At 59.7% G+C, this 57,671-nt stretch carries 46 protein-coding genes; 27 read left to right on the forward strand and 19 right to left on the reverse strand.

Going from position 1 to position 57,671, the window contains the following annotated elements:
• Positions 1 to 233 precede the first annotated feature (233 nt).
• On the forward strand, positions 234 to 455 hold the full coding sequence (locus tag ACVWYU_RS22870) for a hypothetical protein (protein WP_457373787.1): 222 nt from the start codon (positions 234 to 236) through the stop codon (positions 453 to 455).
• Positions 427 to 936: a BRO-N domain-containing protein gene (locus ACVWYU_RS22875; protein ID WP_248914455.1), complete on the forward strand. Its 510-nt coding sequence runs from the start codon at positions 427 to 429 to the stop codon at positions 934 to 936. Before ACVWYU_RS22870 ends, ACVWYU_RS22875 begins: the two co-directional genes overlap by 29 nt.
• Positions 937 to 992: 56 nt before the next feature.
• On the opposite strand, the gene ACVWYU_RS22880 is transcribed toward ACVWYU_RS22875, so the two are convergent.
• On the reverse strand, positions 993 to 1,178 hold the full coding sequence (locus ACVWYU_RS22880; protein ID WP_247257953.1) for a hypothetical protein: 186 nt from the start codon (positions 1,176 to 1,178) through the stop codon (positions 993 to 995).
• A gap of 414 nt (positions 1,179 to 1,592) precedes the next feature.
• Here ACVWYU_RS22880 and ACVWYU_RS22885 point away from each other — a divergent pair, with 414 nt between their 5' ends.
• From ACVWYU_RS22885 to ACVWYU_RS22925, 9 genes are all read left to right on the forward strand, one after another.
• On the forward strand, positions 1,593 to 3,218 hold the full coding sequence (locus tag ACVWYU_RS22885) for a glucan biosynthesis protein D (protein WP_247257954.1): 1,626 nt from the start codon (positions 1,593 to 1,595) through the stop codon (positions 3,216 to 3,218).
• 276 nt (positions 3,219 to 3,494) lie between these two features.
• Complete coding sequence (locus ACVWYU_RS22890; RefSeq protein ID WP_457373730.1) at positions 3,495 to 4,409, forward strand: glutamate/aspartate ABC transporter substrate-binding protein; 915 nt, start codon at positions 3,495 to 3,497, stop codon at positions 4,407 to 4,409.
• A 211-nt stretch (positions 4,410 to 4,620) separates the two neighbouring features.
• A complete protein-coding gene (locus ACVWYU_RS22895; protein ID WP_047538290.1) occupies positions 4,621 to 5,367 on the forward strand; it encodes an amino acid ABC transporter permease in 747 nt (248 codons plus the stop codon).
• Positions 5,367 to 6,038: an amino acid ABC transporter permease gene (locus ACVWYU_RS22900; protein ID WP_090316762.1), complete on the forward strand. Its 672-nt coding sequence runs from the start codon at positions 5,367 to 5,369 to the stop codon at positions 6,036 to 6,038. Before ACVWYU_RS22895 ends, ACVWYU_RS22900 begins: the two co-directional genes overlap by 1 nt.
• On the forward strand, positions 6,035 to 6,769 hold the full coding sequence (locus ACVWYU_RS22905) for an amino acid ABC transporter ATP-binding protein (RefSeq protein WP_247257957.1): 735 nt from the start codon (positions 6,035 to 6,037) through the stop codon (positions 6,767 to 6,769). The genes ACVWYU_RS22900 and ACVWYU_RS22905 overlap by 4 nt, the downstream gene beginning before the upstream one ends.
• Before the next feature lie 218 nt (positions 6,770 to 6,987).
• On the forward strand, positions 6,988 to 8,889 hold the full coding sequence (gene aauS / locus ACVWYU_RS22910) for a two-component sensor histidine kinase AauS (protein ID WP_248914452.1): 1,902 nt from the start codon (positions 6,988 to 6,990) through the stop codon (positions 8,887 to 8,889).
• On the forward strand, positions 8,886 to 10,214 hold the full coding sequence (gene aauR, locus ACVWYU_RS22915) for a two-component response regulator AauR (RefSeq protein WP_090316751.1): 1,329 nt from the start codon (positions 8,886 to 8,888) through the stop codon (positions 10,212 to 10,214). The genes aauS and aauR overlap by 4 nt, the downstream gene beginning before the upstream one ends.
• Positions 10,215 to 10,555: 341 nt before the next feature.
• Entirely contained in the window at positions 10,556 to 10,930 is a 375-nt protein-coding gene (locus tag ACVWYU_RS22920) for a DMT family transporter (protein ID WP_090316746.1), read from the forward strand.
• Between the two features lie 10 nt (positions 10,931 to 10,940).
• Complete coding sequence (locus ACVWYU_RS22925) at positions 10,941 to 11,339, forward strand: transporter (RefSeq protein WP_457373786.1); 399 nt, start codon at positions 10,941 to 10,943, stop codon at positions 11,337 to 11,339.
• 50 nt (positions 11,340 to 11,389) lie between these two features.
• On the opposite strand, the gene ACVWYU_RS22930 is transcribed toward ACVWYU_RS22925, so the two are convergent.
• Entirely contained in the window at positions 11,390 to 12,151 is a 762-nt protein-coding gene (locus ACVWYU_RS22930; RefSeq protein WP_090316740.1) for a MipA/OmpV family protein, read from the reverse strand.
• Positions 12,152 to 12,370: 219 nt separating this feature from the next.
• Between ACVWYU_RS22930 and ACVWYU_RS22935 the strand changes: the two genes are divergently transcribed.
• From ACVWYU_RS22935 to ACVWYU_RS22955, 5 genes are all read left to right on the forward strand, one after another.
• Positions 12,371 to 13,069, forward strand: coding sequence for an MtnX-like HAD-IB family phosphatase (locus ACVWYU_RS22935; RefSeq protein ID WP_457373731.1), 699 nt, complete (start codon positions 12,371 to 12,373; stop codon positions 13,067 to 13,069).
• On the forward strand, positions 13,062 to 14,456 hold the full coding sequence (locus ACVWYU_RS22940; protein WP_090316734.1) for an aspartate aminotransferase family protein: 1,395 nt from the start codon (positions 13,062 to 13,064) through the stop codon (positions 14,454 to 14,456). The genes ACVWYU_RS22935 and ACVWYU_RS22940 overlap by 8 nt, the downstream gene beginning before the upstream one ends.
• The gene (locus ACVWYU_RS22945; RefSeq protein ID WP_457373732.1) at positions 14,453 to 15,343 is read left to right on the forward strand and encodes an alpha/beta hydrolase; all 891 of its coding nucleotides are present in this window, start codon (positions 14,453 to 14,455) and stop codon (positions 15,341 to 15,343) included. The genes ACVWYU_RS22940 and ACVWYU_RS22945 overlap by 4 nt, the downstream gene beginning before the upstream one ends.
• A gap of 113 nt (positions 15,344 to 15,456) precedes the next feature.
• Positions 15,457 to 17,229, forward strand: coding sequence for an ATP-binding protein (locus tag ACVWYU_RS22950; RefSeq protein ID WP_457373733.1), 1,773 nt, complete (start codon positions 15,457 to 15,459; stop codon positions 17,227 to 17,229).
• Positions 17,219 to 18,610: a sigma-54-dependent transcriptional regulator gene (locus ACVWYU_RS22955; RefSeq protein WP_457373734.1), complete on the forward strand. Its 1,392-nt coding sequence runs from the start codon at positions 17,219 to 17,221 to the stop codon at positions 18,608 to 18,610. Before ACVWYU_RS22950 ends, ACVWYU_RS22955 begins: the two co-directional genes overlap by 11 nt.
• A 61-nt stretch (positions 18,611 to 18,671) precedes the next feature.
• Here ACVWYU_RS22955 and ACVWYU_RS22960 read toward each other — a convergent pair whose 3' ends face one another.
• Complete coding sequence (locus ACVWYU_RS22960; RefSeq protein ID WP_457373735.1) at positions 18,672 to 19,337, reverse strand: DsbA family oxidoreductase; 666 nt, start codon at positions 19,335 to 19,337, stop codon at positions 18,672 to 18,674.
• 143 nt (positions 19,338 to 19,480) lie between these two features.
• Positions 19,481 to 20,500: an alpha/beta fold hydrolase gene (locus tag ACVWYU_RS22965; RefSeq protein WP_457373736.1), complete on the reverse strand. Its 1,020-nt coding sequence runs from the start codon at positions 20,498 to 20,500 to the stop codon at positions 19,481 to 19,483.
• A 209-nt stretch (positions 20,501 to 20,709) separates the two neighbouring features.
• On the opposite strand from ACVWYU_RS22965, the gene ACVWYU_RS22970 reads away from it, so the two are divergent.
• On the forward strand, positions 20,710 to 25,926 hold the full coding sequence (locus ACVWYU_RS22970; protein ID WP_457373737.1) for a dermonecrotic toxin domain-containing protein: 5,217 nt from the start codon (positions 20,710 to 20,712) through the stop codon (positions 25,924 to 25,926).
• A 62-nt stretch (positions 25,927 to 25,988) separates the two neighbouring features.
• Here the strand turns inward: ACVWYU_RS22970 and metE are convergent, their stop codons facing one another.
• A complete protein-coding gene (metE, locus tag ACVWYU_RS22975) occupies positions 25,989 to 28,301 on the reverse strand; it encodes a 5-methyltetrahydropteroyltriglutamate--homocysteine S-methyltransferase (RefSeq protein WP_457373738.1) in 2,313 nt (770 codons plus the stop codon).
• A 107-nt stretch (positions 28,302 to 28,408) separates the two neighbouring features.
• On the opposite strand from metE, the gene metR reads away from it, so the two are divergent.
• Positions 28,409 to 29,326: a transcriptional regulator MetR gene (gene metR, locus ACVWYU_RS22980; RefSeq protein WP_090316714.1), complete on the forward strand. Its 918-nt coding sequence runs from the start codon at positions 28,409 to 28,411 to the stop codon at positions 29,324 to 29,326.
• Positions 29,327 to 29,384: 58 nt separating this feature from the next.
• Here the strand turns inward: metR and ACVWYU_RS22985 are convergent, their stop codons facing one another.
• The 3 genes from ACVWYU_RS22985 to ACVWYU_RS22995 are packed head-to-tail and all read right to left on the reverse strand — an operon-like array spanning position 29,385 to position 30,989.
• Positions 29,385 to 29,882, reverse strand: a complete 498-nt coding sequence (locus ACVWYU_RS22985) for an N-acetyltransferase family protein (RefSeq protein ID WP_457373739.1) — start codon at positions 29,880 to 29,882, stop codon at positions 29,385 to 29,387.
• A 2-nt stretch (positions 29,883 to 29,884) separates the two neighbouring features.
• Positions 29,885 to 30,523: a LysE family translocator gene (locus ACVWYU_RS22990; RefSeq protein ID WP_390958956.1), complete on the reverse strand. Its 639-nt coding sequence runs from the start codon at positions 30,521 to 30,523 to the stop codon at positions 29,885 to 29,887.
• A gap of 22 nt (positions 30,524 to 30,545) precedes the next feature.
• Positions 30,546 to 30,989, reverse strand: a complete 444-nt coding sequence (locus tag ACVWYU_RS22995) for an NUDIX hydrolase (protein ID WP_457373740.1) — start codon at positions 30,987 to 30,989, stop codon at positions 30,546 to 30,548.
• A gap of 191 nt (positions 30,990 to 31,180) precedes the next feature.
• Between ACVWYU_RS22995 and ACVWYU_RS23000 the strand changes: the two genes are divergently transcribed.
• Positions 31,181 to 31,651 (forward strand): hypothetical protein, encoded by a 471-nt coding sequence (locus ACVWYU_RS23000; RefSeq protein WP_457373741.1) that lies wholly within the window; start codon positions 31,181 to 31,183, stop codon positions 31,649 to 31,651.
• A 264-nt stretch (positions 31,652 to 31,915) separates the two neighbouring features.
• Here the strand turns inward: ACVWYU_RS23000 and ACVWYU_RS23005 are convergent, their stop codons facing one another.
• On the reverse strand, positions 31,916 to 32,737 hold the full coding sequence (locus ACVWYU_RS23005; RefSeq protein ID WP_457373742.1) for a carbon-nitrogen hydrolase family protein: 822 nt from the start codon (positions 32,735 to 32,737) through the stop codon (positions 31,916 to 31,918).
• 130 nt (positions 32,738 to 32,867) lie between these two features.
• Between ACVWYU_RS23005 and ACVWYU_RS23010 the strand changes: the two genes are divergently transcribed.
• Together ACVWYU_RS23010 and ACVWYU_RS23015 are read left to right on the forward strand one after the other, a co-directional pair.
• Positions 32,868 to 33,668: a response regulator transcription factor gene (locus ACVWYU_RS23010; protein WP_457373743.1), complete on the forward strand. Its 801-nt coding sequence runs from the start codon at positions 32,868 to 32,870 to the stop codon at positions 33,666 to 33,668.
• A gap of 169 nt (positions 33,669 to 33,837) precedes the next feature.
• Entirely contained in the window at positions 33,838 to 35,457 is a 1,620-nt protein-coding gene (locus ACVWYU_RS23015; RefSeq protein WP_390958948.1) for an FMN-binding glutamate synthase family protein, read from the forward strand.
• Positions 35,458 to 35,481: 24 nt separating this feature from the next.
• Here ACVWYU_RS23015 and ACVWYU_RS23020 read toward each other — a convergent pair whose 3' ends face one another.
• Genes ACVWYU_RS23020 through ACVWYU_RS23030 form a run of 3 tightly spaced genes read right to left on the reverse strand, consistent with a single transcriptional unit; the run spans position 35,482 to position 38,304 of the window.
• Positions 35,482 to 36,990 (reverse strand): glucosyltransferase domain-containing protein, encoded by a 1,509-nt coding sequence (locus ACVWYU_RS23020; RefSeq protein ID WP_457373744.1) that lies wholly within the window; start codon positions 36,988 to 36,990, stop codon positions 35,482 to 35,484.
• Between the two features lies 1 nt (position 36,991).
• Entirely contained in the window at positions 36,992 to 37,933 is a 942-nt protein-coding gene (locus ACVWYU_RS23025) for a glycosyltransferase family 2 protein (RefSeq protein WP_457373745.1), read from the reverse strand.
• Positions 37,930 to 38,304, reverse strand: coding sequence for a GtrA family protein (locus ACVWYU_RS23030; RefSeq protein WP_090316690.1), 375 nt, complete (start codon positions 38,302 to 38,304; stop codon positions 37,930 to 37,932). Before ACVWYU_RS23030 ends, ACVWYU_RS23025 begins: the two co-directional genes overlap by 4 nt.
• A gap of 249 nt (positions 38,305 to 38,553) precedes the next feature.
• On the opposite strand from ACVWYU_RS23030, the gene ACVWYU_RS23035 reads away from it, so the two are divergent.
• From ACVWYU_RS23035 to ACVWYU_RS23050, 4 genes are all read left to right on the forward strand, one after another.
• The gene (locus ACVWYU_RS23035) at positions 38,554 to 39,693 is read left to right on the forward strand and encodes an OpgC family protein (RefSeq protein ID WP_457373746.1); all 1,140 of its coding nucleotides are present in this window, start codon (positions 38,554 to 38,556) and stop codon (positions 39,691 to 39,693) included.
• A gap of 432 nt (positions 39,694 to 40,125) precedes the next feature.
• On the forward strand, positions 40,126 to 40,584 hold the full coding sequence (locus ACVWYU_RS23040) for an REP-associated tyrosine transposase (RefSeq protein WP_457373747.1): 459 nt from the start codon (positions 40,126 to 40,128) through the stop codon (positions 40,582 to 40,584).
• 267 nt (positions 40,585 to 40,851) lie between these two features.
• Positions 40,852 to 43,971 carry a transglycosylase domain-containing protein gene (locus ACVWYU_RS23045; protein WP_390959847.1) on the forward strand — a complete coding sequence of 1,040 codons (3,120 nt, stop codon included), beginning with the start codon at positions 40,852 to 40,854 and terminating at the stop codon, positions 43,969 to 43,971.
• A gap of 170 nt (positions 43,972 to 44,141) precedes the next feature.
• The gene (locus ACVWYU_RS23050) at positions 44,142 to 48,803 is read left to right on the forward strand and encodes a dermonecrotic toxin domain-containing protein (protein ID WP_457373748.1); all 4,662 of its coding nucleotides are present in this window, start codon (positions 44,142 to 44,144) and stop codon (positions 48,801 to 48,803) included.
• A 58-nt stretch (positions 48,804 to 48,861) separates the two neighbouring features.
• Here the strand turns inward: ACVWYU_RS23050 and ACVWYU_RS23055 are convergent, their stop codons facing one another.
• From ACVWYU_RS23055 to ACVWYU_RS23075, 5 genes are all read right to left on the reverse strand, one after another.
• Positions 48,862 to 50,121 (reverse strand): hypothetical protein, encoded by a 1,260-nt coding sequence (locus tag ACVWYU_RS23055; RefSeq protein ID WP_457373749.1) that lies wholly within the window; start codon positions 50,119 to 50,121, stop codon positions 48,862 to 48,864.
• A gap of 61 nt (positions 50,122 to 50,182) precedes the next feature.
• Positions 50,183 to 50,671 (reverse strand): CS1 type fimbrial major subunit, encoded by a 489-nt coding sequence (locus ACVWYU_RS23060; RefSeq protein ID WP_457373750.1) that lies wholly within the window; start codon positions 50,669 to 50,671, stop codon positions 50,183 to 50,185.
• Positions 50,672 to 50,743: 72 nt separating this feature from the next.
• Positions 50,744 to 51,484 (reverse strand): molecular chaperone, encoded by a 741-nt coding sequence (locus ACVWYU_RS23065; protein ID WP_457373751.1) that lies wholly within the window; start codon positions 51,482 to 51,484, stop codon positions 50,744 to 50,746.
• A 39-nt stretch (positions 51,485 to 51,523) separates the two neighbouring features.
• Positions 51,524 to 54,046 (reverse strand): TcfC E-set like domain-containing protein, encoded by a 2,523-nt coding sequence (locus ACVWYU_RS23070; protein ID WP_457373752.1) that lies wholly within the window; start codon positions 54,044 to 54,046, stop codon positions 51,524 to 51,526.
• A 107-nt stretch (positions 54,047 to 54,153) separates the two neighbouring features.
• Complete coding sequence (locus tag ACVWYU_RS23075; RefSeq protein ID WP_457373753.1) at positions 54,154 to 54,639, reverse strand: CS1 type fimbrial major subunit; 486 nt, start codon at positions 54,637 to 54,639, stop codon at positions 54,154 to 54,156.
• 501 nt (positions 54,640 to 55,140) lie between these two features.
• Between ACVWYU_RS23075 and ACVWYU_RS23080 the strand changes: the two genes are divergently transcribed.
• Positions 55,141 to 55,716: a PadR family transcriptional regulator gene (locus ACVWYU_RS23080; RefSeq protein WP_247257982.1), complete on the forward strand. Its 576-nt coding sequence runs from the start codon at positions 55,141 to 55,143 to the stop codon at positions 55,714 to 55,716.
• Positions 55,713 to 56,498, forward strand: a complete 786-nt coding sequence (locus ACVWYU_RS23085; RefSeq protein WP_457373754.1) for a siderophore-interacting protein — start codon at positions 55,713 to 55,715, stop codon at positions 56,496 to 56,498. The genes ACVWYU_RS23080 and ACVWYU_RS23085 overlap by 4 nt, the downstream gene beginning before the upstream one ends.
• A gap of 100 nt (positions 56,499 to 56,598) precedes the next feature.
• On the opposite strand, the gene ACVWYU_RS23090 is transcribed toward ACVWYU_RS23085, so the two are convergent.
• Both ACVWYU_RS23090 and ACVWYU_RS23095 read right to left on the reverse strand, forming a co-directional pair.
• Positions 56,599 to 57,231 (reverse strand): Pr6Pr family membrane protein, encoded by a 633-nt coding sequence (locus ACVWYU_RS23090; protein WP_457373755.1) that lies wholly within the window; start codon positions 57,229 to 57,231, stop codon positions 56,599 to 56,601.
• 14 nt (positions 57,232 to 57,245) lie between these two features.
• Positions 57,246 to 57,476 (reverse strand): VF530 family protein, encoded by a 231-nt coding sequence (locus ACVWYU_RS23095; protein WP_007985772.1) that lies wholly within the window; start codon positions 57,474 to 57,476, stop codon positions 57,246 to 57,248.
• Positions 57,477 to 57,671: the final 195 nt, after the last annotated feature.

Here is a 57,671-nt window from a genome sequence, read left to right on the forward strand (position 1 = left end):
GGCGTGCATGCGCTCGGGAGAGGATTTCGACACGGCCAAGCTTTTCAGCGATAAGCACCTGCTGAAAGCTTGACCGGGAACAGAGTATCTACAGATATAGCCTTCCGGAAAAAACCGCGATTCCTACATTACGCGTCGCCAGAGTAGACTTGGCGCCGCGAGCGCCTGACCGATAGGCTTTGTCCCGTCGCTGCACAATCAGCGACCCGGAGTCGAAGCCGGAACATATCAACATGGCGCATCCGCGCCCCCATACAAGCTGGGGCATTTTTTTGCCTTTCAGTTTCGTGTTATGGCGGGCCGTGTGGCGCGGGCCTCTCGGCTTCCATGTTGATCGAGAATGTTCCGACTTCGAACGCCGCACGGTCCGCCACCCCAATCTGTCGAAGGATGAGTGGCGGCTCTTTTTCAACATGGAGTCGAACAATGCACAGACACGCATCAAATCCATCTGACACTTATCCCTGCTTTATTCCTACAGTCTTCACCCGCCACAACCGATTCCTCCACGCCTTCATCCAGGACCATCAAGCCTGGTTCTGCGTTCAGGACCTTGGCCGCCTGATGGGCAAACCATTGAACGAACGCCTCATCCAGAAGCTCGACCCCGATCAGCGTCGTAGCGTTTGTTTGCTCAAGGACGGGAAGGTCGTCGATGCATTGATGGTCAGCGAGTCGGGCATGTACGCGCTGCTGGTTCACCATTTCATCCCGGAAAACCGCCACCTAAGGCAATGGTTGAGCAACGAAGTCGTGCCCCTGTTGCGCAATGCGCAGGCATCATCGTCGGAAAACCTGCCCAGCCTGAGCGCCTTGAATTGGGCAGGCGTCTCGGTGCCTTTGCTGCATTACCAACACCACGCCTGGATCAAGTGGCGGGACATGCCTGAGTTGATGCAAACGCAACGACCGTTCCCAATAGCCGGCACCCGCTGAATCGATTCGATTGGCAAAAGGGCGAACTTCATCGTCCGCCCTTTTGATTCTCTTACCTAAAACCTCGAAACACTGCGCATCGCATCCACCAGATACCTCATCGCAATCCGGTCGCTCTCCGACAATTCGCGATAGCGCTCCACCAGTTTCATTTCTTCGGAATTCAATCGGCGCCTTCGCCGCCCGCTGCCCAGGCACGGAAAGATTCCCAGTATTTCGGTGATGCCTTGTACTTTCGACATGGACGATGTCCTTCTCTACGTCATAGAAAACTTCAAAAACCGCATCGCCCTACCCCTTTTCAGCAGCCTTCTTGTGCCGACTGAATCGCACCGGCCCGAAGGGCATAAACCGGTCATGCCCACAGAATAGAAAGTATCGGGACGCTGAAAAGCGTTTTTTAGAGTAATTAGTCGAAAAAAGCAGAAATGCCCTCTAAATCAGACGTCACTGTCGGAAATCTTTACCGACACGTCTTGTTTCATTGCCGCGCTAGCGTCGTGCCATCAATCAATTTTGCTCTGCCATCGAACGGTTTAAGCTATTCGGCATCTGTTTAAAGTCCGTTGCGTTTGGCCGAAGGCATGTCCGAACCCCTATTTCTGATCCAGCACGTGCCAGGAACGGCGCGGGATTGTTCACGACAGGTTGTATTTATGCACCGCAGGAATTTGCTCAAAGCCTCCATGGCCATCGCTGCCTACACCGGTTTGTCGGCCACCGGCCTGCTCGCCGCCCGCGCCTGGGCTGCCACCGGGGCTGCCGATGGTGAAGCCCAGGCCTTCGATTTCGAGTCGCTGAAAGTGCAGGCCAAGCAACTGGCCAGCAATCGCTATCAGGACACCAAGCAAGTGTTGCCACCGACCCTGGCGACCATGACCCCGCAGAATTTCAACGCGATCCGCTACGACGGCAATCATTCGCTGTGGAATGAATTGAACGGTCAGCTGGATGTGCAGTTTTTCCACGTCGGCATGGGGTTCAAGCAGCCGGTGCGCATGTACAGCGTCGATCCGAAGACCCGCATGGCCCGTGAAGTGCATTTCCGCCCGTCGCTGTTCAACTACGAGAACACCACGGTCGACACCAAACAACTGACCGGCGACCTGGGTTTCTCCGGGTTCAAGCTGTTCAAGGCGCCGGAGCTGGACAAGCACGACGTGGTGTCGTTTCTCGGTGCCAGTTACTTTCGCGCGGTGGATGCCACTGGCCAGTACGGTTTGTCGGCCCGCGGCCTGGCGATCGATACCTACGCCAAAAAGCGTGAAGAGTTTCCCGACTTCACCAAGTTCTGGTTCGAGACGCCGGACAAGGACAGCACCCGTTTCGTGGTCTATGCCCTGCTCGACTCGCCGAGCGCCACCGGTGCCTACCGCTTTGACATCGACTGCCAGGCCGAGCGCGTGGTGATGGAAGTCGATGCCCACGTCAACGCACGTACCGCCATCGAACAACTGGGCATCGCGCCAATGACCAGCATGTTCAGCTGCGGCACCCACGAACGCCGCATGTGCGACACCATTCACCCGCAGATCCACGACTCCGATCGCCTGGCGATGTGGCGCGGCAACGGCGAGTGGATCTGCCGTCCGCTGAACAACCCGGCCACCCTGCAATTCAATGCCTTCGCCGACAAGGACCCGAAGGGTTTCGGCCTGGTGCAGACCGATCACGAGTTCGCCAGTTATCAGGACACCGTCGACTGGTACAGCCGGCGCCCGAGCCTGTGGGTCGAACCGACCACCGCCTGGGGCGAAGGCTCCGTCGATCTGCTGGAAATTCCTACGACCGGCGAGACCCTCGACAACATCGTTGCGTTCTGGACCCCGAAAAAACCGGTGGCGCCCGGTGATTCGCTGAACTACGGCTACAAGCTCTACTGGAGCGCCCTGCCGCCCGTGGGCACACCGCTGGCGCGGGTCAACGCAACGCGTTCGGGCATGGGTGGTTTCACCGAGGGCTGGGCACCGGGCGAGCATTACCCGGAGGTTTGGGCCCGGCGTTTCGCGGTGGACTTCACCGGAGGTGGCCTGGACCGCTTGCCGGAAGGCGCGGGCATCGAGCCGGTGGTGACCTGCTCGAATGGCCAGGTCAAGGACTTCAACGTGCTGGTGCTCGATGAGATCAAGGGCTACCGCATCACGTTCGACTGGTACCCGACCAACGACAGCGTGGATCCCGTGGAACTGCGCCTGTTCATCCGCACCCATGACCGCACGCTGAGTGAAACCTGGTTGTACCAGTACTTCCCGCCAGCGCCAGACAAGCGCAAATACACCTGATTACCGGTTGCGCCCTCTCACCATTCGGTTTTCCGAACGCGACTCACCGGTCAGTTCGGTTAACCGGATTATTTAGCGCTGAAAAATCCGGAAAAACAATTTAATTTCCTTATAAATCAATAGCTTGAATCGTTTAGCCTGGCCTGGCATGAGTCATGCTCTACACTTCCTCGACGAATGCCTGCGGTGCCAATACTTCAGGAACCGTCAGGTATCCGCAGCACAAAAGGGCCGATGAACGGGCTCCATAAAAAAAACAATGTCGAGGAAATTTTGATGCGCATCGTTCCCCATATCCTGGGCGCAGCCATTGCTGCCGCTCTGATCAGCACGCCAGTTTTTGCCGCCGAACTCACCGGCACCCTGAAGAAGATCAAAGAGTCCGGTGTGATCACCCTCGGGCATCGTGACGCTTCCATTCCGTTTTCCTACATCGCAGACGCCTCCGGCAAACCGATGGGCTACTCCCACGACATTCAGCTGAAAATCGTCGAAGCCATCAAAAAAGACCTGGACCTGCCTAACCTGCAAGTCAAATACAACCTGGTCACTTCGCAAACCCGTATCCCGCTGGTGCAGAACGGCACCGTCGACGTCGAGTGCGGTTCCACCACCAACAATGTGGAACGTCAGCAGCAGGTTGACTTCTCCGTGGGCATCTTCGAGGTTGGCACCCGCTTGCTGGCCAAGAAAGACTCGCCCTACAAAGATTTCGACGACCTCAAAGGCAAGAACGTCGTGACCACCGCCGGTACCACGTCCGAGCGCCTCCTCAAGTCGATGAACGCCGACAAGCAAATGGGCATGAACGTCATCTCCGCCAAAGACCACGGAGAGTCCTTCCAGATGCTGGAAAGCGGCCGCGCAGTGGCTTTCATGATGGACGACGTCTTGCTGGCGGGTGAAATGGCCAAGGCCAAAAAGCCGGCCGACTGGGCCGTGACCGGGACGCCACAGTCTTACGAAATCTACGGCTGCATGGTCCGCAAGGGTGACGAGCCGTTCAAGAAGGTCGTCGATGACGCCATCAAGGCCACCTACGCTTCGGGCGAAATCAACAAGATCTACGACAAGTGGTTCCTGCAGCCTGTCCCACCTAAAGGCGTGAATCTGAACTTCCCGATGAGCGACGAGCTCAAGGCCCTGATCGCCAACCCGACCGACAAAGCGGCTGACGACAAGAAATCCTGATTTCTGACTAACCTTATCTCCTGGGAGGGCCTCGGCCCTTTCGGGAGGTTGTCATTCCCTGCTGGCATTTCTGGAAGCACTCGAACCGGTGGCTGTCGAGCCGATCGCGTGTGCCTGATCGAACTGACCCCTGTGGTCACCGGATCGGGCGGGAACGGAGCTTTCCCCAGGCGGGTACTTGTACATCGATCGAATCCGAGGGGAGACCCTAATGAATTACAACTGGGACTGGGGCGTGTTCTTCAAGTCCACCGGCGTGGGCAGCGAGACCTATCTCGACTGGTACATCGCCGGTCTGGGCTGGACCATCGCCATCGCCATCGTGGCCTGGATCATCGCCCTCACACTGGGCTCGATTCTGGGCGTCATGCGCACCGTGCCGAATCGCATCGTATCGGGCATCGCCACCTGCTACGTCGAGCTTTTCCGTAACGTGCCGCTGCTGGTTCAGCTGTTCATCTGGTACTTCCTGGTGCCGGACCTGCTGCCACAGAACCTGCAAGACTGGTACAAGCAGGACCTGAACCCGACGACCTCGGCCTTCCTCAGCGTTGTCGTCTGCCTGGGCCTGTTCACCACCGCTCGCGTCTGCGAACAAGTGCGCACCGGTATCCAGGCCCTGCCCAAAGGCCAGGAATCCGCGGCCCGCGCCATGGGCTTCAAGCTGCCGCAGATCTACTGGAACGTGCTGCTGCCGCAGGCTTACCGGATCATCATTCCGCCCCTCACCTCGGAATTCCTGAACGTCTTCAAGAACACCTCCGTGGCTTCGCTGATCGGTCTGATGGAGCTGCTGGCGCAGACCAAACAGACCGCCGAATTCTCCGCCAACCTGTTCGAAGCCTTCACCCTGGCAACGCTCATTTACTTCACCCTGAACATGAGCCTGATGTTGCTGATGCGTCTGGTCGAGAAGAAAGTCGCCGTACCGGGCCTGATCTCCGTGGGGGGTAAATAATGGAACTCGACTTCTCGGGCATCATCCCGTCCCTGCCAGGCTTGTGGAACGGCATGATCATGACCCTGCAACTGATGGCGCTGGGCGTCATCGGCGGGATCATCCTCGGCACCCTCCTGGCGCTGTGCCGTCTGTCCCACAGCAAACTGCTGTCGAACCTGGCCGGTGCCTACGTCAACTACTTCCGCTCGATCCCGCTGCTGCTGGTCATCACCTGGTTCTACCTGGCGGTGCCATTCGTGCTGCGCTGGATCACCGGCGAAGACACCCCGATCGGCGCGTTCGCCTCGTGCATCGTGGCCTTCATGATGTTCGAAGCGGCGTACTTCTGCGAAATCGTCCGGGCCGGCGTGCAGTCGATCCCCAAGGGCCAGATGGGAGCAGCCCAGGCGCTGGGCATGACCTATGGCCAGATGATGCGCCTGATCATCCTGCCCCAGGCGTTCCGCAAGATGACCCCGCTGTTGCTGCAGCAGAGCATCATCCTGTTCCAGGACACGTCGCTGGTTTATGCGGTGGGCCTGGTGGACTTCCTCAATGCCTCGCGCGCCAGTGGCGACATCATTGGCCGTTCCAATGAGTTCCTGATCTTCGCAGGTCTCGTGTACTTCATCATCAGCTTTGCCGCCTCGCAGCTGGTCAAGCGTCTGCAAAAAAGGTTTGCCGTATGATCTCTATCAAGAATGTCAACAAGTGGTATGGCGACTTCCAGGTACTGACTGACTGCAGCACCGAGGTCAAAAAAGGCGAAGTGATCGTGGTCTGCGGGCCGTCCGGCTCGGGCAAATCGACCCTGATCAAATGCGTCAACGCCCTGGAACCGTTCCAGAAGGGTGACATCGTGGTCGATGGCACTTCCATCGCCGACCCGAAGACCAACCTGCCGAAACTGCGCTCCCGTGTGGGCATGGTATTCCAGCACTTCGAGCTGTTCCCGCACCTGACCATCACCGAAAACCTGACCATTGCGCAGATCAAGGTATTGGGCCGCAGCAAGGAAGAAGCCACCAGGAAAGGCCTGCAACTGCTTGAGCGCGTCGGTCTTTCGGCCCACGCCCACAAGCACCCCGGCCAACTGTCCGGTGGTCAGCAGCAGCGCGTGGCGATTGCCCGGGCGCTGGCGATGGACCCGATCGTCATGCTGTTCGACGAACCGACCTCGGCGCTGGACCCGGAAATGGTCAACGAAGTGCTCGACGTGATGGTGCAACTGGCCCACGAAGGCATGACCATGATGTGCGTGACCCACGAAATGGGCTTCGCCCGTAAAGTTGCCGACCGGGTGATTTTCATGGACGCCGGCAAGATCATCGAAGACTGCAAGAAAGAAGAGTTCTTCGGCGACATCAACCACCGTGCCGAGCGTACCCAGCACTTCCTGAACAAGATTCTGCAGCACTAATCAGCAACTGGCTTTGCTCCTTGTGGCGAGGGAGCTTGCTCCCGCTGGGTCGCGCAGCGGCCCCGAAACCTGTAAATGCAATTTTTCTGACACCCGCATTCATCGGTTTTACGACTGCTTCGCAGCCGAGCGGGAGCAAGCTCCCTCGCCACAGGTTCTTCGTTCGGCAGGAACCAGAGCAAGCACGTTGCCATGCTGGTTGACCCAAGGCATCTGTGATGAAATGCGACCCCAATCCCTATCGCGCCCCGCCGCCATCACTCGCCGTGAAACCCCGTCTGATTCGTCATTTGTTCCTGCCGCCGCTGATCATCGCGCTGATGATCGGATTGGGTTATGTCGGCTTCTGGCTCAGTGAGCACTACGGCATTCGCAGCCTGAGCGAGAACGGCCAGCGTCAGCTGGAACTGCACGCCCGTGCCGTCGAGAGCGAAATCAGCAAATACACCTACCTGCCCAGCCTGCTGGAACTCGAATCCAGTGTCTCGCAGTTGCTGGCCGACCCGACCCCGGAGCACCGGCAAACGGTCAATGATTACCTTGAAGGCCTGAACCGGCGCAGCCGCAGTCGGGCCATCTATGTGATGGACACCACCGGTCGCGTCATGGCCACCAGCAACTGGCGCGATGTCGACAGCTACCTGGGTGAAGACCTGTCCTTCCGTGCCTATTTCCAGAATGCCGTACGCGGCCAGCCGGGGCGTTTCTATGGCATCGGCAGCACCAACGGCGAACCCGGTTATTACCTGGCCCACGGCCTGGAAGAACACGGCAAGATCATCGGCGTGGCCGTGGTCAAGGTTCGCCTCGAAGCCATGGAAGAGCGCTGGCAGCGGGCGCGCCTGGAAGCCTTCGTCAGCGACGAGAACGGCATCATCATTCTGTCCAGCGACCCGGCGCGGCGACTCAAATCCGTGGTGCCGCTGAGCGACGAGACCAAGGAAAAACTGGCCCGCAGCCTGCAGTACTACTGGTTCCCGTTGAACGAACTGCAACCCCTGGCCCGGGAAACCCTGTCCGAAGGCGTGGAAAAACTGACCTTTCCCGCCAACAGCGAGCTGGACTCCGATAAAGAAAACATCAGCTATCTGGCGCAGACCCGGCCGTTAAGCGATACCCCATGGAATTTCACCCTGCTCACGCCGCTGCAGGATTTGCGCCGAGAAGCGATCAATCAGGGCGTTCTGGTGGCGGTGGCCTTCGCCCTCGTGGCGTTCCTGCTGATCGCCTGGAACGAACGGCGCAAGGTGATTTCCACCCGCCTCGCCGCCCGCGAGGCCTTGCAGGAAGCCAACAATCAACTGGAGCGTCGGATTACCGAACGCACCGTCGACCTGCGCGCCAGCAATGAACGGCTCAAGGGCCAGATCCGCGAAAGACGTCAAGCCGAAGAGACCTTGCGCCGCGCCCAGGATGAACTGGTGCAGGCCGGAAAACTCGCCGCCATCGGCCAGATGTCCACCAGCATCGCCCACGAACTGAACCAGCCGCTGGCGGCGCTGCGCACCCTGTCCGGCAACACCGTACGCTTTCTGGAGCGCGGTCAACTGGACGTGGCCAGCACCAACCTCAAGACCATCAACGAGCTGATCGACCGAATGGGCCGGATTACCGCCAGCCTGCGCTCCTTCGCCCGACGCGGTGACGACAAGGGCCAGGCTGGCCTCGGCAAAGCCGTGGAAGCTGCCTTGCAACTGCTCGGCGGGCGGGTGGAAAATGCCCATCTGCAGGTGCACCACCATTTCGACGACGTACAACTGCAGATCGACCAGACGCGCCTGGAGCAGATTCTGGTCAACCTGATTGGCAACGCCCTCGATGCCATGCAGGCGCAGCCGCAACCCGAGCTGTGGCTCGAAGGTGAAGTGTTCGAGGGCAAGTATCGACTGCGCGTCAGGGACAACGGCCACGGTATCGATGCCGAAGCGCGCAAGCACCTGTTCGAACCCTTCTTCACCACCAAACCCGGCGAACAAGGGCTGGGCCTGGGCCTGACGCTTTCCGCGAGCCTGGCCGCCGCCACTGGCGGGCACCTGGGCGTCGAACACCCCGCCAGCGGTGGTACCGCTTTCGTCCTCAGTTTACCGTTGGTAAGCCCCACACCTGCCGAGCCAATATGAACAACGACCTTAGTGTGCTGATTGTCGAAGACGACCCCCATGTGCTGCTCGGCTGCCAGCAGGCGCTGAGCCTGGAAGACATTCCCTGTATCGGCGTCGGCAGCGCCGAAGAAGCCCTGGAGCGGGTCGGCGACAATTTTGCCGGCATCGTCATCAGCGACATTCGCCTGCCGGGTATCGATGGACTGGAACTGTTGAACCGGCTCAAGGCCCGCGACCGCAGCCTGCCGGTGGTGCTGATCACCGGTCATGGCGACATCTCGATGGCCGTCGGCGCGATGCAGAAAGGCGCCTACGACTTCATGGAAAAACCCTTTTCCCCGGAGCGTCTGGTGGACGTGGCCCGCCGCGCCCTGGAACAACGCAGCCTGGCGCGGGAGGTGACGTCGCTGCGTCGGCAATTGGCCGAACGCGATTCCCTCGAAGGGCGCATCATCGGTCGCTCGCCGGCCATGCAGAATCTGCGCGAGTTGATCGCCAACGTCGCCGATACCTCAGCCAACGTGCTGATCGAAGGCGAAACCGGCACCGGCAAGGAACTGGTTGCCCGTTGCCTGCATGATTTCAGCCGTCGCCACAGCAAGCAGTTCGTCGCCTTGAACTGCGGCGGCCTGCCGGAAAACCTCTTCGAAAGTGAAATTTTCGGCCATGAAGCCAACGCCTTCACCGGCGCGGGCAAGCGGCGCATCGGCAAGATCGAGCACGCCGACGGCGGCACGCTGTTCCTCGATGAAGTGGAAAGCATGCCCCTGCCCTTGCAGATCAAACTGCTGCGGGTGTTGCAGGAGCGTACCCTCGAGCGACTCGGTTCGAACCAGAGCGTGGCGGTCGATTGCCGGGTGATTGCCGCGACCAAGTCCGACCTCGTCGAGTCGAGCAAGGCCGGGGAATTTCGCAGCGACCTGTATTACCGCCTCAACGTGGTCACCCTGGAACTGCCACCGTTGCGCGAACGTCGCGAAGACATCCTGCAATTGTTCGAGCATTTTCTGCAGCAGTCGTCCCTGCGCTTTGACCGTGCCGCGCCGGAACTGGACAACCAGACCCTGTCCAACCTGATGAGCCACGACTGGCCGGGCAACGTGCGCGAACTGCGCAACGTCGCCGAGCGCTTTGCCCTGGGTCTGCCAGCCTTCAAGAAACCCGGTGCCAGCGCCGGCAATCAGGGCCTGGCCTTTGCCGAAGCGGTGGAAGCCTTCGAACGCAACCTGCTCGGCGACGCCTTGCAACGCAGCGGCGGCAACCTGACCCAGGCCAGCCAGGAACTGGGCATGGCCAAGACCACCTTGTTCGACAAAGTGAAGAAGTACGGGCTGAGTCACTGATGGATCTGATGCTCAAGGCAACCCTGGGCGCGGCGGTGACGAAGCTGATGGCGGTGACCGTGCTGGTTCGCCCTCACACCTGCCCCCCCCTATGGGTGTGAGCCTGCTCGCGATGTATTTGCAGGCGATGGGGTGTTCCAGGCAGCCTGCGTCAACGTTTACGTCCATCGCGAGCAGGCTCGCTCCTACAAGGGTTGTCCCGGGTTTGGCCCATCCCTTGCATTTACCCCCAAAAGCCCTCTCCCCCGGCCTGCATGCCGGATGAACCTTCGGAGGGCGTCCGCTAAAGGGTGAATCCTGACTGTGAACATCGTTATTGCAAATCGAAAGGCACCTCACCCATGACTTTCACCGTGATCATGCTGGTGGCGTGTTCCATTGTGATGGACGTCATTGGCCAGCTCTGCTTCAAGCTCGGCCTGGACCGATTGCCGGAGCTCGAAGGCGGCTTTCGCCTCAATGCGTTCTGGGGCCAGGTATTCAATGCGCCGCTGCTGTGGTGCGGGATCGGCGCCTTTGTGGTCGAGTTTCTGGTCTGGCTCGAAGCCCTGTCCCGGGCACCGCTGAGCCTGCTGTTTCCGGCAGCGGCGCTGGCCTACTGCGGCGTGGTGCTGGCGAGCAAGCTGGTCCTCGGTGAAACCGTCAGTCGCCGTCGCTGGCTGGGTACGCTGGTGATTTCGGCGGGCGTGATGCTCGTGTGTGTCGGCCATGGATGAGGGTCAATCGATGATCGGCAGCAAGACTGACTGGCTGCACGAACGGCTCGGCACCCTCGTTCTCTGGGCATTGCTGATCAGCTTCGAAAGCGCCGGCCAGATCGCCAGCAAAGTCGGCGGCGATCAACTCGGACAGATGGAATTCTCCCTGCATTGGCTGTTGGCCGTGGCAGACAATCCCGGGGTGTGGGTGGCGATCGGCTGCTACATCGGGGCGTTCTTCGTCTGGATGCTGATCCTGCGACGCAGCAGTCTCTCCCTGGCGTTTCCCCTGAGTTCACTGGTGTTTGTCGGGGTACTGCTGGGATCGTGGCTGGGGCTGGGCGAGCAGATCAGTGTGCTGCACTGGGTCGGGGTGGCGGTGATCATGGGTGGGGTGGCGTTGCTGGCCGAGGGCGAGCAAACCTGAAGACACCGCAACGTGTGTGGCGAGGGAGCACGCTCCCTCGCCACACAATCTCATTTGAACTTGTAGGCTATCGCCACCTGCGCTTCACCCTGATTGGTATCGCCAACGGCCTTGACAATGCTGCTGTCGGCCGCCGACCCCGTCAGATGAATCCAGCTCGCGCTGGTCAGCAGCGACCAATGCGCGGCCAGGGGAAACTCGAAGCTCTGGGTCAGCGCCACGTTCTGCAACCCGCCGCCGGCGTTGTAGCGACGAATCCCCGAAGCCTGTGACTCATCGCTGCTGACGCCGAAGTAAGTCTGGGTTTGTCGGGCATCGGCGAAGTGCGCCGTCAGGTTCGTGCTGCCGATCACCCCGCCGCCCAGCGGATAACCCACCTCGCCACCGACCCGCCCCAGCACCCCACCCTGCCCGCTGCCGCCGCCCACTGCCTGGCCGACCGACGCAAACACCCGCCAGAAATCAGCCGGGGCGTACTGCACGAACCCGCCCACCTCGGCCATATCCGGCACATCGCGCAGGCCGCGCAACGTCCCGTTCGCGGTTCGACCCGGCAGGTAGTTCGCAAAGGGCCCGGCACTGAATCCGTTGGCCTTGAAGGCACTCCAGGTCAATCCGTCATCAGTGCTGAGACTGACATCGCCCCAGTCCAGATCGAGGTAAGGTATCGGCTTGGTTTCGTATCGACTGCCGGTCGGGTCATGGGGTTGATAGCCCAGGCCCAGCCCGGCTTCACCCGTGAGGCTATCGGCGTTGGCGTTGATGGAAAGACAGGTCAGCGCGGTAAAGAGCGCAACGGTAATCCTCGACATGAGGTAATTCCTTATACGGTACATGCGCGCATCAATCCCTGAATTGACGCCATCAGGCAAGCACTCATGTTGTTTGTAGCAACCTACAAAAATTGTAGCTTCCTCTTCTCGAACACGGACCAGAACCCCCGCCATGCTGGGCCGGACACAATTGGCACGGTCTCTGCTGTACCCCGTTGGCAAGCGCAAACAGCGCGAAACGCTTAATAGGTACAACAGATGATTGACTGGCATATCGTGTGTGATTTCGACGGGACCATCACCCGCACCGACGTGATCGACAGCATCCTCCAACGATTCGCCGACCCGAGCTGGGAAGCGATCGAAGAGGAGTGGCTGACAGGCAACATCGGCTCCCGTGAATGCCTCAGCCGCCAGCTCGCGCTGGTCAAGGCCACCCCGACCGAACTGCTCGACTTCTTCGACAGCATCGAAATCGACCAGGACTTTCCTGACTTCGTCGACCACGTCATCGGCCTCGGCGCGTCCCTGGAAGTGGTCAGCGACGGCATCGAACAAGGCATCGCGCGCATCCTGGCGCGCAATTACGTCAGCCTCCTGCCGATCCTCGCCAACCGCTTGCGTCAGGTCGATCACGACAGCTGGCGCATCGACTTCCCGTACGCCAACGATGCCTGCCGCGCCGCTGCCGGCAACTGCAAATGCAAATCCACGCCCAAGGCCAAGCGTGTGCTGGTGATCGGTGACGGTCAGTCCGACATGTGCGTGGCTGCCACCGCCGATTTCGTGTTCGCCAAGGATCGCCTGGCCGAGCACTGCGAGCGCAACGGCATTGCCTTTGCGCGCTTCGACAGCTTCGCGCAACTACCGGCAATGTTGGCCCTTTTACCCAATGCAAACGCCGCCAACGCCACCTCTTTCAACACAGAAACACAGGAACTTTTCCACCATGTCTGATATTCGAATCGCGACTGCCGAAGACCAAATTTTGCTGGAAAAGGAAGCCAAGTACTGCTCCTACGGCGACACCGTTCACTACATCGAGCCGCCGCGCATTTTCAGTCGCTGCGAAGGCTCCTACGTCTGGGACACCAGTGACCAGGCCTATCTCGACCTGCAAATGTGGTACTCGGCGGTCAACTTCGGTTACGCCAACCCGCGCCTGAACAATGCGCTGAAACAGCAGATCGACACCCTGCCGCAGATCGCCAGCCAATACCTGCACAAAGGCAAGATCGAGCTCTCGGAAATGATCGCCGTGGACGCGAAGAAGAAGTTCGGCCTCGACGGTCGCGTACACTTCAACGTCGGCGGTTCGCAGTCCATCGAGGACTCGCTGAAAGTCGTGCGCAACGCCACCAACGGCAAGAGCCTGATGTTCGCCTTCGAAGGCGGTTATCACGGCCGCACCCTCGGCGCCTCGTCGATCACCTCCAGCTACCGCTATCGCCGCCGCTACGGCCACTTCGGCGAGCGCGCCAACTTCATTCCGTTCCCGTACCACTTCCGTGGCCCCAAAGGCATGACCAAGGAAGAGTACGGCAGCCACTGCGTGCAGCAATTCGCCCGCTTGTTCGAGACCGAATACAACGGCGTCTGGGACCCGAAAGTCGGCCAGAGCGAGTACGCCGCGTTCTACGTCGAGCCGATCCAGGGCACCGGCGGCTACGTGATCCCGCCGATGAACTTCTACAGCGAACTCAAGCAGGTGCTCGACCAGCACGGCATCCTGATGGTGGTCGACGAAATCCAGATGGGCTTCTACCGTACCGGCAAGTTGTGGTCGATCGAGCACTTCGACGTCAAACCGGACGTGATCGTCTTCGGCAAGGCCCTGACCAACGGTCTCAATCCGCTGGGCGGCATCTGGGCCAAAGAAGAGCTGATCAACCCTAAAGTCTTCCCGCCGGGCTCCACCCACTCGACCTTTGCCTCCAACCCATTGGGCACGGCGGTGGGTCTGGAAATGTTCAAGATGACCAGCGAAGTCGACTACGGCGCGATGGTCATGAACAAGGGCAAGTACTTCCTTGAAGGCCTGAAAGACCTGCAGAAACGCTACCCGATCATCGGCGACGTCGATGGCCTGGGCCTGGCGCTGCGTTGCGAAATCTGTGGCCCGGACGGCTTCACGCCGGACAAGGCGACGCTCGATTTCATGGTCGAGGAAGGCATGAAGGGCGACATAGAAATCGACGGCAAACGCCTGGGCTTGATCCTTGATGTTGGCGGTTACTACAAGAACGTCATCACCCTGGCCCCATCGCTGGAAATCAGCTATGCGGAAATCGACCTCGGTATTGCCCTGCTCGATCGCCTGCTGCACCGGGCAATGAAACGATGAACACGACGGCATCACCGGACGCGATCGACATGGGCGAAGGCCGCGCCGGGTTTGTCATCGGCAGTGGCGAGGTCGCGGTGTTGTTGATCCACGGCCTCACCGGCACCCCGACGGAACTCCGTCGGGTGGCCATGGGCCTGGCGAAAGCCGGGCACACGGTCTACGTGCCGACCCTGGCCGGCCACTGCGGAGGCAACGCCGACCTGCAAGCCACCGGCTGGCGCGACTGGTATGAAAGCGCTCGCAGGACTTTCGTCGGTATACGGCGCAAGCACGCGCGCGTGTTCGTCGGTGGTTTGTCGATGGGCGCGGTACTGTCGATGTACCTGGCCGCCGAGCACCCCGGGCAAATCGAAGGCTTGATGTTGTATTCCACCACCCTGCGCTACGACGGCTGGAGCATCCACAAACTGGCGTTCCTCACGCCCTTGCTGATGCGAATCCCGTTCGGCGTGCACCTGTGCAGCTTCGAAGAAAAACCGCCCTATGGCATCAAGAACGAACGCCTGCGAGCGATCGTCGAACGCCAGATGAAAGAAGGCGAAAGCAGCCAGGCCGGTCTGTTGACCATGGAAGGCGTGACCGTGCGCGAACTGCACCGACTCAATGCCGTGGTGAAAAAACGCATGCCGTCGATCACCACACCCACATTGGTCGTGCACTCCCTGGAGGACGACATCACCAGCCGCTGGAACGCCGACTATGTCGAACGCAAGCTCGGCGGGCCGGTGATCAAGGTCATGCTGGACGACTGCTATCACATGATCACGGTCGACCTGCAATACCACCGGGTGATCGAACTGAGCGTGGACTTCATCCAGCAGCGCTTCATCGAGCAACATTCCGTGCAACAGCCCCCACACGGGGAGTATCGGCAACTGGCCTGAGCCCGTGGCGAGCCCGAAAGCAGACGGCTCGCCACTGAAGGGGTAATGTCGGCTACTGTATTACACCAGGCTTCAAGATTTGTCCCGCCATGGCTTTCGACAAGCGAAACCCGATGACCAAACACCAACCCGCCAACGCCCGACCCTTCGCCATTTCCGGCTGGAGCCTGCAACGCAAACTGGTGCTGGCCTTCTGGCTGGTCAGCGTGATCCCGACCATGATCGCCGCCGAACTCGCAGCCACCACCCTTTCGCAGATTTTCGACAGCAACGTGCGTGTCTGGCTGCAGGAATCGACCAAGATCGTCGAAGACGAAATCGGCGAAGTCCTGCGGGAAAATGCCCGGGCCGCGCAGCTGTTCCTGCGCTACATGCGCCCGCCCAACGATCAGCTGTCGAGCCAGAACGACAAACTGACCGCCGACATCGCCGACGCCGTCGGCATCGACGTGGTGGCGCTGGTGCGCAACAGCGATCACAAAGTGCTCTTCAGCACGGCCTCCGACGACATCGTCCAGCAGATCAGCATCGCCCCCAAAGCCGTCCTGCAAACCCTGCAAGTCGGCGGCCTCACCACCGGTACGGTGGTCTCGACCTTCGAGACCGAGCTGGCCGGCGTCGGTTACAAACTGGTGGTGGCCACTTTCCTGGACAGCAGCTTCCTCACCAGCGTGGCCGAGGTGCACTCCCTGGACCTGCGGTTGTACCTGGCCAAGGCCAATGACTTCTCGGAAGTGTTCTCCTCCCAGCGCTTCGAAGATCACCCGCCGGCCGTCCCGGAAAAAATCGAACAGATCCTGCGCGCAACCAGACAGCCCACCGAGCAATTCACCAGTCGCTACAGTGGCATCTACCGCCCGATATTCAATGAAGACGGTGATTTGCAAGGCGTGATCTTCAGTGGTCTGCTCCGCCACAGCAGCCTGTTGGGCCTGGTCAATCAAAGCAATCTGTTCATCCTGATTTTCCTGCTCAGCTCGGCGGCGTCCCTGACGGTCGGCTGGCTGGTCTCGCAGCGCCTGACCAAACCGTTGCGCGGTCTGTCCCACGGCGTTCAAGCCGTAATCGCCGGAGACTACCGACAACGCTTGCCGGTGACCGGCGGTGACGAACTGGCGGAACTGAGCAGCACCTTCAACCACATGAGTGAGCGCCTCGGCGAGTTGCAGCACCTGGAATCGCAGCTGCGTCGCCGCGATCGCCTGCATGCGCTGGGCGAAGTCGCGATGGGGCTGGCCCATGAAATCCGCAACCCGTTGGGCATCATCAAAACCGCCACGCAACTGCTGCATCGGCGCGCCGATCTGCCCGAGAGCGACAAACGGCATCTGGAATACGTGGTCAGTGAAGTCAGTCGGATCAATGACCTGATCACCGACTTCCTCGATTTTGCCAAGCCCAGCGCCCCGATGCGCTCGACGCAATCGGCGCGACTTCTGGTGGATGATCTGACCGGGTTTTGCGCGCCGGAACTGGCCAGCCACAACATCAACGTGCGCATCGACGATCAGGCCCCCGGCGCCACGGTTTACGCCGACGCACGGCAACTGAAACAGGCCGGCCTGAACCTGATCGTCAACGCCATCGACGCCATGCCAGACGGCGGTTGCCTTACCCTGGGCATCAGCCGCGATGGCCCCTACACCGTAATCAGCTTCGGCGACACTGGCCAGGGCATCGAGCCGGACATGCTGGAACGCATCTTCACACCGTTCGTCACCACCAAAGCCTCTGGTACCGGGCTAGGTCTGGCGAAGGTCTTCTCGATCATGGAAAGTCATGACGGACGCATCGAATGTGCCAGTGAAAAATATGCCGGGGCCACATTCAGCCTGTACATTCCGGCCAATGGCGCCGACTTCGACGAGGACAGCGATGACACATAACGTACTGGTGGTCGACGACGAGCCCAAGCTCTGCGACCTGCTCGCCTCGGCGTTGAGCCAGAACGGCATCAGCGTCTTCACCGCTGGCAATGGCCTGCACGCACTCAAGGTGCTGGAGGTCGAAGACATCGATCTGGTGATCAGCGACTGGCGCATGCCCGGCATGGACGGCCCGCAATTGCTGGCAGAAATCAAAAGCCGTTTCCCGCAGCTGCCGGTGATCGTCATGACCGCCTACAGCACGGTGAAAAACGCCGTGCAATCGATGCGCAACGGGGCCTTCGACTACATTGCCAAACCGTTCGACATCGACGAACTGGACATCACCGTCAGCAAGGCCCTGCAATTTCGCGACATTCTCAAAGACAACCAGCGCATGCGCGCCGAGCTCGATGAACACCAGCAGATCGACAGCCTTGTCGGTGACAGCCCGAGTTTCCGGCAGGTGCTGCATGCGATCGACTCAGTGCGCGAAAGCAACGCAACGATCCTGCTGACCGGCGAAAGCGGCACCGGCAAGGAAATGGTCGCCCGGGCGATCCACAAGCATGGCAATCGCGCCGACAAGCCTTTCGTCGCGGTGAACTGCGCGGCCATTCCCGAAGGTTTGCTGGAAAGCGAAATGTTCGGCCATCGCAAAGGCGCCTTCACCGGCGCCGTGACCGACCGGGTCGGACGGTTCCAGCAGGCCGACAAGGGCACGCTGTTCCTCGATGAAATCGGCGAAATGCCCCTGGCGTTGCAGGCGAAAATCCTTCGGGCCTTGCAGGAACGGGTGATCGAGCCGGTGGGCGATCCCCGGGAGCGCAAGGTCGATGTGCGGGTCATCGCCGCGACCAATAAAAACCTGCTGGACGCGGTGGCCAACAAGGAGTTTCGCGAAGACCTCTACTATCGGCTCAATGTGTTCCCGATTCCCCTGCCGGCCCTGCGCGAACGGGTCGAAGACATCGCCCCGCTGGCCCGGCACTTCGCCCATACGCTGGGTGCTGCCGCCGGCAAGCGCATTACCGGTTTCAGCCCGGAGGCGTTACAGGCCATGGCCAATTACTCATGGCCGGGGAACATCCGCGAACTGCAAAACTGTGTGGAGCGCGCCACCATCGTCGCCTCGGGGGCGGTGATTGAAGACAATGATCTGCCGGCGTATCTGTTTGCTTCGTCGCCAGCCAGCACCAGCGCCATTCACAGCGAGGGCGCCAGCGTGCCGCCGGATCTGGATGCCGCGTTGGCGGAAGTCGAAAAGGCCTACATCCTGGCAGCCCTGGCACAGAGCAACGGCGTACAGGCCGCCGCCGCGCAGTTGATCGGAATCTCTGAGCGCAGCTTCTGGTACCGGCTGAAAAAACTCGGGATTCATGTGGACAAGATTGTGCGCTGAGCCAGGAAGCACACCGCCCTCTGTGGGGCTCGCTCCCACAGAGACCGCGCTTTGCGCAGGATCAGCTGACGGTTCCGCCCTTCGCTTCGCTCATGATCTGCCGGATCGCCCCGACGAAGGTTTCCACCGGTTGCCCGCCCGTGACCGCGTATTGGCCGTTGAAAACCACCGTCGGCACCGAATTCACCCCGCGCGACAGCCAGAGCTGTTCCTCTTCGCGAACCGCGTTGGCGAATTCACCCGACGCCAGAATCGCCTCGGCCCGCTGCCGGTCCAGACCAACGCTTTGCGCAATCTGCGCCAACTGAACGGGGTCGGACGGGTTACCGCCATCACTGAAATACGCCTTGAACAAGGCCTCTTTCAGCGGCAGTTGCAAGCCTTCCAGAGCCGCCCAGTGCAGCAGGCGGTGGGCATCGAAGGTGTTGTAGATCCGGCTGTTGCCGTCCGTGCGAAAAGCAAACCCCAGCTCGGCGCCGCGCGCGCGGATCATCTCGCGATTTTTCTGTGACTGCTCGGGTGTCGAACCGTACTTCTCGGTGATGTGCTCGGTAATGTTCTGCCCTTCGGGGCCCATCTTCGGGTTCAATTCGAACGGCTGGAACCGGATCTCGGCCCGGACCTCGTCGCGCAGGATCTCCAGGGCGCGGGTCAGGCCGTACAGACCGACGACGCACCAGGGGCAGGACACGTCGCTGACAAAATCGATTTTCAAGGGGCTGCTCATCACAAACCTCGCTGGCGGGACACAGGTCGTAAAGCTCAAACGATACACCTGTCGCTTACCCTGCAGGAGCCGGCTTGCCAGCGAACCGGACGACGCGGGACAGCAGACATGCCGGCATTGCTGGCAAGCCCGCGTCTACAGCGTTACAGGAGGTTGTGTCCGGCCACCGGCTCGATCTGCGCCCAATGCGAGGTGTCCTCGCGATGAGCCCGCAAGTACGGCAACACCGCCGCCAGCAACGGCGCCTTGAACGCCTCCTGGAAACGGTGGGCCAGTCCCGGTATCAAGATCAATTCACTGCCACGCAAATGCGCCGCCAGGTGCACGCCATGCATCACCGGCAACAGCGGATCGGCCGTGCCATGCACCACCAGCGCCGGCACGCGCAACCGGTTGAGCAACGCCACCCGACTGGGCTCGGCCAGGATCGCCATGATCTGCCGTTTCACCCCTTCAGGATTGAAGGCCCGGTCATAGGACACGGCTGCCTGATGCAACAGGGCCTGGCGATCATCGCTCACTGCCGGGCTGCCCAGCGCCGCCAGCAGGTCGGCCTGTTGCTCCAGGGCGACTTCACGATTGGGCGCGCCACGACGCGCCAGCAACCGCACCAACGCCTCACTCGGCGCGGGCAGGCCTTCGGCCCCGGAACTGGTCATGATCAGGGTCAGGCTTTCGACCCGCTGCGGGGCCATGGCCGCCATATGCTGGGCGATCATTCCGCCCATGCTCGCCCCCAGCACATGGAATTGATCGATGTGCAAGGCATCCATCAATCCCAGGCCATCTTCGGCCATGTCGGTCAGCGAGTAGGGCGCCGAGACCGGCAAACCGAGCTTGTAGCGCAACACTTCGAAGGTCAGGTTGGCCTCGTCCGGCGGTTGCCGCCAGGTGGACAGGCCGACATCGCGATTGTCATAACGAATCACCCGAAAGCCCTGCTCACACAAGGCGACCACCACTTCATCGGGCCAATGAATCAGTTGCCCGCCCAGGCCCATCACCAGCAACAGCGCCGGATCAGACGCACGACCGATGCTCTGGTAGGCCAGGCTCACCTGCGCCAGCTCCGCCCGTTCGGTTGGAACATTGACGTCACAACGAGACGCCGCCCATGACGGCAGGCCAAAAAACAATGCGGCCAGAAGTAAAAATACACGCATGAAAAACACCGAAACGCAGAACCCCAGTAGAGCGCGAGTCTGATGAAGTTTGTTCAAGCGCGCTGCCACAGTTCGATGACAGTTTGATGAAGGGTGCCGGACGGTCATCAGGGCACCTTCAGCACCACGCGATAACTATGTACCACCCGCCCCCCGCTCGACCGACCTCTAATGGCCCCGACTTTTTTCACCCATCGGAGTCATTCTTCATGCTCGAAACAACTACCCCACCGCCGGCCGACTTCGGCCTCGGCCAGCCATTGGCCCAAAGTACCGACGAAAACCTGTACCTGAGCGCGTCGGCGCGCTGGAATCATTGCCGCGATCAGTGGCTGGCACTCATGGCGCAGAACCCCCAAGCCCCCTTGACCGCCGACTGGTGGCAGGCACGGGCCCGCGGCACCGACCGGTCACGCCAGGCACAGGCCATTGGCCTGTATCGCCTGCATTTCGAGGCGTCGTGCCAATGGGCATTCGCCCGAGGCACCTTGAATGCCGAACAGCTCAATGTGCTGCTGGACCTCATCAACCCGACCGCGCAAGCAGTCACCCCCGAAATTCTGGTTTATGTCGAAACACTGTCGCTCAGGGCCGACAGCGGTGTGACGGTCGAACTGCCGGGCGCCCTGGTCATTACCCGCAATACCGACCAACCGGTGACCCAAATGCTCTATTGGCCGTCTCGGCCAGTACCGTGGATGACCTTTGAAAGCCGCAACGATCTGGAACGCTGGTTGATCCAGCAGCAACCTCAACTGGAGACCCGCCGCGTCACGGTCGACTACACCGTGCTCGACAAACCCGAACTGCCAAAAAGTGCCGAGTCCCTGTTGGCGCGACTGGCCACGGCTGGCGACGAGCGCCAGCGCAACGACAGTGTTTTTGCCTCGCCCCCCGACCTGTCCTTGCCGGACGCCAGTGACGACGTCGCCCCGTTCGCTCAACTGAGCCCGGACATTCCATTTGAGCGGCGTCGCAGTGCGGTACTGCAACAGCAAACGGCACTGGAGAACCTGCTGGGCCCGGACTTCCCTGCCACGCCCGACGACCCACGCCTAAAGCGCCTGCAACAGCAATTCGACGCCCTGCGCGCCGCCGAGCAGGCCAGCACCGAGGCCGCAAACGCCCTCCTGGGTACTGACAACGTTCCGCAACTGCTGGAACTTCGCCACCAGCCTGGGCCCCATTACGCGGCGCTTTACCAGGCGCGCCTGAGCGGCCTGCGTGCCGAAGCCGACCTGCAATTGAGCCTGAATCAGATCAGCAACGATGAATTTCAGTGGCTCACGACCGTACTTGACGCACCCGATCAACCGCGACCGGCCGATTGCGTGGTCGCACGGCTGGTGCTGTCAGCGACAGCCAGCGAGGACGACGGCGCCACCACGCAGACTCAGGAACTGGACGGCGTATTAGTGTTTGCCCACCCATCGGCTGTGTTGCCGTCCGCCAGCGACAGTCTGCTGCTCTACTGGCCCGGACGCTTCGGCGGCCTGCAACGGTTCGACTCTCGCCAGGCACTGGAGCAGCAGCTATTCAAGCGGCCAGTCAACGACGACACGCAAACCCTCCAACTCGCGGTGCTGAACGGCAACCCGTTCGAATACGCCTTGCAAACCCAGCTGCACAGCTGTGAACAACAGGCGGCTCGGCTGATGACTGCCAACCCCCTTCCATCCCATGCCGACCAACGCGCGGCGGAACTGGAAAACCTGCGCGAACAGACCCTCGCCCGCCTGACCGTCCCCACAGCCCCCGCGCGGGAGCTGGCTTTTGCCCACATCGTCGAGCAACACCGCAGCGTCCTGCTGGCCACCGGCTTGCCGTCGTCCCTCAGCACACTGTCCGCGGCACAACGCGAGCGCCTCAAGGCGCTGTTCACCGCCTACATCGCAGCGATGAAGCGCGCCCATCAATGGCTTGAACGGGAGCTGCCGCTACGCGAGACCTTCAGCAAAAAGGCTATCAACGCCCGCCTGCGCCAAGACTTCGGGCTCACGCAAGACGTCGAGGTGTTGCTGGACATCCCCGACACCACCACCTGGCAAAAAGTGCTGATCGAGGGCGCGACGCCAGGCACACCGCAAAAAAGCGTACTGGTCGGCAGCGAGCAACGCAGCCGGTTGTCCCTCGCCGAACTGGCGCAAAGCAATATCGATCAGCCGATGTGGTTGCGCGTGTCGTTGATGCGGGTCGAGATCAGCGGCGCTGACGAGGCGCAACGGCAGAAGGTGAAAAACGGCATCACCCAGGACTACCTGCGCAAACTGGTGACCGAGCTCGATCTGGCCGGGAAATATGAGTCGTTGATCCGCGAGACCTTCCTGGGCACCCCGACAGCCTCGGCCTTCAGCAATGAACATCGGCGTGAATGCCTCAGCGAACCGTGGCGCCTGATGCTTGAACTGCAAGGCGAGTTCGCCGTGCTTGCCAAGGACATCGACGTCGCAGGCCAGCGCGTGCTGCAGATCGCCATCGACGCCAACAGTCGTGAAGCCTTTGCGGCCGACGGCAAGCGCATCGTGCTGCTACCCGCACACCTGACCGTGGGCGGTACGGACACGCCGGGCCAGGGACCGAGCACCCTGGCGGGCGTGACCTTTATCGTCGAGCAAATCAGCGGCCTGACCCTGCTCTATCGGCCTGACAGCCCCGACGGGGTCTTTCTGCGTCAGTTCGACAGCCTCGACCAGGCGCGGATGTTTCTGTTCAACCAATGCCTGAACAGCACCATGGTCAACTACCTGGCCGGTCGCGCCCTGACCGGGGAATTCGCCTGGCACGTCAGCCGGATCAACCAGGCCCGACTGAAAAACTTTGACGCCCTGATCGGCGTCGGCACCGCTTGGCCCGCCAGCACCTCCCTGGCTGCGCATCTGCTCAATGTTCACATGGGCCGCCTGCTCGAAGCGCATCGGGCGACCTCGCGTTCCAACGATGCCTTGTATCTGGAACTCGTCGCGCTGCGCTCCGGGGCCCTGTTCAACTACCTGAAAATGGCGCTGGGCGTCGTGCCTTTCATCGGCACGGCCATTGCCCTGTACGACGCCTGGCACAGCACCAACCTGGCCGTCGCGGCTTTCTTGCGCGGCGATGTCGGCCATGGGCTGGCCGAGGTGGAAGCGGTGTTGCTGTCATTGATCGACGCTGCCATTGACGTGCTACCCGGCGCCAGCGCGACGTCCGGCGCAGCGCGTGCCGCCACGCGCGGGCGACAATTGCGCGCCATGACGAAAAACCCGGGCGCCTTGCAGCTGTCGACCCCGCAGCAGGTCAAACGCACACTGGAGCGCTTCAGGGGCTATGAATACGAACACGAGATTTCCCTGGCCGGCCTGCAACCGGGCACCGAAGGCCTTTATCGCAACGTTTATCGACACCCTGACGGCGACTTCATGGTCAGCCAGGGTCGCCTCTATCGCATCGAATTGACCGACAACCCACCGCAATGGCGCTTGAGCGCCACGAGCACCCGAACCTACAAACAACCCATCGCCCTGGACGAAGCCGGCGACTGGAACACCCACTACGCGGTGTACGGCACCGTGACAGCCGGAGGGGGTGCCGGTGGCGGCGCGGTGCTCGGGCATATGGCTGACGGCCTCGACCCACTGTGGCCCGCCGCGATTCGCCGCTGGTTGCCGCGCTGGTGGGCCGACCGGGCCCTGCGTCGCCAGTTGACCCTGACCAACACCGTCGATGCCTACACCCGGCGACTGCAAACCCAGACCAACAGCTCGAACGCCGCCCTGGAGCACTACTTCAGCCTTGATCTGAACCAGCGCCGCCCCCTTCGCGCCAATGTCGATATCGCCTGCGTGAACGACATCGAGCTTGCACAGACGCTGTACCTGAACCTTGAAGAGTTGATGCTGTTCAGCCATGGCCGAAAACGCACGCAGATCGAAGATTTTCAAAGCCGCTGTGCCTGGGTCATCGTCGATCGCACAGTGCGGCGGGTTGGCCTGGCCAAGGAGCGGCTGGTGGAACATCTCGACCGGATCGATCAGGTGATCGCCCGTTCGGACGCCACGCCCTATAACGATACCGCCACACACGTGCAATTGATGGCGCAACGCAAGGAAATACGAATCGAGTTTCTCAAGGACTATGACCAGCTTCACACACAGGTCACAGAAGCCAATCGATGGAACGGCCGGATCACCCAACGCACGCAAAAATCGAAGATGGCCCCGGAAATGGCCACCGTTAACGATAAATTCAGCGATGCCAATTACTACTACCTGAAAGCGGCGCATGTACTGGAGATCATCACCCACTACACCGCCGTCACCGACCAGTCCTGGGTCTACTTTCACGTGCAATTGAAAGAGGCCCGCAACAAGGTCGGGCGCGCCCTGCTGACCCAGCATCAGTTGCCTGAAGTGCAGGCCACGATTACCCAGCGCAACAAAGTGCTCGAAGACTGCCTGACGACCTATGCCGAATTTCGTCGCAACCTTGGCGCCTGGTCGCTGGGTTATCCGCAGCATCTGGATCTGGAGCACGTCACCGCGTTTCTCGACAACCTGGAAAAAGTCGAAGCGTCGGCTCGTCATGCCATCAAGACACGCCCATCCAGCACCGCGAAACCGGGAAGCGCCGCAAAGCAACTGTTCGAGACCGAAGACAACCAGTTGCTCATCGGCGTAGCCAGCACAGATGCCGCGACCCGACAACAGCGCTTCACCATCGAGGGGGTCGATGGTCACAGGGAAACCTGGTTACCCCGCTCCTCAAGCGGCAAATATCACCTCAGTCAACCCGTGGTTGCTGTGCCAACGGAGCTGGCGACCGATATCACACCGTTGCTGGTGGAGGCCAGGAAACGACTTGGCGCCGTGGACGCCTACAAAACCAAAGTCGACGGCTACGCCCGGCAGGACATGTTGCCGGTCGATCTGGAGCACATGATGACCCGTGAGGCCGCGGAACTGAACATGCGGGCCCAGGCCATTGAACGGCTGTCACCCACGGAGACGGTCGCCCTGCAATTGCGCAATCGCGCGAACGAATTGTCCCAAGCCGGCCGCACGCTGCGAATTGACCAGACCCTGAAGAGCAAAACTCCGACCGAGGGTTATCTGGACTATCTGCTCGAACAACGGGTGGTCGACATCCGCAAGGAGGGCGGCCTGCGCGATCTGGGTAAACGCGCGGACGGGCGCAGGGATTTCCTCCAGGAGTACGAGGTTCGCGATGTGCGCGGCGAGTCTCCTCAGACCTTGTGGTATGCACATTTCCACTACAGCTCGGCGAAACCTGCGTTCAACGATTTCGTCAAAGGTCATTTGAAACTGCCGGAGCAACGCAACCTCGGCCTGCAATGGCAGCAGGCCCAGGCTGAGAGTGGTGCCCACGTGCAAGCGATCTGGCGCGGCGACATCGGCAAACCGCTGGGGATCAAACACTTCTCCGAACTCTAAACACCGCAAAATCCTGTAGGAGCGCCGCCCGGAGCCGGCTCGCTCCTACAGGTGGGCAGCGGTCAGGCCAATTGGCTGCGCAACTGTCGCGCCGCCGCCACCATGTTGACCAGCGCCGCTTCGGTTTGCGGCCAGGCGCGGGTTTTCAGACCGCAATCGGGATTGACCCACAAACGCTCGGCCGCAATGCGTTTCGCGGCTTTGCTCATCAGTTTGACCATCTCGGCGGTGTCCGGCACCCGTGGCGAGTGGATGTCATAGACGCCCGGACCGATGTCGTTCGGGTAGTCGAACGCGTTGAAGGCCTCCAGCAACTCCATGTCGGAACGCGAGGTTTCCAGGGTGATCACGTCCGCGTCCATGGCCGCGATGGCTTCGATCACGTCGTTGAATTCGCTGTAGCACATGTGGGTGTGGATCTGGGTTTCGTCACGCACACCGCTGGCACTCAGACGGAACGCCTCCACCGCCCAGTCCAGATATTCCTGCCATTGCGCCCGGCGCAGCGGCAGGCCTTCACGGAAGGCGGCTTCGTCGATCTGCACGATCTTGATGCCGGCAGCTTCCAGGTCCAGCACTTCGTCACGCAACGCCAAGGCCAATTGTTGCGCCTGGACTTTGCGCGAAACGTCCTCACGGGGGAACGACCACATCAGCATGGTCACGGGACCGGTGAGCATGCCTTTCATGACCTTGTCGGTCTGGCCCTGTGCATAAGTGATCCAGTCGACGGTCATGGCGTTCGGTCGGCTCAGGTCGCCGTAAATGATCGCCGGTTTCACGCAGCGCGAACCGTAGCTCTGCACCCAGCCGAAACGGGTAAACAGGTAGCCGTCCAGCTGTTCGGCGAAGTACTCGACCATGTCGTTGCGCTCGGCCTCACCATGAACCAACACATCCAGCCCCAGGCGCTCCTGAATCTGCACGGAGTGGCGGATTTCGTGGCGCATGGCATCGGTGTAGTCATTGGCCGACAGCTTGCCTTGCCTGAAGGCCTGGCGTGCCAGACGGATCGAAGCGGTCTGCGGGAACGAGCCGATGGTGGTGGTCGGGAACGCCGGCAGTTTCAGGTGTGCACGCTGCTGTTCGATGCGCTTGGCAAACGGCGAATGACGCTGACTGTCCGCCGGGCCGATCGCCGCGACACGTGCCTGAACGTCGGCCTTGTGGATGCGCGGCGACTCGGCGCGGCTGAGCTGGACGGCGCGGCTCTCGGCCAGGGCGGCTTGCACCTTGGGCGCCTGTGGATCGTTCAAGGCATCGCGAAGCACTGCGATTTCGCCACACTTTTGTACCGCAAACGCGAGCCAGCTTTTGAGCTCCGGATCGAGTTTGTCTTCACGCTCCACATCCACCGGACTGTGCAGCAGCGAGCAGGAACTGCTGACCCACAGATTGTCGCCAAAGCGTTCCTGGGCGGCTTGCAGTTGTGCGAGCACCGGCTCCAGCTCGCAGCGCCAGACGTTGCGGCCATTGACCAGGCCCACCGAGAGAATCTTGTAGGTGGGCAGGCGATCGAGCACATGCAGCAGTTGGTCGGGCGCGCGCACCGCATCGATGTGCAGACCCTGCACCGGCAGGCCGACGGCGAGGCCGAGATTGTCTTGCAGGCCGCTGAAGTAAGTCGCCACGAGTTTTTTCAGTGGCGAGTACTGAAGGATGTGGTAGGCGCGTTCGAAGGCGTTTTTCCAGGCTTGCGGCAGGTCGAGGGTCAGGATCGGTTCGTCGATCTGCACCCATTCCACGCCTTGGGCCGCCAGGCGACCGAGGATTTCGTTGTACACCGGCAGCAAGCGTTCCAGCAGGTCGAGCTTGTCGAAGGGGTTGCCTTTGGCCTTGCCCAGCCACAGGTAGGTCAGCGGACCGATGATCACCGGCTTGACGTTGTGACCGAGGGCCCTGGCTTCGTCGACTTCGTCGAACAGCTGTTCCCAGCTCAGCTTGAATGTTTGCTCGGCGTTGAATTCCGGGACCAGGTAGTGGTAGTTGGTGTCGAACCACTTGGTCAATTCCTGGGCGTATTGCGCCTGGCCATGTTCACCGCTGCAGCAGGTCGCCGTGGCGCCACGGGCCATGGCGAACAGGGTGTCGAGGGTCGGCAGGCCGTGCGCGTCCCTGGTGCTGTCGAAGCGCTCGGGGACCACACCGAAGGCCAGTGAGTGGCTCAGCACCTGGTCGTACCAGGCGAAGTCACCGACGGGCAGCAGGTCGATGCCGGCGTCTTTTTGCAATTGCCAGTGGGTGGCGCGCAACTGGCGGCCGACGCTTTGCAGCGCCTCCTGGTCGAGATCGCCCTTCCAATAGGACTCGAGGGCTTTTTTCAATTCGCGGTCGGCGCCGATGCGCGGAAAACCCAGGGTGTGGGCCAAGGCCATGGTGAGTTTCCTCCCTTAAAAGATGGCGCTATTGTCGACAGCCAGACCAACATGAGACAAACTCAACCTTTTCGTGTTGATCACAAGTTTTCCTCATGGAGCCCACGGTGCTTGAAATCCGTCACCTCAAGACCCTGCACGCCTTGCGCGAAGCCGACAGCCTGGTGGATGCGGCCGACCGCCTGCATTTGACCCAGTCGGCGCTGTCCCACCAGTTCAAGGAACTGGAAGAGCGCATGGGCATGCCGCTGTTCGTGCGCAAGACCAAACCGGTGCGCTTCACCAGCGCCGGATTGCGCCTGCTGCAACTGGCCGATGCCACCCTGCCGCTGCTGCGCGCCGCTGAACGCGACATCGCGCGGCTGGCCGGTGGCACCGCCGGGCGTTTGCACATGGCGATCGAGTGCCACAGTTGCTTTCAGTGGCTGATGCCAACCATCGATCAATTCCGCGATGCCTGGCCGGAGGTCGAACTGGACCTCGCTTCCGGTTTCTCCTTCGCCCCGTTGCCAGCCCTGGCCCGTGGCGATCTGGACCTGGTGGTGACCTCCGATCCGCTGGATCTGGTCGGGATCACTTACGTGCCGCTGTTCACCTACGAGGCGATGCTCGCCGTGGCCAACCAGCACCGTCTGGCGAGCAAGGCCTACATCGTCCCGGAAGACCTGGTCACGGAAACCTTGATCACCTACCCGGTGGAACGCGACCGGCTGGACATCTTCACCCGCTTCCTGGAACCGGCCGATATCGAACCGGCGCAGGTGCGCACCTCGGAACTGACGGTGATGATGATGCAGCTGGTGGCCAGCGGACGCGGCGTCTGCGGCATGCCCCATTGGGCGCTGCACGAGTACAGTTCACGGGGTTACGTGAAGGCCAAGCGGCTCGGCGAGAAAGGGTTGTTCGCGACGCTGTACGCGGCGGTGCGCACCGACATGCTGGATGCACCGTACATGCGTGATTTCCTGCTGACGGCGAAGGACACGTCGTTTTCGACGCTGGATGGGGTGAGCGCGGTTCGCTAGAACACCACACCCCCTGTGGGAGCGGGCTTGCCCGCTCCCACAGGGATTTGCGGCGCACTTACAACTGTCGCCACATATGAATCTTGTCGAAATACTCCTCGCCCACCCGCACTGCCATCGGCTCAAGTCCGAACTGGACGAACCCGCAACGCTGGTACAGGTAGAACGCGGCGTCATTGCCGGCGGTGACGGTCAGTTTGATCAGCCGCAGTTCCGGATGCTGCTGCGCCTCGGCCAACACCGCCTGCACCAGCTGATAGCCGAGCCCGCGTTGACGGACATCGGCGGACACGTACATGCCAAAGAGCGTCGCCTTGTGCCTGGCCTTTTCCCGAAGCTCCAGGGCCAGCCCGACAATGCCCGCCAACCTGCCCTCTTCGAACGCGCCGAACACCCGATCCAGCTTGCTGGTCAGGCGCGACTCCCACCACTGCAATGGCATGGAGGCACGCTCGCGCACGCTGGAGGTGAAGGCCTGCGGGTGACGGTCATAGGCTTCGAGCATCAACTCCCGGTAAGCCAGGGCGTGGCTGGCATCCAGACGTTCGATCCACATGGTCAGGCCATCCGGCGTTGTTCAAGCATCAGCCGCAGCGCCAGCGCCGACAGCACGAAGCCCATGAAATAACGCTGCAGCGCCAGCCAGGTCGGGTTGTTGACGAACCAAGAGGCGATGCCCGCGGCAAACAGGGCGATCATCAGGTTGACGCAGAAACTGACGCTGATCTGGGTCAGACCCAGCACGATGCTTTGGGTGAACACCGAACCGTGTTCAGGGCTGATGAACTGCGGAAACACCGAGAGGTAGAACACCGCGATCTTCGGGTTCAGGGCACTGGTCAGAAAACCCATGGTGATCAGTTTGCGCGACGAATCCGGCGGCAACTGCTGTGCCTCGAACGGCGAACGCGCCCCAGGTTTCACCGCCTGCCAGGCCAGCCACAGCAGGTACAGCGCGCCGGCCCATTTCAACACTTCATAAGCCATCGGCACCGCCAGGAACACGGCGGTCAAACCGGCAGCCGCGGCAAACAGGTGCACGAAAAAACCCGAGACCACACCCAGCAACGACGTCACGCCGGCCTTGCGCCCCTGGCAGATCGAACGGGAGATCAGATAGATCATGTTCGGCCCCGGCGTCAGCACCATCAGCAACGCGGCAGCGGCGAAAATCAGCAAATCCTGAAGCGGGATCATGGCGGTTCCTTGGCGTGGATGATCAGGCGATTGCAGTCAGCGAAGCCCGATAAAACGGCAGGATCAGGTCCCGTGTCAATGGCGCCAGGGTGACATTGCCGTCGGTGGCCGGGTCGATCCAGATCACTTCTTCGATCTCTGCTGCCGGGGAAACTTCGGCATCAATGGTCAGCAGAAAGATTTCCGCCTGTACGACAAAACCCGGCTCGTTGGCAGCCGGAGCCGAGAACTGCCCGAGAAAAGTCGCGTTCGCTGGATCGATGATCAATCCCAACTCTTCGTCCAACTCACGGGCCAGGGCATGAATCGGTTGCTCATCGGCTTCGATCTTGCCCCCCGGCTGCATGAACGCCTCGGTGCCGCGCTTGCGCACCAGCAAGGTACGGCCGTCGGGGCCGATCAGCAGGGCGGCGGCGATGTGGATAAGTGCGGAATCAATGAGAGAAGCATCAGTAGGAAAAGACATTGCTGACCAAGGGTGCGTGTAAGGGCTGTAAAGAATCCCACGCCTTTTTGCCTCGGCCAAGGGCTGGGGCTCGCCGAGGACCAGAACGGTCCGCTGGCAAGCCCGGAAATTTCCCACGAACGACTTTGGTAGCGTGGTTGTACCGATTTTCAACGGTCCCTCACCACGCTCGCAATCAAAGGAAGCCTCGCATGTCCGACATCTCAACGCTGAAAGAAAAAATCAACACCAAGACATTTCATCTCATTCTGTTGGGGCTACTGACGGGTGGGCTTTATTTGAACATCTGGATGTATAAAACCTTTACCGCACTGGAGGAAGTCACTCACATAAAGACCATGAGCTCGGCCTTTTTTGTCAGCTACCTGGTCCTCATCGGGATAATCGGATACATCAGCGTCGTCCCCCATCTCTATACATTCGTGCTGACCGGTATCCTGTTGTTATTACTCACAGCACTTTCCCTGCTCTGGTGCTTTCGCGTACGACGGGTGCTGAAGGCTTACGCCTTGGCCGAACACAACTTCGAGCTACGTATGAACCTGGTCTATACCGGGCTTTTTACCTTTTACTACATCAACTACTGCATCAACGCCCTTGCGAGCGACAAGCAGAAGCACGAAGACAAAAAGCGGGCGAAGCCGCAAGCTATTCAAGCTTGAACGAAAAAGGCGCACCCCCGAGAAGATGTTCGCCGTGTTTGCTCTTCGCCACATCATCAACCCACGAGGAAGCCATGCGGCCGTAGCTCATGGCGGTGAAAACAGTGAATTGTCGTGGGGGTGTATCGTTTGACCGGGCCTCATCGCGAGCAGGCTCACTCCCACAACGGATTGGGTTTGATCACAAGGGCACGGCTCACACAGATCCAATGTGGCAGCGAGCTTGCTCGCGATGGCGCCAGGGCAGATGCCAAAGAATCCGGATCAACGCGCCGGTATCAGCAGCTCTCGCAACCCGGATGCATGCTCAACCACCGCCCCCGGCAACTTCAGCCGCTGATCATCCAGATACCGATAATCCTGGCGTGCCGCCGTCAACCGGTTCAGGTCCAGCTCGACCGCAAACTGCCCCTCCTCGCGCCCGGCCTCGAACAGCAAGCTGCCCAGCGGATCCACCAACGCGCTGCCGCCGGCGAACAGCAAGCCGCCATCGCCCGCTTCCACGCGGTTGACCATCAGCGCAAACGCCTGGTTTTCCTGGGCGCGGGCCATGATCGCGGTGCGGTGGGTCGGGCCGTAGGGGTCCATGTTGCCGTTGGTGACCAGCAGCAACTCGGCACCCAATTGCGCCAGGGCGCGGGCGGTTTCGGGGAATTCGATGTCGTAGCAAATCAGCAGACCGACGCGCACGCCGTTCCACAGGCAAGTGGCATAGCGGTCGCCCGCCTCATAGACGCCGCGATCCGACGCCCACAGGTGCGTCTTGCGATATTTCAGCGCGATGCCTTCGGGCGTGATCAGCAGCGTGGTGTTGTAGAAACGGCCGTTGTCGTTCTCGGCGGTGCCGATGACCACGGCAATCTTGCGTTCACGGGCGGCGGCGACAATGGCGCTGACGCTCGGACCGTCCAGCGGCTCGGCGATCTCGGCCACGGATTCGGCTGACGGGAAGCCCATCAAATGGCTTTCCGGGAACAGGATCAGTTGTGTATCGGCGGCGCAGGCATTGATCGCCGCCAGAGCGCGTTCGAGGTTGTAAGCCGTGTCGTTGTCACGGCCCGCCAGTTGGGCGAGTTCGACCTTCATGGGGATTCCTTGTCATGGATGCCGGGCGGCACAAAGATTGCCCGGTCGCTGTCTGTCTGTGCGCCAGTATGCGCAGCAAGCACGCAGGCGGGGAATTACGCCACTGGGGTAACACGATAGGGGTAGAGGCATGACACTCTCGTTGGACGACATCGCCTGGCACCGTTCGGTCGGGCACCTGATCGACGCCCTGGACAAGCCCAATTTCTGGACGCAACTGGTGCGTTTGCTGGATCAGTACGTGCCTTGCGATAGCTGGGTAGCCCTGCTGTTCAGCGCCGATCAGCACCCGCAGGTGTTCGCCGAATGCCCCGGCGTAGACGGCGGTCCCGATCAGTTGTTTCAGGATTACCTGCGCGGGTTGTACCTGCTCGACCCGTTTTACATCGCCTGCCGCGAACAATCGCGCACCGGGTTGTATCGCCTCTCTGAAGTGGCGCCCGAGCATTTCGAACTCACCGAGTACTATCAACGCTACTTTCGTGTGAATGTCGTGGCGGACGAAATCCAGTTTAATTGCCAGCTCGAAGGCGACCGCACGCTGTGCCTGTCCCTGGGCAGCAAGCAGCGCTTCAGTGCCGGGCAGATTGCCTTGCTGTCGCTGATCCAGCCGTGGGTGCTTGGCCTGTTGCGCCAGCGTCTACCCTATGAAATCAACGAGATGGTGGCGCTTGCGCCGACCCCGGTACAAGGCGACTGGCGGGTGCAACTGGAAGCGTCGGTGCAGCAACTCAAAGGCGCGCAGTTGACCGCCAGGGAGCTGGATGTCGGGCGCTTGATGCTCAGCGGTTGCTCCAGCAAGGAAATCGCCCGCAAACTGGAAATTTCCATCGAAACCGTGAAGGTCCATAAGAAACACATGTACAGCAAGCTCGGGATCAAGTCCCAGTCCGAGCTGTTTTCGATTTTTCTGCAGGCACAGAATGCCTGACATAACACGGAAATGCTTTTCCGCAGGAGCGCGCCTGCTCGCGATGATCGTGAACGATAACGCAGGGAACCTGATGCCCCGTGGTGTTCACTGGTTCACCGCGGCCAGGCTCGCGCCTACAGTGATTTGCGTTTAGCCGAATAATTGAGTCCGAACCCAAGGAAACCGTATGAGCCTGTCGCTGCTGAGCCGCTACGCCTTCTTTGCCGTCTGCGTGATATTCACCCTCGCCAGCCTGCCCTTTCTCGAACACGACTGGCTGTGGCCGATCACCGCTGTCACGGGCGTACTCAGCCTGATCGGTGTTTTCGATTTGCTGCAAAGCCCGCACGCGGTGCGCCGTAATTACCCGATCCTCGGCAATATTCGTTACCTGGTCGAAGCCATTCGCCCGGAAATCCGCCAGTACCTGCTCGAATCCGACAGCGACGCCCTGCCCTTTTCCCGGGCTCAGCGTTCGCTGGTCTACTCCCGCGCCAAGAATGAAAGCGCCGACAAGCCGTTCGGCACCCTGATCGACGTGTATCAGTCGGGTTTCGAGTTCATCGGCCATTCCATGCGTCCGGCGCCGCTGAGCGACCCCAGCGGTTTTCGCGTGATGGTCGGCGGCCCGCAATGCACCCAGCCGTATTCGGCGTCGGTGTTCAACATTTCGGCCATGAGCTTCGGCTCGCTCAGCGCCAACGCCATTCGCGCGTTGAACCAGGGCGCCAAACTCGGCAACTTCGCCCATGACACCGGCGAGGGCAGCATCAGCCCGTATCACCGCGAACACGGCGGCGACCTGACCTGGGAACTGGGCAGCGGCTATTTCGGTTGCCGCACCCCGGACGGGCGTTTCGACCCGGAACGCTTCGCCGCGCAGGCGCAGACGCCACAGGTGCGGATGATCGAAATCAAGATGAGCCAGGGCGCCAAACCGGGCCACGGCGGGATTCTGCCCAAACACAAGGTCACCCAGGAAATCGCCGATACCCGCGGCATCCAGATGGGCGAAGACTGCATCTCGCCGTCACGCCACAGCGCGTTTTCCACGCCAATCGAAATGATGCATTTCATCCAGCAGTTGCGCGAACTGTCCGGCGGTAAACCGGTGGGCTTCAAGTTCTGCCTCGGTCATCCGTGGGAGTTCATGGGGATCGCCAAGGCCATGCTGGAAACCGGCATCCTCCCGGACTTCATCGTGGTCGACGGCAAGGAAGGCGGCACCGGCGCCGCGCCCGTCGAGTTCACCGACCACATCGGCGTGCCGATGCGCGAAGGGCTGCTGTTCGTGCACAACACCCTGGTGGGCCTGAACCTGCGGGACAAGATCAAACTCGGCGCCAGCGGCAAGATCGTCAGCGCCTTCGATATCGCCAGCGTCCTGGCCATCGGAGCCGACTGGGCCAACTCGGCGCGTGGCTTCATGTTTGCCATCGGCTGTATCCAGTCGCAAAGCTGCCACACCAACAAATGCCCGACCGGCGTTGCCACCCAGGACACCTTGCGCCAACGGGCGCTGGTGGTGCCGGACAAGGCCCAGCGCGTCTACAACTTCCACCGCAACACCCTCAAGGGCCTGGCCGAGATGCTCGCCGCCGCCGGCCTCGAACATCCGTCGCAGTTGTCGGCCAGGCACCTGGTGCGACGCATGTCGGCGACCGAGATCAAACTGTTCTCGCAGCTGCATGTGTTCCTGAAGCCGGGCGAATTGCTGACCGGAGAAGTGAACGGCGAGTTTTACTCGCGGATGTGGCAAATGGCGCGGGCCGACAGTTTCGAGCCCAATGAGGTCGCGGCTGCCTGACCGCCACGGCCTCGTCACTGCGCTTCACCAATGAAGCGTTTTGATCGGGGCCGGTTCTTTCATCACGATAAAGCCGTAATCACCGATCAGGTAGATCCGGTAGAACTGGCTCTCCACCAACGCGGGAAAGCCTTGATACCCCACCTTCGTCGCGTTACGTCGTTCCTTCTCCGCAACCACGTTGGTGATGCCCACCGTGGGCAGGTTTTCGGCCAGCATGAAGAAGTCGGTATTCAGCAGATAGTGCAACACCGGCATGTGCTTGAACGAGCCCGCGGCCCCCGCCAGCCAATGATCGGAATAAGTGACCGACAGGTAGATGCGCTTGGCCTCGCGCAATGCCCGATGGCTGGCGATGTCGTACTCAAGGCTGTACAGCGCGCTGCTGGCGAAGGTTTTCTGCAGCGTCAGTACCCGGCCATAGGCGAACGACAGTGACAGCATCGCCACCAGCGGCACCACCAGCAGCAGCGGCAATCGCTCGTGCAGGGGTGCCAGTGCCAGATGAGCCAGGTAGAACATCAGCACCAGCAAGACGGCAAAGCCCATCAAGGTTCTGGCGCCTTCGTTGAAATCGCGGAAAAACAGCGCAACACCCGACACCAACAGCAGCACGATGGGCACGCACAGCACACACAGCAGGCCGATCAACCATTTCACCGGCCCACTGTCCGGACGCTGCACAACCCGTGAACCCAGGTGAACCGCACCGATAATGGCGCACAGCAACAACCCGGCGAACACCCAGGCAAATCCGCCATGGAACAACAACACCACCTTTTCCAGCACCCGGCCGATGTTGATCTGGATTTGCAGCAAGGGATGCGCGCCCCAGTTCAGCAACTGCGTGCGCCTCTCTCCCATGAAGGGGTAGGCGCTGACGCCGTAGATCAGCCCGCCCAGCATGACCTGAGCGAGCTTCCAGCCGATCAGGCCGCCCCACTGCGGCCAGGCCACTTTGTCGTTGGCGGCCCGCAGCACTTCCAGGCAACACAGGCCGAGAAACACATTGAAGCTCACCTGATACAGCCCGAGCGCCAGTGCAATCAGGAATGACGGCACCAGCCATTGCACATTGCGCGAGGGGTGGCGAAAGGTGATGGCGTAGATCACCGCCACCACACTCAGGACCATGATCGGGCCGTCGTAGTGATAGGACAGGTTTTGCAGGAAGAACGGGTTGTACCAGAGCGGCAACAGCACCAGACAGCTGGCGACCGTCGGCTGACGGAAGTAATGAAAGGTCAGGCTGGTCAGTGCCGAGGCCATGGCCACGGTCGCGATCAACAGCGGCAACGGAAAGATGTTCGGCGCGGCGTTGCTGAAGGTCAGCAGGTTGTAGAACAGCTCGGCGAATAGCCGCCCCTCTTCGGCCCAGGCCATCCCCGCCGACAGCGAGCGCCAGTTGTCATCAATGTAGGGGTAATCCGCCAGGATCAGAGGCAGCACATACAAAAAGGTCGCCAGCAGGAAAAACAGCCAGACCTGTCGGCGTCCGAGTTCCCTGACGAAGAAATCACTGAATCTGCCCATGCTAAGGCCCATGCCTGCTTTTGCCGCCGACGATGTCTTTGACCACATAGCGCGGCCGGTGCTTGGACTCGATGTAGATTCGGCCGATGTATTCACCGAGGACGCCGATGCCGATCAACTGCACACCGCCAAGGAACAGAATGGCGGTCATCAAGGACGGATAACCGGGCACGCTGTTGCCGAAGAAAATCTTGTCCAGCACCATGTACACCGCGTAAAGCACGGCGAAGATCGATACGCAGCCACCGACGTACGTCCATAAGCGCAATGGCACAGTGCTGAACGAAGTCACGCCTTCCAGTGCCAGGTTCCACAGCTTCCAGCCGTTGAACTTGCTGTCCCCCGCCACCCGCCTGGCCCGCTCGTATTCCACCACGACACTGTTGAACCCGGCCCAGGACAGCACGCCCTTCATGAACAACTGGTGCTCGGGCAAGGCGCGAATCACGTCGACCACCTTGCGGTCCATGAGGCGGAAGTCACCGACGTTCTCTTCGATCCGGGTGTACGAAATCCGGTTCAACAGGTGGTAGAACAGCGAGGCACTGTGGCGTTTCAGATAACTGTCGGTGGCCCGATTGCGACGCTTGGCCAGGACCACATCGGCGCCCTTTTGCCATTGCTCGATCAACAAGGGAATGACGCTGATCGGGTCCTGCAGGTCGACGTCCATCGGGATCACCGCATCACCGGTGGCATATTCCAGGCCGGCGAACAGGGCGGGCTCCTTGCCGAAATTGCGCGAGAAATTGATCAGCATGACCTGATCGTCCGCCTGCGCCAGGGCTGTGGCCTGCTCGCCCGTAAGGTCTGAGCTGCCATCATTGATGAAGACGATCTCCACTTCGGTCCGGTCAAGCCTCAATTCATGACGCACCGCCTGGTAAAACAGGTTGATCGCCTGTTCTTCATTGAATACCGGGACGATGAGCGACACTTTCATGCTTCACGCTCGCGAAACACCACGTACTTGGAAAACAGGAAGCCGAACACCAGGCTTAACGCCGAAAACAGCGCCACGGTCAGCAGGCCGTGCAGCCGCCATGCGTCACCGAGGTGCCCGACGCCCAGGCTCAGCGCGCCCATCGCCACAAGAAACAACAGATAACCGCCCACCGAGGCCTTGGCATCGAAGGTGTACAGCGCATTCATGTAGAACGAAAACGAGGCCGCCACGCAGAAGGCTGCAAGATTGCTGGCAGCCTGAGTCAAACCGGCCGCCACGCTGAGCAGGAAAAAGATCTGCCAGTGAATCAACGTGTTTGCGACGCCAATCACCGTGTAGCTGGACAAGCCTTTCCACACCCGTCTCATGCTGACAACCCTGTGTTGGAACCTGATATATCCCCAGTCATTTGAGCTTGTCTACTGTCAGAAATCACAGGTATCGCAGCCTTTCAGACCAGCGGTTAAACGCTGCCACCACGCCACGAGACATTCCGAAATATCCCGCCTTTGCATTTGCCGGCGAATCACGCCACCCTGCGCGCCGCCGATGTGCGGGCGCAACCTTCCGCCCTTCCCGGACTCCTTTGTTCAACACCCGTTCAAGAGCCTGATGTCATGACGTTAGAGCGCGATCACCGGATCGACTTTTTTCGTGGCCTGGCACTGATCTTCATTTTCTGGGATCACGTGCCCCACAACCCTCTGGGTCAAATCACCCTGCGTAACTTCGGTTTTAGCGATGCTGCCGAAGTCTTCGTGTTTCTGGCCGGTTATGCGGCAGTGCTGGCCTACGGCAAAGTCCTCGCGCGCGAGGGGTTTCTGATTGCCTGCGTGAAGATCCTGCGCCGGGCCTGGGTGCTCTACGTGGTGCATATTTTCCTGTTGGCGATGCTGATGGGCATTGTGTTCTTCGCCAACAGTCACGTGGAGACCCGGGATCTGGTGGAGGAAATGGGCATGCACCACTTCATCGCCAGCCCGCAACAGGCCCTGATCGATGAACTGCTGCTGCGCTTCAAACCGAACCTGATGGACCCGCTGCCGCTGTACATCGTGCTGCTGGCCGGGTTACCGCTGGTGCTGCCGCTGCTGGTGCGCAAGCCCTGGGCGGTGGTGGCGGTGTCATTGACGGTGTACCTGCTGGCGCAGTGGCTGGGCTGGAACCTGGCCGCCATCAAGGACGGCGTGTGGTACTTCAACCCGGTCGCCTGGCAGTTGCTGTTCGTGCTCGGTGGTGCGGCGGCGATTCACTCACAGCGCCCGCGCTTGCCCGAGCCCCGACCTTTGATTCGCCAGCCGTTGTTCATGACGGCAGCGGCATACGTTGTGGTCGCCGGTGTGCTGACGGTGTTGTGGCGCTGGCCGCAGATCCACGACGCGCTGATGCCGGCCAGCCTGAGCAACCTGTTGTACCCGATCAGCAAGACCAACCTGTCCCCCGTGCGCCTGCTGCACTTTCTGGCGCTGGCCTACGTCACCGCGAAACTGCTGCCCGACAGCGGCTGGACGCAAAACTGGCTGGCCCGGCAAAGCTGCCGTATGGGTCGTTTCTCCCTGGAAATCTTCTGCCTGGGCGTGCTGCTGGCGCCCCTGGCGGACATGGTCAATGCGATGACCGACGATGCCTTCGCCATGCAGATCTTCACGGCGCTGGTGGGGGCGGGGTTGATGGCGTTGCTGGGGGCCTGGCTGGAGTTCAACAAACGCTTGAATCAGACCATTAAAAGATCACAGGCGGTGACAGTGCCTGCCTGAGGCAATTACCTGTGGCGAGCGAGCCTGCTCCGGGCGGCGTTCCGACGCTGGAGCGCGAAGCTGCCCAAAAATGGGACGGCTACGCAGTCCAGCGGGAGCAAGCTCCCTCGCCACAGGGAAGCGCGTTCCTCCGTTTAAACAGTTTGCCGGGCTGAAACCCTTTTGTGGCGAGGGAGCTCGCTCCCGCTGGGCTGCGAAGCGGCCCCAACCCCTGTCATCGGATTATGTCTGACTAAACCGGTTACCTGGTTTTGCGACTGCTGCGCACTTGAGCGGGACGGTGCGGCGATCCGACAAGCTCCCTCGCCACAGAAGCACTGCAGCCACGTTAATTCCGTCAGGGATTTCGGATTTCTCCTTCAGGAAGCGCGGCGATGTGTAGGTTGGATGACACCTAGGATCAATAGGAATTTTCACAAAAGGACGCAAGGAATGCTTCCACGCCCAAACTCCCACCTTCTGCGCCAAGGACGTTTTTCCGAATCAGGCCGGGCCTATCTCATCACTGCGGTTGTACATCAAAGACGCCCGATATTCAGCGATTGGAGTCTGGGGCGCTTGCTGGTTGCTGAGCTCAGGCGCGCCCACGATCAGGAATGGGTGAACTCAATTGCCTGGGTAGTGATGCCTGATCACTTTCATTGGCTGTTACAACTTGAAAAAAGCAGCATGGCGCGACTCATGCAGGCTACCAAGTCCCGCAGCACACTGACCATCAACCGGGTATTGAATCGAACTGGCGCATTTTGGCAATCCGGCTATCACGACCGTGCAATCCGCAATGGGGAAGATTTGCGGCCTTTCGCTCGCTACATCGTCGCCAATCCTTTGCGCGCAGGATTGGTGGCAAAAATCGGTGATTACCCGCTCTGGGACGCCTGCTGGCTTTGAAACCAATTGCCGGTGTAAACCCTTTTGTGGCGAGGGAGCTCGCTCCCGCTGGGCTGCAAAGCGGCCCCAACCCCTGTCATCGGGTTATGTCTGACTGAACCGGTTGACTGGTGTTCGACTGCTGCGCATTCGAGCCGGACCAATCTCCCTCGCCACAGAAATCAGAAGAAACCCGATAGTTGGAGGTTCACAATTTTTTCACCATCGCCAACCACCGTCTAAGCTTCAGACAAGTCAGATCAATCTGCGTGAATGGATCAGTCGACTATGGGCGCGTTATGGCAAACCGATTCGAGTAAAACTGTGGTCCCGACTGAACGTGTGGATGAAGCGCCTATACCTGAAAAACCCCGTCGCAGCCGCATCAAGCACGGGTGGAAGGCGTTCTGGTTGCTGATATTGATCATTGCGATTGTCGTAGGCCTGGCGGCGTCCAAGGAGATGCGCACGTCGAGGTTTCAAGCGCGAGAGGTCAGCAAGTTTGCCGGAACCCTGAGTTATGAACTCAAACCCGGCCCCAGTGACGCCATTCGCTACCCCGGCGCCGGTCCGTTCGACCAGCGTCTGGGCTACAGCTCGCTGGGTGAGTTCCTGCCCCGTCTGCTGAAGCGCAATTTCGTCATCGAAGCGCAAACCCGCTTTTCCCCGGCACTGATGAGCTACGCCGACAAAGGCCTGTTCGTACCCTACGCCGAAAAAATCCAGGCCGGGTTATCGATCACCGATTGCCGCGCCGCGCCGTTGTACCAATACAACTATCCGCAACAGCTCTACTCCAGCTTTGACTCCATCCCGCCGGTGGTGGTCAACAGCCTGCTGTTCATCGAGAACCGTTTTCTGCTTGACCCCAAACAACCCCTGGCCAACCCCGCCGTGGACTGGCCGCGTTTCGGCATGGCGGCATGGTCCCAGGTTGCCAAAATGTTGCATGTGCCTGGTCAATCGGCCGGCGGCAGTACCCTGGCCACTCAGCTGGAAAAATACCGGCACTCGCCCGATGGCTTGACCGTCAATGGCGCGGAAAAAATCCGCCAGATGATTTCCGCCACCGTGCGCGCCTATCAGGCCGGGCCACAGACCCTCGCTGCCCGGCAGAACATTGTTCGCGACTACCTCAACAGCGTGCCGCTGTCAGCCGTGCCCGGCCACGGCGAAGTGCACGGCATGGCCGAAGGCTTACGGGTGTGGTACGGCTCCGATTTCAACCAGGCCAACGAGGTCCTGACCAGTACTGCGACGGACCCGAAAACCATGGCGGCGAAAGGTCTGGCCCTGCGCGAAATGTTGTCATTGATGATCGCCCAGCGCCGCCCTTCCCATTACCTGACCAAGGGTCGCGACGAACTGGTCGACCTCACCGACAGCCACATTCGCCTGTTGGCACAAAATGGCGTGATCGACGCGCCGTTCGCCGCCGCCGCATTGGCCAGCAAGGTGACCTACCGCGACTGGGCCACCCAGCCGACCATTCAGCCCATCGAAGCCAACAAGGGCATCAGCGTGGCCCGCAGCCGTCTGGCCGGGATGCTCAATCGTCCGCTGTACGACCTCGACCGCCTCGACCTCTCGGCCACCAGCACCTTGCAAAATGAACTGCAAACCCAGGCCACCGAGTACCTGAAAAAACTCGCCGACCCGGCCTTCGCCTCGCAGATCGGCCTGATCGGCGAGCATCTGTTGACCCCCACCAGCACCACGCAAGTGCGCTACAGCTTCACCCTGTTCGAATTGACCCCGGACGGTTCGCGGGTGCGGGTGCAGACCGACAGCACCGATCAACCGTTCGACATCAATGAAGGCAGCAAACTGGAACTGGGCTCCACGGCAAAAATGCGCGTGCTGACCACCTATCTGCAGATCATTTCCGAGTTGCACGATAAATATGCCGGCATGACCATCCCGGAACTGAAGAAAGTCGACGTGCCGGAACAGGATCACCTGACCCGCTGGGTGGTCGATTATCTGATTCAGAACAAGGACCGCAGCCTGCAGCCCATGCTCGGTGCGGCGCTGGACCGCAAGTATTCCGCCAGCCCTGGCGAAGCGTTTTTCACCGGTGGCGGATTGCACGTGTTCCATAACTTCCGCAAGGAAGACAACGGCCGCATGCCGACCCTGCGCGATGCCATTCGAGAGTCGATCAACCTGCCCTTCATTCGCCTGATGCGCGACCTGGTGCGCTACACCACGTATTCGGGTCCCAACAACAGCTCCGAACTGCTCAAGGACGACAACGACCCGCGTCGCCAGGAATACCTGGCTTCGTTCGCCGACCGCGAAGGCACTTCGTTCCTGCTGAAATTCTGGAAAAAGTACAAAAACAAGGACACCCAGGCACGGCTCGATACCTTCCTCGACGGCATGCGCCCAACGCCGATCCGCCTGGCCGCCGTGCACCGTTACCTGCTGCCGCTAGCCAGCCAGGAAAGCTTCAACACATTCGTACGCTCGAACCTCAGTGGCGCCAAGCTCACCGAAAAACTGACCGATGATCGCCTCATCCGGCTCTACGACAGTTACGGCCCCGGCAAATACGACCTGCCGGACCAGGGCTTCATCGCCAAGGTTCACCCATTGGACCTGTGGATGATGGGCTACTTGCTGCACAACCCGGACGCGACCTTCAGCCAGATCGTCAAAGCCAGCCAGTTCGAACGCCAGGAAGTCTACAGCTGGCTGTTCAAGAGCAAACACAAGGGCGCCCGTGACAGCCGCATTCGCACCATGCTGGAGATCGAGGCCTTCCTCGACATCCACCAGCGCTGGCAAAAAGTCGGCTACCCGTTCGACCACCTGGTGCCATCGCTGGCAACCGCCATCGGCAGCTCCGGCGACCGTCCCGCCGCGTTGGCCGAGCTGATTGGCACCATCCTCAATGACGGTGTACGCATGCCGACCCTGCGCATCGACAGCCTGCACTTCGCCGCCGGCACGCCCTATGAAACCAAACTGATCAATGACCCGGAGGTCGGCAAACGGGTGATGCCATCCGAAGTCGCCACCGCCATGCGCGACGCCCTGTCGCAAGTGGTGGATGCCGGTACCGCGAAACGGGTCGCCGGCACGTTCAAACTGCCCGACGGCAAGCCGCTGGCCATGGGCGGCAAGACCGGCACCGGTGACAACCGCATAGAAGCCATCGGCTCCGGCGGACGGGTCCTGAGCTCCAAGTCCCTCAACCGTACGGCGACTTTCGTGTTCTACATCGGCGACACCCACTTCGGCACCCTGACCGCTTTCGTGCCGGGGCGCTCGGCGGAAGCCTTCACCTTCACCTCGGCGTTGCCGGTGCAGGTACTCAAGGGCATGGCGCCGATCCTGACCCCTTACTTGCAACCGGGCACCCATACGATGTGCCAGCCAACCCAGGTGACCGCCGGCCGTTGAGCGATGGCCAACGGCTGAACCGGGTGGCGGTACATATGTATTTTTCACTCCTTGATTTTTGGAGAGTCGAGCCGCACCCGGCACCTTTTTCAACCAATCTTTAAGCTTTTTTTACGCCACAGGCCTACCTAGTCTGGTCGTCCGAATCATGATCAAAGGACGATCAAGCAATGCCCACGACCCCCTCGGCGATTCAGGGATCCGACCTGTTCGACATCGCCCCGCTCGATAAAAGCATCCACTTCCATCAGGTCAAAAAGGCGATTCCTGCCTGGCTGCTGAACACCTCGCCATCGCGTGTGGAGGACCTGAAATCGGTCAGGCTGACGCTGCCCGACTGGCACAGGAACGCGTCAACACTCGCTCACCGCAAGTTGAAAAAAGCCAACCAGCTCGGCTGGACCGCGCAGAACACGGCGGATACGGCACTCAAGGATGTGAAGGATATTTTCGCCTTTGCCAAACCCCTGCTGCAGAAAGCATTGAAGGACCGCTTCGACGTCGAAGACGATGTCGAGGAAACCTGGCTGCGGCTCTATGCCCCGGTGACGACGGCTTGGTGGGTGCATGATTTCTCCGGCGGAACCACCAGCCGCACGGTCTCGCTGCTGGACGCCGCGCTGCATAACTTTTCCCGGGACGAAACCTTCACCGAGGACTCCGAGTTCATCACCCGCCCCGACGCACTCGGGCATTTCAACGTCAAACCGCTCAAGCCCAAAGTGAGCATCGAGCAGTTCAAGGCCCTGTGTCGCGAACTGGACATCGGCGCCCGCTATCAACAGCACCTGAATGACCTTTTACTGCCAGCCGACAAAACGGCGAGCAATGTCCTGCGCCACAAAGTCGTTCAGAGCCAGAAAAGTGCACTGAATGCCGCCGCGTACATGGCCCTGATGAAGAACGATATCGACCAGGCGGCCTTTGACGTGGTGCAAGGCATGCTCAACGACCGTTCGCGGCTGGAGTGGAACGGCAAACCCGTCGGCTATTACAACCTGGCGATGATGGACACACGCCTGAGCGGCATCATCCTGATCGCGTCCGATACCTCCAGCGCCAGCGGCCCGGTCCCGTTGATTGCCTATGTGCCCCATGATCCGCTGCACCCGCTCAAGCAATACCCCTCCTCACTCGATTTCATGGCGGAACTGACGCGCCAGTTGCGCGATGGCGAATCCGCCAACAGCTATCAACGCTTCTTCAGCCAATTCGTGCCCCATGAGCAACGGGGCCATTTCTTTGCCGGATTGAACGCGCGCCTGAGCACCGTGAAATGGCAGCCGGCCCCCGCAGGTTCCAACTTGCCGAGCTGGCGCGAAACGCCTGTGGATAAACCCAATCTGCAATTCAGTGTGTCCAGCATCAAGATCGACCGGGAGACGACCTTCAACAATGACCTGTGGGGCTATCGCTACCGGCAGACCCTGAACAAGGTTTTCAACGATGCCCGGGAAATCGCCATCTCCACCGAATACGCCGACCGCATGGCTCGCTGGGCCTGGTGGGACAACCTGGAAAAAATGCTCTCGGACATCCTCAACATTGCCTTGCTGGTGGCGACGCCCTTGGTGCCGGGCCTGGGGCAATTGATGCTGGCGTATACGGCCTATCAACTGACGGATGGCGTGGTCGAGGGCCTTGTCGATCTGGCTGAGGGACGCCTGGCCGAGGCCGGTGAGCAGACCCTCGGCGTGCTCGAAAGCGTCGTTCAGTTGGGGGTGTTCGCGGCGGCAGGCTCAGTCGGCAACGTTGCAGGGGCGAAGCTGTCGCCGTTTTTCGAAGGCCTGAAACCGGTGCGGCTGGCCAACGGTGACACGCGTTTATGGAACCCCGACCTCAGCCCCTATGAACGTACCGACGTGGATTTACCCGCCGATGCCCGGCCTGATGACCAGGGTATTCACCAGCATCAGGGCCGGCGCATCCTGCGCCTGGCCGATCAACATTTCGAAGTGCTGGATGACGCGGTCACCGAACAACCACGCATTCGCCATCCGGAACGCTTCGATGCCTACGCACCGACCCTGCGCCACAATGGCCATGGGGCCTGGGTCTGCGAAACCGAAAACCCGCGCGAGTGGGAAGGCTCGACCCTGATGCGGCGCCTCGGTCACAGCACCGAGGGTTTCAACGATGAACAACTGGAGGAGATACGTCAGATCAGCGGCACCGAAGAAGGCGTGCTGCGCCGGGTGCACGTGGAGAGCGCACCACCGCCGCCGCTGCTGACCGATACCCTGCAACGCCTGGCTTCACCGCCCATTGAGCCCGCGCCGTTATCCCCTGAGATTGCGACGCTGTTCGATGATTTCCCGGAACTGCCGGCGACCATTGCGGACCAAATCCATGCGCGCGCCAGCGCTGCGGAACGTCGGCGGATCACAGAAGAAAACCGCCTGCCGTTACGCCTGAGGACCCAGGCACGAGAGCTTCAGTTCGAAACCCAGGCGGTACGAGCAGCCCAGGGTTTGTACCCGAGCGCATCAATCACCCCCGACACCGAACGCCTGGTGCTGGGCACCCTGCGCTTTCACACCGATACCTTCGGCGACCTGCGCCTGGAGATTCGTCAGGGCACGTTCGATGGCGAGCTGCGTTACAGCGTCGGCCCCGATGACGCCACGCGGGTGCGGGTACTGATTCGCGACGAGGACGGGCAGTATCAGGTGCGTGATGGCGAGGATAAGCCGATCCACGAAGCCGATGATTTTTTTGAAGCCGTGCTACAGGCCACGCAGGAAAATGGTCAAACCAGCCTGGGCTACAAACCGGGTGATGCCGAGTTTTTCAGGCAATGGGTCATGGTTAAATCGGCCCCGCCCAGCGAACGCCGGACCGTGCTCGCCGAGCCGCCCGTTCGCATGGTGGCCGAGCATGAAACGATGCTGTTGGTGCGTGGGGGTGGGCTGAGCAAGGAAGGCAAAACACTGCATGAACGCATTCGGGATCTGCATCCGCACTTCAGCGAGGCCGAAGTTGATGTATTTGCCAGTGCTTTGACCGCCCGAGGTGAACCGCTTAAGGCCATAGAAGAGCAGGAAAAGGATCTCGTTGAGTTAAGGGGGATCCTCGTTAACTGGAGGCGCCAACAACCCTTTAGCCCGGTTTCAGACGACCTTGGATTCCTAGGCGGTGGGGGACAATTTATCTCAGAACGCTTGATTGATTGTTTCGAGCGAAAAAATACAGAACTTGGCACCCGCGCTGATCCATTCGCTTACTCACTTGATCTCTCCAAAGAGTTTCTGCCGCTAAACCTGGATACTTGGTGGTCAAAACTTCCGGAACTAGCTAAATATTTCAATAAAGTTACGAACCTCAAACTCGACAACACGAGATTTTCATTAGAGCCAAACCGGCTACTGCATGACTTTCCAAATCTTCGGGAACTTAGCGCCAACCGTTGCGCATTGAATCATCTGCCAGCCGACATCGGAAACATGCATCAGCTGGAGCGTCTTGAGCTAAGTTCAAACATGATCAACTTGAACCGACTCGGGATCGAACAATTAAGCAACCTGACCTACATGGAGACACTCGATCTAAATAATAATCCGCTAATTAGACTACCCGACATTTCGCGCATGCCTAGACTAAAGGTACTCGACCTAAGAAATACCGGACTCACTACTTGGCCCATAGGGCTTTTAGCCCAAGAGAGGCCTGAGGACTTTTTCCTGGACATGCGGGGCAATCCGTTCAATAGCGTACCCGATATGACGCTAAGGCCCTCAGATGCATTGGTACTGGGGCAAACACGCCTCGATGTCGAAAATTTATCGGCCATCGACCTCTCTCGGTTCAACGAGATACGGCAACAAGCAGGCCTCAATGAGGTAGGAGCATTACCTCCAACAGTTCCGACTTTCAGTGAATTGATCCGGGAAAGTGATTCCGGAGCAAACGCTGGACAGCTTAAACATTGGGAAGAACTGAAACACGAACCGGATGCTGGGCCTTTTTTGTCCTTTTTAAATGGGGCACCTGGCTTTGCTGATTACCGAGCCGGCGGCGTGGCGCGTGAAAAACTATTAGAACGCCTCTGGCGCGTGGTTGATGCCGCGTATATCGATACGCCGCTCAGAGAAAAACTCTTCGCCATGGCCGGTGATCCAGTTAGATGTGCCGACGCCGGCGCACAACTGTTCAACAACATGGGCATCGAAGTGCTCGCTTTCGAGGCTTATTCCGGCTCGACCGATCCTGCACAACTGGAAACCAGCCTGGTAAAACTTTGCAAAGGTTCGGCACGCCTGGAGTTGGTCAATGATGTCGCCCGGGCTGACATGAGCAGTCGTCCAGGTGACCCGGATGAAGTTGAAGTTTATTTGGCCTATCAGACTGGATTGGCAAAACGCTTGAGTCTGCCCTGGCAATCCGAAGGCATGCTTTACAGACCGGTATCCGGTGTCACCGACGCCATGATCGATAACGCCTACGACACAGTACTCTCGTTCGAAAATGGTGACGGCCTCGTCAACAAAATGCTTGAACTGGATTTTTGGGAGCGCTTTCTCCGTGAAACCTACCCTTCGCAATTCGAGGACAACAAACAGCTTTACCTGAGCAAATTCGAACAGCTTGAGACGTTGCGAACGACTCAGCATGAGTGGGTCAACTCGATTCATTTGACGGAGGTGCAACGCAGCGAACTTAGAACCCGACTCAAAGCATTGGCGAACGATCTGCCGGTTCCAGACACTGTGATTTTTGCCGACGAGCCAATGAGCGAGGACATTTACAACAGACTGCTCAATGACATCGGATATGACGAAAAAGAACTGTCGAGACGCCTGACCCGTGAGGCCATGAGAAAAGCCAACATTTAACGCGGTGTTAGCCAGCAACACCCCCTGAAGGCCCCTTTTGGAGCCTTCAGGGAGCTCTTCAACCCACTTCCGAATCCCAGATCACCGTGACATCCCCCGCATAGGTTTTTGATACGCCCTCGCGCAACATCTGTTCGACCTGTTCCCTTGCGATTTCAAAGTGCAGGGTTCCAGGCTTGCGTTCAACATAAAAGCCGGGCTGAAACAACTCGGTGCCAGTGCCATCGAGTAGCAGGGGTCGACGCTGAACAGGTAGTCCTGACGCATCCGTCAGGCCGTTGGGCAAGCTCACACTCATGTTCAGAGGCACAAGATCAGCCGATGCCGAATCACGTAATGCGCAAGTATTGCCAATGGCGTACTGGCATTCCAGCTGCATCTTGAAGCGCGACGAGGCCGATACGTTGAACGTCTGATCACGAAACAAACGTGTCGGCTTACGCCCGTGATTCAACCAGGCTTGCCAACCACCTTGAGGCACTAAATCGATTCGATTCCCCCCAGGCGGGATGTCGACCTTGAGCGAATGCTGGACATCCAGGGTGAAATCGAGCGTGATTGCCGAGTCGTTCGGCAACATGACATCGCCGAAATCGAAATCACCACCAGGACCTACGGAGTAGGTCAATGAGCCTCGATATTGCCCCGAAGACATACCCAGAGGGTTGGGGGTCTTGAGTTCATAGACGTATTCGACTGCGCTGTGCAGGAACCAGGGAATATCCATGTAGGGCACTATGCTGCAGGCGCCCGCGGCCTCGGGAAAGAGCCAAAAGAAAAAGGCAAAATTGACACCGGCGAGGTTTATGTCGAGACCGGTACAGGGGGCAGCTGGGTGTGTCCATGGCGCGCGCCAACGGCCTCCCGGCGTCGTGGCCCAGGCACTAACACCCGGCGGTCTCGCCAGCCACCAGGTTCCACCAATTCCGGCGACTCGTATTTCAACAATCTCTCGCTCCCCCGTTCGACTGTGGACGACCTCCAGTGGGCGCCAGCTCGATGGCACGCTGAAGGTAGCGCCCTGCCTGGGATCGGCATGTTCGGCCGGAATGGGCTGTGTAGAACTGAATTGAAGGCCAGGCACCCGCAGACTGAAGATGCCTAATCTCGCACAGGTACTGGCTATATAGTTTGGGCACACGCCGCTTTGCGGCGTTGTGTTGACAAACTTGTTGACCAAGGGATTTGTCGGATCAGGCACAAACTTCGCGGTTATTTCCTGTACCACCGCGCCGACGGAGGGAGCATGCAGGCCGGCCAGCAAACCTACCGCAAGCGAGAGTGCAGCCATTGTTCTTAGCGAAAATAATAACTTCATTGTGAATCAACCTGAAATTCCAACATCACGGAATACCCGCCACCTGTTGCCCCAAACGAAATCAAGGAGCGATGGCCTCAAAAATCATATGCACGCTGCCGTAATATTCACCGGGCTTGTAGCCGTCTTGTGGCTTGACTGCAGCGATTTCCAAATACACCCGTCTACCCGCTTTCCCGTCTGCTTCAGAGACAACTTCTGCGTTATCCACGGTGAGTTTTGTCCTGTTAAAACTCACGTCCAGTGCGATGTTGTCGATATCCCTGCCATTACTTAAATAAGGCTCCGTAGACAAACGGGCAACGATCCCGCCATTACTGTTTTTGACATCGAAACTCTTACGCAGCCGACTCAACTCCTCTGACGACGGAATCCAATTCAGTTTCTGTTCACGACCCAGCCATTCAGGGTCCACTGGCAAAACGTAAAAATCAGCGGTCGGAATAGTGACCGAGACTTCAAAGGTTTCGCGTTCTGTAATAGCGAATGCATAAAGGCTGTTCAGCGTCAGAAACACCGATAAAGTCATCGCAGCTAACTTTCTAAACATGGTGATGACCTGTTGTCTGTCAGAAATAAAATCCGAAATGACTCGAACCCGGATGGCTTACAGTCCATGGCACTACCCTCTCACTTCGAGTTTTTTAGTCTCGGCTCCTTCAATAACAGTGAAACGATATTCACGGCCTGCCTGTTTTTCGAACTGGAAAGTTCGACCGGCAAGGATGTGATGCTTGGTGGCGGGCTGACAGTCCTGCTCGTTTTTTACTGAACAGTCCTTGAACTCGTCGACGATCACCACACTATTGCCGTTATTGCGGATGAGATAATTCCCCGTTCCGTTCTCGATCACGCTGTCGAAGCGTGTTTCCTTGGGGCGAACAAAGAACACTGCGCCATAACCGGCCAATATGGTGACCCCGGCAGACAAGTTCTTCTTATAGTCCTCGCGCTCTTCGCTGGAGACCGCAAACTCGTCTTCCTTTTCGGGCACTACCGGCACGAAACGCACTCTGAAATACCGCTCCCTGTCGCGCTCCCCCATGAACAGGAGGCGCGTACCCTGCATGCCATTGGCTGGAACAATCAGCCGAGCCGGGCTGGCCATCAAACCGTCACGAGCCTCTGCATCGACGTGGGTCTTTAGAGGTACTTCCCGCGCGGTGCCATCGGCGTCATAGTGGATTTCGAGAACGTTGACCTTGACGAACGCGGTGCTGTCTCCGCCATTGAATACCCGTTTCAAAAAGGTACTCTTATCCCCGTCCAGATAGTCATACACGCTGCCGATATTAATATTCGGAGCGGCATGGGCCGACGTGGTGAATACGCAAAAACCAAACATTGCCAACAGGCGCTTCATAGTTCTATTCCTCGTCAATCAATCACTTCAAACTGCTCATCAACCCGCTGACTGGGCCATAGAATTTGCGTCTGCCACCGTATCGGGCGTGCACCGCAAGTCGCCGATCATCAACACATCGTTTTCGATTCGCCCACGGCTGGTGTCCAGGCGGAACTGACATAGCAGTTGCTCGCCGTGCCGGACTTCGAGGGTCGGTGAACCGGCGATCATTTCCATGGAAAAGAACCCGTCCACTTCACTCACCCCACGGCTGGCGTGGTTGATGACGTGGTGGCCCTTGAGCGGTTTGCCTTGGGGGTCGATCAAACGGCCGAGAACGGTCAGGGATTTGCTGACGGTGATCTTGCGGTAGTCAACACCGCCCTTGTTCAAGTGATAGCGAGAGCGAGGCGGCATGATGCTTGCGGCCGGCGGGTGGTTGCCTTCGAAGTCGAAGCTCACCGAACTGTTTTTGTAGGCGGTGATCGGGATGAAATTGCGCCCCGGTCGCAGGCTGGCGCTGCCGCCGCTCAAGTCGTCGGCACGCAAGACAATGTCATCGAGGTCGGACTCGACGTCGACAATCATCCCGGCACCGGAACCATGATGCTGGCTGGTCATGACGATGCGTTGGCCGCCCACGGCCACTGTGCTGTCGAGGTTCAAACCGCCGGTGAGGTTGTCATTGAAAGAGGAGCGTTGAACGAAGACATCGCCATTGATGGCGTCATTGCTGAAATTCGCCATGCCGGAAAGACCGACCCCGTAGGTATCGGTAATCGCCGTGGCCGATACGTTTTGCAGCACATGGTCTTGCAGGTCCTTGCGATAGGTCAGCGAGGCGTTATTGTCGCGGCCACCGTCACGTGAAGTGCGTGTACCGATGCTGCCCGACCACTGCTCGCCCGGCCCGCCGAGCGCCAGGCTGACGCTCAGGTCGACACCTCTATTACGCTTGTCGCCACTGCTGTTACTGCCGGGACGATCGAACACCGAGAAGCGCCAATTGGCATCGCTGCCGAACAGGTTGCCGCGCTGAGTCCAGCCGAGGTCGACGCCAACACCTTCGATATTGCCATCGCTGTGGGAAACACGACCGTTGATCGAGCTTCTGCTGCTCACCCGATGACTCACCGATAACGACGTGGTGCTGGTCTGGCCGACAAACACATTGCGCTGACGCACCCGCGTGCCGTCGGGCAGGGTTTCGTAAGTGTTGGTGGTGTCCAGCCAGCTACGGTTATGGGTGGCGAATACGCTGCCGGCGCCATAGTTGTACATCGCTTGCAGGTCCATACCGGTGCCGTGGTCTTCGGTCTGATAGACGTTGGCAAACAGGCTGGTGTTGTTCGCCAGGGTCCAGTCGACCGAGGTGCCGTATTGCATCTTGTCTCGCACCTGGCGTCCCGACACGCCGAGGATTACCCGAGGGTGCAGGAGGAAGTTGACGGCGGCGCCGGCGGTCATGTCGCCATAAGCCTGCTCGTCCCAGTTGCTGAGCAACTTGCTTTCCTGGCCGGCGAACAGGTTATAGCGCCAGCGGCTGTCCTGATTGCGCCAGTTGGTGGGTTTGTATATCAACTCTTGGGTTGTGGAAGTGATCTGACCGTCTTCGATCAGGCGCACCTCCACTTCGTAGATCCCGCCTGGCAAAGGGCGTGTATCGAGCGTTTGCAGGCCGGCGTCCACCGGTTGGGTATTGATCAGCAGACCGTTGCGAAAGATCTCCACCGAGGCCTGACGGTTGGCGGTGACGTAGATCGGATAAACGCTGGGCTTCGGGCTGTCGATGGCCAGGCTGTCGGAGCTGCCGTACATTAGGCCTGCCGCCGTATCGGGGCTGGCGCCGAACGAACGCGGCTGACGGCTCAAGCCCTCGGAGTTGGGGGTGAAATAACCCAGGCGCAGGAAGCTGCCTTCGAGTTCACGCTGGGTAAAAAGCTCGTGCACCGCGTGGTAGAGCTTATCGTCCGGACCACCCAAACGTGCCAGTTGCATGTTCAGGCTTTGGGTCCAGTTGCCCAGGCTGCTGCTGGCTTCCAGGCCATAGCGTCCGCCGAGGTCCTGTTCCTGGCCACCGTTGAGGTTCAACTGATTGCGCACGATCAAGCCGGTACTGCCGCCTTCGGGCAAATCGTAATACCGTTTGGCCTCCGAATTGCGTTCGGCGTTTTCGGTGGCAATCGACACCAATGAACTCTGCAGGTTGTAATGCACGGCCAGCATCTGCTCTGGACAACTGCCTTCGCACGCACCAAGGGCGACGCCTTTTTTTAAGTAAGCCGCCCAGATTTCACGTTCGCTGGCAGAAATACGGCTATCGCCAACATCGGTAAATTCGAGCAGGGTAATTCGATCATCGCGAGATAACACAATCATCGCCTCACCCAGAAATTGTTGATCAAGCTCCACCCGAACAGCCAATGGAACATCAAAGAAATGCTCTTCGAAGTCCGCCGGCAAACCTTTCGCCTGAGTAAGTAAGCTTCGGGGAGTAATGGCGTTATTAGCGGGCGCTGCCAATGCGCTGGTGCACAAAAAAAGCGCGAGCGCAGCCGCGATGGGAGTCATCGGGAACATGATCGGAATACTCTGATTACATAACAAACCGACGCCAACCAGCCATCGTTCAATGGCTGGATGGCAGACGTTTAAACAACGATTGCTTTATAAGAGCATTAGATCAATCACGGCTTCAGAACAGGTTCGAACACCACCGCGAAACTACCAGCGTAATCACCGGTTTGAGTGGCGGTCGGGGTGGCTGCCTTGATTCTCAATGTACGCTGCACACCGGCAACCGACTCGGTCTCGTTGACGATTTCCTTTGTATTTTCGTCCAGTACGACGCTGCCAACAGTGACGGTCAACGGAATGCTGTCACGACCGTTATACAGCGCCACATCACCTTCCGTCAGAGCATTGATGGCACCTTTCGGATCTGTGTGCTTCAAGTTGAAGATTGCATCTACGGTGGTCAGATCGCCACTACCGAGTTGCGTCATGACTTCATCTTGGCCGAAGTTTGGATTTTGCGGCGCCACATTGAAAAGAGAGGTGGGAATAAACGCCCTCACGTTAATCGAGGTTGAAATCGGCTCCACGGCAAACGCCATGGAAGAACTCAGTGCCAGAACAGCCAGAGGAGCAGCGAACGCGATTTTCTTGAACATCTTTCAGTACCTGTCTTTTAAAAAGGATTAACGCAGAAAGTTCAAGTTGAGCAAAACCGTCACGAGCAGCTATTTGCTCAGCTGAACTTTCAACGCCGAAAGATGATCGATCAATTTATCTGGAAAGTAAGCAGGAACGTTCCTGCAAGTGCGTAGCCAAAGTGCTATCAAGGCAGAAAGAAAAAAACCGATATTATTTAAAATGGAATGTCTTACTGTAAGAGAAATACTACAAATCGCACACTAACGAAAATGACTCGCAGATACTAACGAAGTTGCTTCTGTAAGACCAGTACCACAAGTCCCGCCTTTTAAAGGCCAAACCATAACATTAGAGAGTTAACACTAATTTAAACTTTTTCACCCGTTTTGGTCACACTTTTTTTGCGGGCTTGGCGGGCTCATCGGCTCGACGCTCGGGACGGCCACTGATCGAGGGGGCTTGCCTTTTTCTTAAGATATATCTTAAGTTGTATCTAAACACGACGAGAGAAAGCACAAATGAGAGACCATCATTCCCCCCACCGCGAGCACGGCGATGGCCGCGACGGCTTCGAGAAACGCCCCGGCCGCGAGCGCGGTGGCCGCGGTCCACGGGTCTTCGCCCCCGGCGATCTGAAATTGCTGTTACTGGCACTGATCGCCGAACAGCCTTGCCACGGTTACGACCTGATCCGCCAGATCGAAGGCATGTTCGACGGTGCCTATAGCCCAAGCCCCGGCGTGATTTACCCGACCCTGACCTTTCTGGAAGAGAGCGAAATGATTCAGGGCGACGCTGAAGGCGGGAAAAAACGCTATTGCGTGACCGATGCCGGGCGTCAATTCCTGGCCGAGCAAGCTGTTGCCCTTGAAGGTGTGCGAGTGCGCATCGATGTCAGCAAACGCTCCCTGCGCGGCCATGATCGTCCGCCCGAAATCCACGAGGCGGTGCACAACCTGCGCCACGCCCTGCAACTGCACCACGGCCGCTGGAGCGCGGAAGAAATCCGGCGTGTCGCCGCCCTGCTCAACGACACCGCCAAAGCCATCGTCGACGGCCCTGCCGTTCAAGCTGTCCAGGAGAAAGCCGAATGACTGAAGTGGTTACCCAAGGCATTCATCGCGTCATGCACGAAATCAAACGCCGTCGCCTGGAGGTGTTGCGGGTGGTCGACCTGACGCCGCGCATGCGCCGGATCACCCTGGGCGGGCCCGAGCTGGCGGGTTTTGTCAGCCTCGGCACCGACGATCACGTCAAACTGTTGTTCCCGCAGAACGCGGCGGAACAGGCCGCGCTGGAAACCCTGGTGCTCGGCGCCGGCAAAGGCGATGGGCCGATGCCAGCCATGCGCGACTACACCCCGCGTCGCTATGACCTGGATACGCTGGAGCTGGACATCGACTTCGTGCTGCACGGCGACGGCCCTGCCTCGACCTGGGCCGAACAGGCCAAACCGGGGCAGTTCCTGCACATCGGCGGGCCCCGCGGTTCGATGATCGTGCCGGACATGTTCGACAGCTATCTGCTGATCGGCGACGAAACCGCCCTGCCCGCCATTGCCCGGCGTCTTGAAGGCTTGCCGGCGAACCGGCGCGCGCTGGTGATCGTCGAGGTGGAAAACGGCAAGGAGCAGCAAGTGCTGCAGAGCGCTGCCGAGGTCAACGTGATCTGGGTACTGCGCGAGGGTGGCAAGGACCATTTGCTGAGCACCGTGCGGCAGATCAAGGTGCCCACTGGCAGCCTGTATGCCTGGGTCGCGACCGAGACCAAGGTGTCACGACAGATCCGTCGGGTGTTGCTCGATGAGCACGGGCTGGACGAGCAGTTTGTCAAAGCGGTGGGTTACTGGCGGCTGGATAACACTCTGGATGACTGACCGGCTTCTGTGGGAGCGGGCTTGCCCGCGATAGCGGATTGGCAGGCACTTAAAAGGCGTCTGTCAGGCCGTCATCGCTGGCAAGCCAGCTCCCACAGGGTTAACGCCGTCGATCCAGGCTAACCATCAACAACGCAATCAACACAAACCCCGCCAACAATCCCCCGGCATTGATGAACACCTGTGGATAACCCAGCTTCTCCACATCAATGAACGGATAGGGATAGACCGCCAGCACATGCCCGCGCCACAGCGAATAGCCGAAGTACAGCAGCGGATAAATCACCCACCACGCGATGTGCCCCAGCCGCAACCGGCCCTTGGGCACACACCACCACCAATACACCAGAAACAGCAGCGGCATGACGTCGTGCAGCAGCTCATCGGCCAGCCATTGCCAGCCTTCGGGGTGCCACAAATGGCGCAGCAACAGGTTGTAGGCGATGCCGACCACGGCGATGCTCACGGCAATGCCGCTACTGACCGACGGCTGCAGAAACCAGCGCCGCGCCGCTGACTCTCGGGACGTCAGTTCACAGGTCAGGACTGTCGCCACCAATGTGTTGCTCAGTACGGTGAAGTAGCTGAAAAAACTCATCAGCCCACCCAGCAGGCTGGCGCCGAGGGTCCACCGCGAGTAGAAAATCAGGTACATCTGGATACTCAATCCGGCCCAGCCCAGGACCGCTGCCACGGCAACGAAATGACGACGCGCGCCTGACCCGGTCGCCATCGGGTTGACCCTGTTCAGAGCGGGCGCTTGGTGCGCATCAGTTTCACGTAGAGGCGCTCGACCTTCTCCCGCGCCCAGGGGGTTTTGCGCAGAAACGTCAGGCTCGACTTGATGCTCGGGTCACTCTTGAAGCAGCGAATATCAATACGCTCGGCCAGTCCCGACCACTCGTAGTGTTCAACCAGGGCGTTGAGGATCTGTTCCAGGGTCACGCCGTGCAGCGGGTCAGTGTTGTGTTCGGTCATGCCGGGCCTTCAAGCAGAGTGAGGATTGGAAGCCGCGCACCTTAGCCGAGGGCTTCTTCGGGTGGAAGCGATCTATCAAATGTAGGTGATCCTGGGATCTTGGGATCCTGTGTGCGAGCTTGCTCGCGATAAACGCAATGACACCGCAGGGCATCTGGTTTTACGCGTTTTCGTTCAAGTCCATCGCGAGCAGGC

It is taken from the genome of Pseudomonas sp. TE12234 (assembly GCF_054061835.1).

Bases quoted from the DNA above. Each gene is read 5' to 3' on its own strand.
- ACVWYU_RS23035 (WP_457373746.1), top strand. From the start codon at position 38,554: ATGACGTTAGAGCGCGATCACCGGATCGACTTTTTTCGTGGCCTGGCA.
- ACVWYU_RS23050 (WP_457373748.1), top strand. From the start codon at position 44,142: ATGCCCACGACCCCCTCGGCGATTCAGGGATCCGACCTGTTCGACATC.
- ACVWYU_RS22940 (WP_090316734.1), top strand. From the start codon at position 13,062: ATGTCTGATATTCGAATCGCGACTGCCGAAGACCAAATTTTGCTGGAA.
- ACVWYU_RS22995 (WP_457373740.1), bottom strand. From the start codon at position 30,989: ATGTCTTTTCCTACTGATGCTTCTCTCATTGATTCCGCACTTATCCAC.
- ACVWYU_RS22925 (WP_457373786.1), top strand. From the start codon at position 10,941: ATGATCGGCAGCAAGACTGACTGGCTGCACGAACGGCTCGGCACCCTC.
- ACVWYU_RS22895 (WP_047538290.1), top strand. From the start codon at position 4,621: ATGAATTACAACTGGGACTGGGGCGTGTTCTTCAAGTCCACCGGCGTG.
- ACVWYU_RS22905 (WP_247257957.1), top strand. From the start codon at position 6,035: ATGATCTCTATCAAGAATGTCAACAAGTGGTATGGCGACTTCCAGGTA.
- ACVWYU_RS22890 (WP_457373730.1), top strand. From the start codon at position 3,495: ATGCGCATCGTTCCCCATATCCTGGGCGCAGCCATTGCTGCCGCTCTG.
- ACVWYU_RS22945 (WP_457373732.1), top strand. From the start codon at position 14,453: ATGAACACGACGGCATCACCGGACGCGATCGACATGGGCGAAGGCCGC.
- ACVWYU_RS23025 (WP_457373745.1), bottom strand. From the start codon at position 37,933: ATGAAAGTGTCGCTCATCGTCCCGGTATTCAATGAAGAACAGGCGATC.
- ACVWYU_RS23020 (WP_457373744.1), bottom strand. From the start codon at position 36,990: ATGGGCAGATTCAGTGATTTCTTCGTCAGGGAACTCGGACGCCGACAG.
- ACVWYU_RS22920 (WP_090316746.1), top strand. From the start codon at position 10,556: ATGACTTTCACCGTGATCATGCTGGTGGCGTGTTCCATTGTGATGGAC.
- ACVWYU_RS22955 (WP_457373734.1), top strand. From the start codon at position 17,219: ATGACACATAACGTACTGGTGGTCGACGACGAGCCCAAGCTCTGCGAC.
- ACVWYU_RS22960 (WP_457373735.1), bottom strand. From the start codon at position 19,337: ATGAGCAGCCCCTTGAAAATCGATTTTGTCAGCGACGTGTCCTGCCCC.
- ACVWYU_RS23090 (WP_457373755.1), bottom strand. From the start codon at position 57,231: ATGGCGACCGGGTCAGGCGCGCGTCGTCATTTCGTTGCCGTGGCAGCG.
- ACVWYU_RS23030 (WP_090316690.1), bottom strand. From the start codon at position 38,304: ATGAGACGGGTGTGGAAAGGCTTGTCCAGCTACACGGTGATTGGCGTC.
- ACVWYU_RS23095 (WP_007985772.1), bottom strand. From the start codon at position 57,476: ATGACCGAACACAACACTGACCCGCTGCACGGCGTGACCCTGGAACAG.
- ACVWYU_RS23045 (WP_390959847.1), top strand. From the start codon at position 40,852: ATGGGCGCGTTATGGCAAACCGATTCGAGTAAAACTGTGGTCCCGACT.
- ACVWYU_RS23040 (WP_457373747.1), top strand. From the start codon at position 40,126: ATGCTTCCACGCCCAAACTCCCACCTTCTGCGCCAAGGACGTTTTTCC.
- ACVWYU_RS22965 (WP_457373736.1), bottom strand. From the start codon at position 20,500: ATGCGTGTATTTTTACTTCTGGCCGCATTGTTTTTTGGCCTGCCGTCA.
- ACVWYU_RS22885 (WP_247257954.1), top strand. From the start codon at position 1,593: ATGCACCGCAGGAATTTGCTCAAAGCCTCCATGGCCATCGCTGCCTAC.
- ACVWYU_RS22935 (WP_457373731.1), top strand. From the start codon at position 12,371: ATGATTGACTGGCATATCGTGTGTGATTTCGACGGGACCATCACCCGC.
- ACVWYU_RS22950 (WP_457373733.1), top strand. From the start codon at position 15,457: ATGACCAAACACCAACCCGCCAACGCCCGACCCTTCGCCATTTCCGGC.
- ACVWYU_RS23005 (WP_457373742.1), bottom strand. From the start codon at position 32,737: ATGAAGGTCGAACTCGCCCAACTGGCGGGCCGTGACAACGACACGGCT.
- ACVWYU_RS23070 (WP_457373752.1), bottom strand. From the start codon at position 54,046: ATGTTCCCGATGACTCCCATCGCGGCTGCGCTCGCGCTTTTTTTGTGC.
- ACVWYU_RS23015 (WP_390958948.1), top strand. From the start codon at position 33,838: ATGAGCCTGTCGCTGCTGAGCCGCTACGCCTTCTTTGCCGTCTGCGTG.
- ACVWYU_RS22930 (WP_090316740.1), bottom strand. From the start codon at position 12,151: ATGTCGAGGATTACCGTTGCGCTCTTTACCGCGCTGACCTGTCTTTCC.
- ACVWYU_RS22985 (WP_457373739.1), bottom strand. From the start codon at position 29,882: ATGTGGATCGAACGTCTGGATGCCAGCCACGCCCTGGCTTACCGGGAG.
- ACVWYU_RS22880 (WP_247257953.1), bottom strand. From the start codon at position 1,178: ATGTCGAAAGTACAAGGCATCACCGAAATACTGGGAATCTTTCCGTGC.
- ACVWYU_RS23010 (WP_457373743.1), top strand. From the start codon at position 32,868: ATGACACTCTCGTTGGACGACATCGCCTGGCACCGTTCGGTCGGGCAC.
- ACVWYU_RS23055 (WP_457373749.1), bottom strand. From the start codon at position 50,121: ATGAAGTTATTATTTTCGCTAAGAACAATGGCTGCACTCTCGCTTGCG.
- metE (WP_457373738.1), bottom strand. From the start codon at position 28,301: ATGGCCTTGGCCCACACCCTGGGTTTTCCGCGCATCGGCGCCGACCGC.
- ACVWYU_RS22970 (WP_457373737.1), top strand. From the start codon at position 20,710: ATGCTCGAAACAACTACCCCACCGCCGGCCGACTTCGGCCTCGGCCAG.
- ACVWYU_RS23085 (WP_457373754.1), top strand. From the start codon at position 55,713: ATGACTGAAGTGGTTACCCAAGGCATTCATCGCGTCATGCACGAAATC.
- ACVWYU_RS22875 (WP_248914455.1), top strand. From the start codon at position 427: ATGCACAGACACGCATCAAATCCATCTGACACTTATCCCTGCTTTATT.
- ACVWYU_RS22990 (WP_390958956.1), bottom strand. From the start codon at position 30,523: ATGATCCCGCTTCAGGATTTGCTGATTTTCGCCGCTGCCGCGTTGCTG.
- ACVWYU_RS23080 (WP_247257982.1), top strand. From the start codon at position 55,141: ATGAGAGACCATCATTCCCCCCACCGCGAGCACGGCGATGGCCGCGAC.
- ACVWYU_RS23060 (WP_457373750.1), bottom strand. From the start codon at position 50,671: ATGTTTAGAAAGTTAGCTGCGATGACTTTATCGGTGTTTCTGACGCTG.
- ACVWYU_RS23075 (WP_457373753.1), bottom strand. From the start codon at position 54,639: ATGTTCAAGAAAATCGCGTTCGCTGCTCCTCTGGCTGTTCTGGCACTG.
- aauS (WP_248914452.1), top strand. From the start codon at position 6,988: ATGAAATGCGACCCCAATCCCTATCGCGCCCCGCCGCCATCACTCGCC.
- aauR (WP_090316751.1), top strand. From the start codon at position 8,886: ATGAACAACGACCTTAGTGTGCTGATTGTCGAAGACGACCCCCATGTG.
- ACVWYU_RS23065 (WP_457373751.1), bottom strand. From the start codon at position 51,484: ATGAAGCGCCTGTTGGCAATGTTTGGTTTTTGCGTATTCACCACGTCG.
- ACVWYU_RS22900 (WP_090316762.1), top strand. From the start codon at position 5,367: ATGGAACTCGACTTCTCGGGCATCATCCCGTCCCTGCCAGGCTTGTGG.
- ACVWYU_RS23000 (WP_457373741.1), top strand. From the start codon at position 31,181: ATGTCCGACATCTCAACGCTGAAAGAAAAAATCAACACCAAGACATTT.
- ACVWYU_RS22870 (WP_457373787.1), top strand. From the start codon at position 234: ATGGCGCATCCGCGCCCCCATACAAGCTGGGGCATTTTTTTGCCTTTC.